The sequence below is a fragment of the Streptomyces sp. NPDC054883 genome, assembly GCF_053610645.1.
Genome location: NZ_JBSGYT010000033.1, coordinates 1 through 56,130, shown reverse-complemented (window position 1 = coordinate 56,130; position 56,130 = coordinate 1). Strand labels below are relative to the sequence as shown.

The 56,130-nt window shown below is 72.2% G+C and carries 51 protein-coding genes and 2 pseudogenes (1 of these 53 only partly in view); 19 read left to right on the top strand and 34 right to left on the bottom strand.

Annotation, left to right across the window (positions count from 1 at the left end):
- Positions 1-84 carry the 5' portion of a pyruvate, phosphate dikinase gene (gene ppdK / locus ACWGH1_RS23370; RefSeq protein WP_453354154.1) on the bottom strand. 2,625 nt of this gene lie to the left of the window's left edge, so only the first 84 of its 2,709 coding nucleotides appear in the window; the start codon lies at positions 82-84; its stop codon lies beyond the left edge, outside the window.
- A 376-nt stretch (positions 85-460) separates the two neighbouring features.
- Entirely contained in the window at positions 461-1,603 is a 1,143-nt protein-coding gene (dusB, locus tag ACWGH1_RS23365; protein ID WP_453354155.1) for a tRNA dihydrouridine synthase DusB, read from the bottom strand.
- A gap of 65 nt (positions 1,604-1,668) precedes the next feature.
- Here dusB and ACWGH1_RS23360 point away from each other — a divergent pair, with 65 nt between their 5' ends.
- Positions 1,669-3,093: an MFS transporter gene (locus ACWGH1_RS23360; protein ID WP_453354156.1), complete on the top strand. Its 1,425-nt coding sequence runs from the start codon at positions 1,669-1,671 to the stop codon at positions 3,091-3,093.
- A gap of 54 nt (positions 3,094-3,147) precedes the next feature.
- On the opposite strand, the gene ACWGH1_RS23355 is transcribed toward ACWGH1_RS23360, so the two are convergent.
- Positions 3,148-3,603, bottom strand: coding sequence for a MarR family winged helix-turn-helix transcriptional regulator (locus ACWGH1_RS23355; RefSeq protein ID WP_453354157.1), 456 nt, complete (start codon positions 3,601-3,603; stop codon positions 3,148-3,150).
- A 79-nt stretch (positions 3,604-3,682) separates the two neighbouring features.
- On the opposite strand from ACWGH1_RS23355, the gene ACWGH1_RS23350 reads away from it, so the two are divergent.
- The 4 genes from ACWGH1_RS23350 to ACWGH1_RS23335 all read left to right on the top strand — a co-directional run bounded on the left by ACWGH1_RS23350 (position 3,683) and on the right by ACWGH1_RS23335 (position 6,628).
- On the top strand, positions 3,683-4,039 hold the full coding sequence (locus tag ACWGH1_RS23350) for a DoxX family protein (protein ID WP_453354158.1): 357 nt from the start codon (positions 3,683-3,685) through the stop codon (positions 4,037-4,039).
- 55 nt (positions 4,040-4,094) lie between these two features.
- On the top strand, positions 4,095-5,165 hold the full coding sequence (locus ACWGH1_RS23345; protein ID WP_453354159.1) for an aldo/keto reductase: 1,071 nt from the start codon (positions 4,095-4,097) through the stop codon (positions 5,163-5,165).
- A gap of 21 nt (positions 5,166-5,186) precedes the next feature.
- Positions 5,187-5,780, top strand: coding sequence for a TetR family transcriptional regulator (locus tag ACWGH1_RS23340; protein ID WP_453354160.1), 594 nt, complete (start codon positions 5,187-5,189; stop codon positions 5,778-5,780).
- 134 nt (positions 5,781-5,914) lie between these two features.
- Complete coding sequence (locus ACWGH1_RS23335; protein WP_453354161.1) at positions 5,915-6,628, top strand: VC0807 family protein; 714 nt, start codon at positions 5,915-5,917, stop codon at positions 6,626-6,628.
- A gap of 68 nt (positions 6,629-6,696) precedes the next feature.
- On the opposite strand, the gene ACWGH1_RS23330 is transcribed toward ACWGH1_RS23335, so the two are convergent.
- Positions 6,697-8,079 (bottom strand): glycine--tRNA ligase, encoded by a 1,383-nt coding sequence (locus tag ACWGH1_RS23330; protein ID WP_453357712.1) that lies wholly within the window; start codon positions 8,077-8,079, stop codon positions 6,697-6,699.
- Between the two features lie 154 nt (positions 8,080-8,233).
- Between ACWGH1_RS23330 and ACWGH1_RS23325 the strand changes: the two genes are divergently transcribed.
- The 4 genes from ACWGH1_RS23325 to ACWGH1_RS23310 are packed head-to-tail and all read left to right on the top strand — an operon-like array spanning position 8,234 to position 11,368.
- Complete coding sequence (locus ACWGH1_RS23325; protein ID WP_453353156.1) at positions 8,234-9,199, top strand: metal ABC transporter substrate-binding protein; 966 nt, start codon at positions 8,234-8,236, stop codon at positions 9,197-9,199.
- A 32-nt stretch (positions 9,200-9,231) separates the two neighbouring features.
- A complete protein-coding gene (locus tag ACWGH1_RS23320; protein WP_453353145.1) occupies positions 9,232-10,026 on the top strand; it encodes a metal ABC transporter ATP-binding protein in 795 nt (264 codons plus the stop codon).
- Complete coding sequence (locus ACWGH1_RS23315; protein WP_453353146.1) at positions 10,026-10,892, top strand: metal ABC transporter permease; 867 nt, start codon at positions 10,026-10,028, stop codon at positions 10,890-10,892. Before ACWGH1_RS23320 ends, ACWGH1_RS23315 begins: the two co-directional genes overlap by 1 nt.
- Positions 10,893-10,912: 20 nt before the next feature.
- Entirely contained in the window at positions 10,913-11,368 is a 456-nt protein-coding gene (locus ACWGH1_RS23310; protein WP_453353147.1) for a Fur family transcriptional regulator, read from the top strand.
- A gap of 170 nt (positions 11,369-11,538) precedes the next feature.
- On the opposite strand, the gene ACWGH1_RS23305 is transcribed toward ACWGH1_RS23310, so the two are convergent.
- The 5 genes from ACWGH1_RS23305 to leuA all read right to left on the bottom strand — a co-directional run bounded on the left by ACWGH1_RS23305 (position 11,539) and on the right by leuA (position 18,082).
- A complete protein-coding gene (locus ACWGH1_RS23305; protein WP_453353148.1) occupies positions 11,539-12,363 on the bottom strand; it encodes an isoprenyl transferase in 825 nt (274 codons plus the stop codon).
- Between the two features lie 11 nt (positions 12,364-12,374).
- A complete protein-coding gene (gene recO, locus ACWGH1_RS23300) occupies positions 12,375-13,121 on the bottom strand; it encodes a DNA repair protein RecO (RefSeq protein WP_453353149.1) in 747 nt (248 codons plus the stop codon).
- Positions 13,122-13,238: 117 nt separating this feature from the next.
- The gene (locus tag ACWGH1_RS23295) at positions 13,239-14,891 is read right to left on the bottom strand and encodes a nucleobase:cation symporter-2 family protein (protein WP_453353150.1); all 1,653 of its coding nucleotides are present in this window, start codon (positions 14,889-14,891) and stop codon (positions 13,239-13,241) included.
- Positions 14,892-15,391: 500 nt separating this feature from the next.
- Positions 15,392-16,087 carry a TerB family tellurite resistance protein gene (locus ACWGH1_RS23290; RefSeq protein ID WP_453353151.1) on the bottom strand — a complete coding sequence of 232 codons (696 nt, stop codon included), beginning with the start codon at positions 16,085-16,087 and terminating at the stop codon, positions 15,392-15,394.
- A 231-nt stretch (positions 16,088-16,318) separates the two neighbouring features.
- Positions 16,319-18,082, bottom strand: coding sequence for a 2-isopropylmalate synthase (gene leuA / locus ACWGH1_RS23285; protein WP_453353152.1), 1,764 nt, complete (start codon positions 18,080-18,082; stop codon positions 16,319-16,321).
- A 376-nt stretch (positions 18,083-18,458) separates the two neighbouring features.
- On the opposite strand from leuA, the gene ACWGH1_RS23280 reads away from it, so the two are divergent.
- The 4 genes from ACWGH1_RS23280 (at position 18,459) to ACWGH1_RS23265 (ending at position 21,457) form a co-directional block, all read left to right on the top strand.
- Positions 18,459-19,523: a M4 family metallopeptidase gene (locus tag ACWGH1_RS23280; RefSeq protein ID WP_453353153.1), complete on the top strand. Its 1,065-nt coding sequence runs from the start codon at positions 18,459-18,461 to the stop codon at positions 19,521-19,523.
- Positions 19,524-19,533: 10 nt separating this feature from the next.
- Positions 19,534-19,803, top strand: coding sequence for a protealysin inhibitor emfourin (locus tag ACWGH1_RS23275; RefSeq protein ID WP_453353154.1), 270 nt, complete (start codon positions 19,534-19,536; stop codon positions 19,801-19,803).
- 56 nt (positions 19,804-19,859) lie between these two features.
- Positions 19,860-20,681 carry a GNAT family N-acetyltransferase gene (locus ACWGH1_RS23270; protein WP_453353155.1) on the top strand — a complete coding sequence of 274 codons (822 nt, stop codon included), beginning with the start codon at positions 19,860-19,862 and terminating at the stop codon, positions 20,679-20,681.
- 128 nt (positions 20,682-20,809) lie between these two features.
- Positions 20,810-21,457 (top strand): class I SAM-dependent methyltransferase, encoded by a 648-nt coding sequence (locus tag ACWGH1_RS23265; RefSeq protein WP_453408973.1) that lies wholly within the window; start codon positions 20,810-20,812, stop codon positions 21,455-21,457.
- Positions 21,458-21,530: 73 nt separating this feature from the next.
- Here the strand turns inward: ACWGH1_RS23265 and era are convergent, their stop codons facing one another.
- The 3 genes from era to ACWGH1_RS23250 form a co-directional block, all read right to left on the bottom strand.
- Positions 21,531-22,481, bottom strand: coding sequence for a GTPase Era (era, locus tag ACWGH1_RS23260; protein WP_453352413.1), 951 nt, complete (start codon positions 22,479-22,481; stop codon positions 21,531-21,533).
- Positions 22,482-22,992: 511 nt separating this feature from the next.
- Positions 22,993-23,229: a hypothetical protein gene (locus ACWGH1_RS23255; RefSeq protein ID WP_453352410.1), complete on the bottom strand. Its 237-nt coding sequence runs from the start codon at positions 23,227-23,229 to the stop codon at positions 22,993-22,995.
- On the bottom strand, positions 23,195-24,220 hold the full coding sequence (locus ACWGH1_RS23250; RefSeq protein ID WP_453352409.1) for a GlxA family transcriptional regulator: 1,026 nt from the start codon (positions 24,218-24,220) through the stop codon (positions 23,195-23,197). The genes ACWGH1_RS23255 and ACWGH1_RS23250 overlap by 35 nt, the downstream gene beginning before the upstream one ends.
- Positions 24,221-24,291: 71 nt before the next feature.
- Here ACWGH1_RS23250 and ACWGH1_RS23245 point away from each other — a divergent pair, with 71 nt between their 5' ends.
- Positions 24,292-25,602: an MFS transporter gene (locus ACWGH1_RS23245; protein WP_453352408.1), complete on the top strand. Its 1,311-nt coding sequence runs from the start codon at positions 24,292-24,294 to the stop codon at positions 25,600-25,602.
- A pseudogene (locus tag ACWGH1_RS23240) lies at positions 25,599-26,174 on the top strand (class I SAM-dependent methyltransferase). The gene ACWGH1_RS23245 and the pseudogene ACWGH1_RS23240 overlap by 4 nt, the downstream one beginning before the upstream one ends.
- Before the next feature lie 5 nt (positions 26,175-26,179).
- Here ACWGH1_RS23240 and ACWGH1_RS23235 read toward each other — a convergent pair.
- From ACWGH1_RS23235 to hrcA, 12 genes are all read right to left on the bottom strand, one after another.
- The gene (locus ACWGH1_RS23235) at positions 26,180-26,533 is read right to left on the bottom strand and encodes a cytidine deaminase (protein WP_453352407.1); all 354 of its coding nucleotides are present in this window, start codon (positions 26,531-26,533) and stop codon (positions 26,180-26,182) included.
- Between the two features lie 69 nt (positions 26,534-26,602).
- A complete protein-coding gene (locus ACWGH1_RS23230; RefSeq protein ID WP_453352406.1) occupies positions 26,603-26,956 on the bottom strand; it encodes an MmcQ/YjbR family DNA-binding protein in 354 nt (117 codons plus the stop codon).
- The gene (locus ACWGH1_RS23225; protein ID WP_453352405.1) at positions 26,953-28,263 is read right to left on the bottom strand and encodes a hemolysin family protein; all 1,311 of its coding nucleotides are present in this window, start codon (positions 28,261-28,263) and stop codon (positions 26,953-26,955) included. The genes ACWGH1_RS23230 and ACWGH1_RS23225 overlap by 4 nt, the downstream gene beginning before the upstream one ends.
- Positions 28,260-28,757 (bottom strand): rRNA maturation RNase YbeY, encoded by a 498-nt coding sequence (ybeY, locus tag ACWGH1_RS23220; RefSeq protein WP_136215662.1) that lies wholly within the window; start codon positions 28,755-28,757, stop codon positions 28,260-28,262. Before ybeY ends, ACWGH1_RS23225 begins: the two co-directional genes overlap by 4 nt.
- A 13-nt stretch (positions 28,758-28,770) precedes the next feature.
- Positions 28,771-29,829 (bottom strand): PhoH family protein, encoded by a 1,059-nt coding sequence (locus ACWGH1_RS23215; RefSeq protein WP_453352404.1) that lies wholly within the window; start codon positions 29,827-29,829, stop codon positions 28,771-28,773.
- A 155-nt stretch (positions 29,830-29,984) separates the two neighbouring features.
- The gene (locus ACWGH1_RS23210) at positions 29,985-31,082 is read right to left on the bottom strand and encodes a carbohydrate kinase family protein (RefSeq protein ID WP_453352403.1); all 1,098 of its coding nucleotides are present in this window, start codon (positions 31,080-31,082) and stop codon (positions 29,985-29,987) included.
- Positions 31,083-31,232: 150 nt separating this feature from the next.
- Positions 31,233-32,138, bottom strand: coding sequence for a ribonuclease Z (locus tag ACWGH1_RS23205; RefSeq protein ID WP_453352402.1), 906 nt, complete (start codon positions 32,136-32,138; stop codon positions 31,233-31,235).
- 3 nt (positions 32,139-32,141) lie between these two features.
- A complete protein-coding gene (locus tag ACWGH1_RS23200) occupies positions 32,142-32,501 on the bottom strand; it encodes a histidine triad nucleotide-binding protein (protein WP_453352401.1) in 360 nt (119 codons plus the stop codon).
- A gap of 98 nt (positions 32,502-32,599) precedes the next feature.
- Complete coding sequence (locus ACWGH1_RS23195) at positions 32,600-33,343, bottom strand: 16S rRNA (uracil(1498)-N(3))-methyltransferase (protein ID WP_453352400.1); 744 nt, start codon at positions 33,341-33,343, stop codon at positions 32,600-32,602.
- Positions 33,340-34,431, bottom strand: coding sequence for a nitronate monooxygenase (locus ACWGH1_RS23190; RefSeq protein ID WP_453352399.1), 1,092 nt, complete (start codon positions 34,429-34,431; stop codon positions 33,340-33,342). The genes ACWGH1_RS23195 and ACWGH1_RS23190 overlap by 4 nt, the downstream gene beginning before the upstream one ends.
- A 178-nt stretch (positions 34,432-34,609) precedes the next feature.
- Positions 34,610-35,749: a molecular chaperone DnaJ gene (gene dnaJ / locus ACWGH1_RS23185; RefSeq protein ID WP_361310852.1), complete on the bottom strand. Its 1,140-nt coding sequence runs from the start codon at positions 35,747-35,749 to the stop codon at positions 34,610-34,612.
- Complete coding sequence (gene hrcA / locus ACWGH1_RS23180) at positions 35,750-36,766, bottom strand: heat-inducible transcriptional repressor HrcA (protein ID WP_136215669.1); 1,017 nt, start codon at positions 36,764-36,766, stop codon at positions 35,750-35,752.
- 165 nt (positions 36,767-36,931) lie between these two features.
- On the opposite strand from hrcA, the gene ACWGH1_RS23175 reads away from it, so the two are divergent.
- Both ACWGH1_RS23175 and ACWGH1_RS23170 read left to right on the top strand, forming a co-directional pair.
- The gene (locus tag ACWGH1_RS23175) at positions 36,932-37,657 is read left to right on the top strand and encodes an MBL fold metallo-hydrolase (RefSeq protein ID WP_453352398.1); all 726 of its coding nucleotides are present in this window, start codon (positions 36,932-36,934) and stop codon (positions 37,655-37,657) included.
- A 28-nt stretch (positions 37,658-37,685) separates the two neighbouring features.
- Positions 37,686-38,489, top strand: coding sequence for a DUF3097 domain-containing protein (locus ACWGH1_RS23170; protein ID WP_453352397.1), 804 nt, complete (start codon positions 37,686-37,688; stop codon positions 38,487-38,489).
- Between the two features lie 186 nt (positions 38,490-38,675).
- Here ACWGH1_RS23170 and hemW read toward each other — a convergent pair whose 3' ends face one another.
- The 3 genes from hemW to lepA all read right to left on the bottom strand — a co-directional run bounded on the left by hemW (position 38,676) and on the right by lepA (position 43,932).
- Positions 38,676-39,908, bottom strand: coding sequence for a radical SAM family heme chaperone HemW (gene hemW, locus ACWGH1_RS23165; protein ID WP_453356897.1), 1,233 nt, complete (start codon positions 39,906-39,908; stop codon positions 38,676-38,678).
- A gap of 32 nt (positions 39,909-39,940) precedes the next feature.
- A complete protein-coding gene (locus ACWGH1_RS23160) occupies positions 39,941-41,827 on the bottom strand; it encodes an AMP-dependent synthetase/ligase (RefSeq protein WP_453356898.1) in 1,887 nt (628 codons plus the stop codon).
- A 239-nt stretch (positions 41,828-42,066) separates the two neighbouring features.
- On the bottom strand, positions 42,067-43,932 hold the full coding sequence (gene lepA, locus ACWGH1_RS23155) for a translation elongation factor 4 (RefSeq protein ID WP_453357169.1): 1,866 nt from the start codon (positions 43,930-43,932) through the stop codon (positions 42,067-42,069).
- Between the two features lie 207 nt (positions 43,933-44,139).
- Between lepA and rpsT the strand changes: the two genes are divergently transcribed.
- Positions 44,140-44,406: a 30S ribosomal protein S20 gene (gene rpsT, locus ACWGH1_RS23150; protein WP_030159297.1), complete on the top strand. Its 267-nt coding sequence runs from the start codon at positions 44,140-44,142 to the stop codon at positions 44,404-44,406.
- An 852-nt stretch (positions 44,407-45,258) separates the two neighbouring features.
- On the opposite strand, the gene holA is transcribed toward rpsT, so the two are convergent.
- Positions 45,259-46,251 carry a DNA polymerase III subunit delta gene (gene holA, locus ACWGH1_RS23145; protein WP_453356177.1) on the bottom strand — a complete coding sequence of 331 codons (993 nt, stop codon included), beginning with the start codon at positions 46,249-46,251 and terminating at the stop codon, positions 45,259-45,261.
- A gap of 79 nt (positions 46,252-46,330) precedes the next feature.
- Between holA and ACWGH1_RS23140 the strand changes: the two genes are divergently transcribed.
- Complete coding sequence (locus ACWGH1_RS23140; RefSeq protein WP_453356176.1) at positions 46,331-46,573, top strand: hypothetical protein; 243 nt, start codon at positions 46,331-46,333, stop codon at positions 46,571-46,573.
- 17 nt (positions 46,574-46,590) lie between these two features.
- Here ACWGH1_RS23140 and ACWGH1_RS23135 read toward each other — a convergent pair whose 3' ends face one another.
- The 6 genes and pseudogenes from ACWGH1_RS23135 to leuS all read right to left on the bottom strand — a co-directional run bounded on the left by ACWGH1_RS23135 (position 46,591) and on the right by leuS (position 55,820).
- Entirely contained in the window at positions 46,591-47,472 is an 882-nt protein-coding gene (locus ACWGH1_RS23135; RefSeq protein WP_453356175.1) for a YceI family protein, read from the bottom strand.
- A 136-nt stretch (positions 47,473-47,608) separates the two neighbouring features.
- Positions 47,609-49,981 (bottom strand): annotated as a pseudogene (locus tag ACWGH1_RS23130) (ComEC/Rec2 family competence protein); the annotation flags it as partial.
- Complete coding sequence (locus ACWGH1_RS23125) at positions 49,978-50,889, bottom strand: helix-hairpin-helix domain-containing protein (RefSeq protein WP_453357241.1); 912 nt, start codon at positions 50,887-50,889, stop codon at positions 49,978-49,980. The pseudogene ACWGH1_RS23130 and the gene ACWGH1_RS23125, both read right to left, overlap by 4 nt.
- A gap of 239 nt (positions 50,890-51,128) precedes the next feature.
- Entirely contained in the window at positions 51,129-51,974 is an 846-nt protein-coding gene (locus ACWGH1_RS23120; RefSeq protein WP_453357242.1) for a DegV family protein, read from the bottom strand.
- A 129-nt stretch (positions 51,975-52,103) separates the two neighbouring features.
- Positions 52,104-52,817: a hypothetical protein gene (locus tag ACWGH1_RS23115; protein ID WP_453408972.1), complete on the bottom strand. Its 714-nt coding sequence runs from the start codon at positions 52,815-52,817 to the stop codon at positions 52,104-52,106.
- A 132-nt stretch (positions 52,818-52,949) separates the two neighbouring features.
- A complete protein-coding gene (leuS, locus tag ACWGH1_RS23110; protein ID WP_453356610.1) occupies positions 52,950-55,820 on the bottom strand; it encodes a leucine--tRNA ligase in 2,871 nt (956 codons plus the stop codon).
- Between the last annotated feature and the right edge of the window lie 310 nt (positions 55,821-56,130).

Below are 56,130 nucleotides of genomic sequence, written 5' to 3'. Positions count from 1 at the left end.
TCCCTTGCCGCCGAGAAGGTCCTTGAGGTCGCGGTTTCCCTCGGTGAAGTCGTAGACGAACTTCTGATCTTTGTTTTCCGACACGGGTCTCGACTCCTCGAGGACTCGGGTGGCTGCCCTGACGGCCAGGAACATACCCAGATCGAAGGCGTCTGGGTATGTCCACTTGGGCGTCATACGGCTGTAACCACCCGTGTGCCAGCCAATCGAAAGTAACCGGTAAGTAATGCCGCGGGGCGAACAGCGTTCACATCCCGAAGGGTGAGGGGGCGCCTGAGGCCTACTACCGCTCGGATGAGCGATCATCGATACATTTGCGTTCAAGTACTGAACACACAAAGAGTGGCACCCAGTGCCACCCTTTGGAAGTCTTACCCGGGGCTTAACTGCTCATCTGAGCGAAACCTCTCCCATGCGTGGCGTATATCACGCTACACCGAGGGCGATTTGTCGGCCTCCGTCAGCCCCCGGAGGTGTCCAGCTCGGCGTCTTCGGTCACGCCGGCGCAGTCGTACGGATCCTTCAACCAGCCCTCGGGCAGGACAACCCGGTTGTTTCCGGACGTCCGGCCGCGCGGACCGTCGGCGCTCTCGGGCCAGGGCTGGTCCAGATCAAGCTCGCTCAGATGAGCGTCCAGTTCGGCGAGGGAAGAGGTCACCGCCAGCTTCTGGCGCATCTCGGATCCCACCGCGAAGCCCTTGAGGTACCAGGCCACGTGCTTACGGAAGTCGATCACCCCGCGCGCCTCGTCGCCGATCCACTCCCCCAGCAGCTGGGCGTGCCGGTGCATGGTGGCCGCGACCTCGCGCAGCGTGGGCTTGTGGAAGTCCTGGGGGCGCCCCTCGAAGGCGGCGACCAGGTCGTTGAACAGCCACGGCCGCCCCAGACAGCCGCGCCCCACGACCACTCCGTCGCAGCCGGTCTCGCGGACCATGCGCAGCGCGTCCTCGGCGCACCAGATGTCGCCGTTGCCGAGCACCGGGATCTCCGGCACGTGCTCCTTGAGGCGGGCGATGGCCTCCCAGTCGGCGGTGCCGCCGTAGTGCTGGGCGGTGGTGCGCCCGTGCAGGGCGATGGCGGTGACGCCCTCCTCGACCGCGATCCGGCCGGCGTCGAGGTAGGTGAGGTGCTCGTCGTTGATTCCCTTGCGCATCTTCATCGTGACGGGCAGATCACCGGCGCCGGCCACGGCCTCGCGCAGGATCGCGCGCAGCAGGTTCCGTTTGTAGGGGAGGGCCGAGCCGCCGCCCTTGCGGGTGACCTTGGGGACCGGGCAGCCGAAGTTGAGGTCGATGTGGTCGGCGCGGTCCTCTTCGACGATCATGCGGACCGCCTTGCCGACCGTCGCGGGGTCGACTCCGTACAGCTGGATCGAGCGGGGCTTCTCGGTCTCGTCGAAGTGGATCAGCTGCATGGTCTTCTCGTTGCGCTCGACCAGTGCGCGCGTCGTGATCATCTCGCTGACGAACAGCCCCTTGCCGCCGCTGAACTCGCGGCACAGGGTGCGGAACGGGGCGTTGGTGATGCCGGCCATGGGTGCGAGCACCACCGGGGGCTGCACGGTGTGCGGGCCGATCGCGAGGGGCGGGGGGAGCGTGGTCATAGCCCCCATTGTCGCCCAGCCGGGCAGTGGACCGCATTTCATTAGTTAGGCGTACTATCGGAGTCATGCGCACCCTGAGCCCCGGGCGACGCAGACTCGTGCTGGCCATCTGCTGCATGAGCCTGCTGATCGTCAGCCTGGACACCACCGTCCTGAACGTCGCCCTCCCCTCCATGCGCGAGGAGTTCAACGCCTCGGTGGCGGGGATGCAGTGGACGATCGACGCGTACACGCTGGTCCTGGCGTCGCTGCTGATGCTGGCGGGGTCCACGGGCGACCGGATCGGGCGCCGGAAGGTGTTCGGCACCGGTCTGATCGTCTTCACGGCGGGCTCGGTGCTGTGTTCGCTGGCGCCGAGCCTGGAGTGGCTGATCGCGTTCCGGATGGTCCAGGCCGTTGGTGGCTCGATGCTCAACCCGGTGGCCATGTCGATCATCACCAACACGTTCACGGACCCCAAGGAGCGCGCCCGGGCCATCGGCGTCTGGGGCGGGGTCGTCGGCATCTCCATGGCCGCCGGACCGCTGATCGGCGGCCTGCTGGTGGACTCGGTCGGCTGGCGGTCCATCTTCTGGGTCAACGTGCCCGTGGGACTGGCGGCCCTCGTCCTGACCCTGCGCTACATCCCCGAGTCGCGGGCCGGGCACCCGCGCCGCCCGGACCCGGTCGGGCAGGTGCTGATCGTGGCGCTGCTGGGGTCGGTGACGTACGGGATCATCGAGGCCCCGGCGGCCGGCTGGAGTTCGCCGACGGTCATCGGGTGCGCCGCGCTCGCGGTGGCGGCCCTGGTGGGGCTGCTGGTGTACGAGCCGCGGCGGGCGGAGCCGCTGATCGACCCGCGGTTCTTCCGCAGCGCCCCGTTCAGCGGGGCGACGGTGATCGCGGTGAGCGCGTTCGCCGCCCTGTCGGGGTTCCTCTTCCTGAACACCCTCTACCTACAGGAGGTACGGGGGCTGGACGCGCTGCACGCCGGCCTGTACATGCTGCCGATGGCGGCGCCCGCCTTCCTGTGCGCGCCGCTGTCCGGGCGGCTGGTCGGCGCGGTGGGGCCGCGGGTGCCGCTGGTGATCGCGGGGGTAGCGATGGGGGCGAGCGGGCTGCTGTTCGCGGCGTTCTCGGCGGAGGGGTCGGACCCGCTGATGTTCGCCGGGTACGTGCTGTTCGGCCTCGGCTTCGGCATGGTCAACGCGCCGATCACCAACACGGCGGTGTCCGGGATGCCGCGCGCCCAGGCGGGGGTGGCGGCGGCGGTGGCGTCGACCAGCCGGCAGACCGGAGGGACGCTGGGCGTGGCCGTGATCGGCGCCGTACTGGCGGCCGGACTGGCCGGCGGGGACGGCTTCGTCGCGGCGGCGCTGCCGGCCTGGTGGATCATCACGCTGTGCGGAGTACTGGTGCTGGCCATGGGCGTCGCGACGACCGGCCGCTGGGCCCTGCGCACGGCGACCCGAACGGCCCGCGCCCTGGGCGAGGGCGTGTCCGCGACGTAGCACCGGCGCCTTGGAGCGCGCGGCCCGCGGCTCCCCCGCCCGGGCCGCCGCGCGCTATTCGGTGCAGTCGAAGTCGTCGGCGTGTGAGTCGATGCGGGCGAGGAGGCCGCGCAGGGCGTCCTGCTCGTGCCGCGAGAGCCCGGAGAACAGCACGAGCTCGACCTGGTCCAGTGCGGCGTTCGCCTTGCCCAGGGCGGCCGCCCCCGCGTCGGTGAGGGCCACGTTGTGGCGTCGGCGGTCGGCCGGGTCCCTGCGGCGCTCGGCCAGCCCGTCGCCCTCCAGGTCGTTGAGGATGCCGACCAGCACGCTCGGGTCCATCTCCAGCCGCTCGGCGAGCGCCCGTTGGCCGATCGGGCCCTCCTCCAGTTCCATCAGCGTCATCGCGTGCCGGGGCGTGAGCCCGGCCGCGCTGAACGCCGCCTTCATCCGGTTCTGGGTGATCGAGCCGTGCCAGGCCAGCAGCAGCCCCAGTCGCTGCGGGGCGTGCGGGCGTTCCTGAGCTGCCGTCATGTACCACATCGTAACAATTACCGGATGATTGCGATCAGTCAATCATTGATGCTATTCAATGATCTAACATCCTCGATCGTTGGAGTTCGTCATGTTCCTCGCGTACGCCGTCGTCGCCGCCCTGCTCGCCCTCGCCCTGACCGCGTCCGCCACCCTCACGCTCCGGCGCAACGAGGCGATCGTGGCCAACATGCGCAAGGTCGAGGTCCCGGCGTCCTGGCTGCCGCGGCTGGCCGCCCTGAAGGCGGCCGGGGCGGTCGGGCTGGTGGCAGGCCTGTGGATGGCGCCGCTGGGGGTCGCCGCCGCCGCGGGCGTGACGCTCTACTTCATCGGTGCGGTCGTCAGCCACGTCCGCGTCAAGGACCACGCCTTCGCCCCGGCGGCCGTGCTCACCCTGGTGGCGGTGGCCGCGCTCGTACTGCGCGCGCTGGCCTGATCCCGGACGGGTGACAGATATTGAAATCTGTCACCCGTCATGCCAAGGTTGTTGCATGACGACGAACGAGAACCCCCGCGAGGCATCCACGACGGCATCCGCGACGACGCCCCTCGGCGCCACCGGCCCCGCCGTCTTCCCGCTCGGGCTCGGCTGCATGGGCATGTCCGCGCTGTACGGGGAGACCGACCGGGCCGAGTCGATCGCCACCATCCACGCCTACCTGGACGCCGCCCCCGAGGGCACGGACACGCTGCTCGACACCGGCGACTTCTACGGCATGGGCCACAACGAGCTGCTGATCGGCGAAGCCCTGCGCAGCGCACCCGCGGCGCTCCGCGAGCGGGCGCTGACCAGCGTGAAGTTCGGCGCCCTGCGGACGGTCGAGGGCGGCTTCACCGGCATCGACGGGCGGCCCGAGGCCGTGAAGAACTTCCTCGCCTACTCGCTCCAGCGGCTGGGCCGGGACCACATCGACATCTACCGCATCGCCCGCCTCGACCCGGCCGTGCCGATCGAGGAGACGGTCGGCGCGATCGCCGAAGCGGTCGAGGCCGGGCACGTGCGGCACATCGGGCTCTCGGAGGTCGGCGCGGACACCCTGCGCCGGGCCGCCGCGGTGGCTCCGATCGCGGACCTCCAGATCGAATACTCGCTGTTGTCGCGCGGGATCGAGGCAGAGATCCTGCCGGCCGCGCGCGAGCTCGGCATAGGCATCACCGCGTACGGGGTGCTGTCCCGGGGGCTGATCAGCGGCCACTTCAGCCGTGACCGGCAGCTGGCCCCCGGCGACTTCCGCGGCATGAGCCCCCGCTTCCAGGGAGAGAACCTCGACCGGAACCTCGATCTGGTGGAGGCGCTGCGCAAGGTGGCGCAGGAGAAGGGAGTGAGCGTCGCCCAGACCGCCATCGCCTGGGTCCTCGCGCAGGGTCCGAGGCACCGGGTCGACATCGTTCCGCTGGTGGGCGCCCGGCGCCGGGACCGGCTGGAGGAGGCCCTGGGCGCCCTGGAGGTGGAGCTGAGCCCCGCCGATCTGGCAGCCATCGAGGCGGCGATACCCGCAGGGGCCGCGGCCGGCGAGCGTTACCCCGCGGAGCAGATGGCCCACCTCGACAGCGAACACTGACCTGGCGGTACGGTCGTACCCATGCCGTCCCCTGCTGCCGAGCCCCTGACCCCCGAGCGCATCCTCGAAACCACCGAGGAGGTGCTGCGCCGCTTCGGCCCGACCAAGGCGACCGTGGTGGACGTGGCGCGCGCGCTGGGCGTCAGCCACGGCAGCGTGTACCGGCACTTCCCGTCGAAGGCGGCGCTGCGCGAAGCCGTCACCGACCGCTGGCTCGCCAAGAGCGTCGTACAACTGGAGGAGATCGCCTCGGCGCCCGCCGAGCCGGCCCCCTCCAAGCTGGAGGCCTGGCTGGAGGCGCTCTTCGAAGCCAAGCGGCACAAGGCGGGCGACGACCCGGAGCTGTTCGCGACGTACACGGTGCTGCTGGCCGAGAACAGCGGGGTGGTGGACCACCACCTGAACGCGCTGATCGGGCAGTTGACCCGGATCATCGCCGAGGGAGTCGCCGACGGGACGCTGGCCGCGCAGGACGTGCCGGCCGCCGCCCGCGCGGTGTTCGACGCCACCGGGCGCTTCCATGATCCGCAGTACGCGGCCGACTGGCTCTCCCCCTCGATCATCGCGGAGTTCGAGGCGGTCACTTCGCTGATCATCCGGGGCCTGCGGGCCTGAACCGGCCCCCTGCGCCGGAGTGTGCGATTCCGGTCAACTTGGTGATCATTTGGGGCGGGGGGTCCTGTCGCGGGCCGCACACCTGCCCTACGTTCCCCCCGATCGCACTCACCAGGTACCACTCAGGGGGAAAGATGTCCGTTGCCCAAGAGCTCCCGGACGACCAGCCGGCGCCACCGGCACGCTCGGGGGGCGCTGCGGCGCTCGGCTGGATCCTGACCATCGGTCTCAACGTGGTCGCACCGATCATCACGTACAACCAGCTTCACGACCACGGCTGGAGCGAGTTCGGTGCGCTGCTGGCCAGCAGCGCCTGGCCGGTGCTCGACAGCGTGATCAGCTTGGCGTGGCGCCGCAAGCTCGACGAGTTCGCCGTCGTCACCCTGGTGTTCCTCGTGATCACCGCCGTCGTCTCGCTCGCCGGCGCGCACTCCGCCCGGGCGCTGCTGATCAAGGACTCCGGCGTGACGGGGCTGTTCGGCCTGCTGTGCCTCGCCACCCTGCTCGCGCCGCGGCCGCTGATGTTCTACTTCGGCCGCAAGTTCGCCACCGACGGCACGCCGGAGAGCACCGCTTGGTGGAACGGCCTGTGGCAGTTCGAGGGGTTCCGCCGCACGATGACCGTGATGACCACGGTATGGGGAGTGGCCTACCTGGCGGAGGCGTCAGTACGGGTCGCCCTGGCGTACACGCTGCCCACCGACACCATGGTGGTCATCAGCCCGATCATGATCTACGGGGTGCTCGGCGCGCTGGCCGTGTGGACGACGTTGTACGGCAAGCGCTCGAAGGCCGAAGGCGAGCGGCGTGCCGCCGAAACCGCGGCGGCCCAGACCGCGGCGGTCTGACCGGCACGGACGACGGTGGCCCGGTACGCGCAGGACGCGTACCGGGCCACCGGCCGTGTCGGCGGGACCTAGCAGCCGAGCAGACGGCTGCCGAGGTAGCTCTGGATCTGGTCCAGGGAGACGCGCTCCTGCTTCATGGTGTCGCGCTCGCGCACGGTCACCGCATTGTCGTCCAGGGTGTCGAAGTCGACGGTCACGCAGAACGGCGTGCCGATCTCGTCCTGGCGGCGGTAGCGGCGGCCGATCGCGCCCGCGTCGTCGAACTCGATGTTCCAGTTCTTGCGCAGGTCGGCGGCGAGACCCTTGGCCTTCGGCGACAGCTGCGGGTTGCGGGACAGCGGCAGGACGGCGACCTTGATGGGCGCCAGGCGCGGGTCGAGGCGCATGACCGTGCGCTTCTCCATGACGCCCTTGGCGTTGGGGGCCTCGTCCTCGTTGTACGCGTCGAGCATGAAGGCGAGCATGGCGCGGTTGACACCGGCCGCCGGCTCGATGACGTACGGGGTGTAGCGCTCGCCGGCCTCCTGGTCGAAGTACGACAGGTCCTGGCCGGAAGCGGCGGAGTGGGCCTTCAGGTCGTAGTCGGTGCGGTTGGCCACGCCCTCCAGCTCGGAGAACTCATTGCCACCGAAGTTGAAGCGGTACTCGATGTCGGCGGTGCGCTTCGAGTAGTGGGACAGCTTCTCCTTCGGGTGCTCGTACCAGCGGATGTTCTCCTCGCGGATGCCGAGGTCGCGGTACCAGTTCCACCGCTCGGCCATCCAGTACTCCTGCCACTGCTCGTCCTCGCCCGGCTTGACGAAGAACTCCATCTCCATCTGCTCGAACTCGCGGGTGCGGAAGATGAAGTTGCCGGGGGTGATCTCGTTGCGGAAGGACTTGCCCATCTGCGCGATGCCGAAGGGCGGCTTCTTGCGCGAGGTGGTCTGCACCTGGGCGAAGTTGGTGAAGATGCCCTGGGCGGTCTCGGGGCGCAGGTACGCCTTGGAGCCGGTGTCCTGGGTCGGACCGAGGTGGGTCTCCAGCATGCCGGAGAACTGCTTCGGCTCGGTGAACTGGCCCTTGACACCACAGTTGGGGCAGTTGATGTCGGCGAGACCGTTGGCGGGAAGGCGGCCGTGCTTGGCCTCGTACGCCTCTTCCAGGTGGTCCGCGCGGTGCCGCTTGTGGCAGGAGGTGCACTCGGTCAGCGGGTCGGAGAAGGTCGCGACGTGGCCGGAGGCCTGCCAGACCTCGGGGGCCAGGATGACGGAGGAGTCGAGGCCGACGATGTCCTCACGCCCGGTGACCATGGCCTTCCACCACTGACGCTTGATGTTCTCCTTGAGCTCGACGCCGAGCGGGCCGTAGTCCCAGGCAGCCCTGGAACCGCCGTAGATCTCACTGCACGGGAAAACGAAGCCACGGCGCTTGCTCAGGCTGACGATGGTTTCGATCTTGTCGGCGGCCACGGTGCTCTCTTCATTACGAGGACGAACGGCGAAGCCTTTAGGTTACCGGCGCCCGCACCCCCGCTTTCAAATCGGACCCCCTGCAACGGCCTCCCGCAGCCCGCCCCACCAGGGTTTTTGACAATCGTTTCCATCTTTGATGAAAATGGATGTCATGAACGTACGACGCCTCATACCGAACGCCGCCCTCGCCGGAGCCGTGGCCCTCGCCGCTACGGCGCTCACCGCCTGCTCCGGCGCCGGCGCCGCGGGTGGTGACAAGGACGGCAAACTCGGTGTGATGGCCTCGTTCTACCCGCTCCAGTACCTCGCCGAACAGATCGGCAAGGACCACGTGAAGGTCGACACCCTGACCAAGCCGGGCGTCGAACCGCACGACCTGGAGATCACCCCGAAGCAGACCGCCCAGCTCGGCGAATCCGACGTGGTGCTCTACCTCAAGTCCCTCCAGCCCGCCGTCGACAAGGCCGTGGCCCAGGCCGGCGTGAAGAACACCGTCGACGCCGCCGCCCTCACCAAGCTGGAGCAGCACACCGCCTCCGGCCACGACGACCACCCGGCCGAGGGCGAGGACGCCGGCCACGGGCACGGCGAGGCCGGCGCGGACCCGCACGTCTGGCTCGACCCGAACAAGTACGCCGAGATCGCCAAGGGCGTCGGCGCCGCGCTGCGGAAGGCCGACCCCGCCCACGCGGCCGACTACGGGAAGAACACCGACGAGCTGCTCGCCAAGCTGGCCGCACTGGACACCGAGTACAAGAACGCCCTGGGCAACACGGCCTCCAAGACCTTCATCACCACCCACGCCGCCTTCGGCTACCTCGCCGAGCGCTACGGCCTCGACCAAGAGGGCATCTCCGGCGTCGACCCCGAGTCCGAGCCGAGCCCGGCCCGGATGAGGGACCTCCAGGCCATCGCCAAGAAGGACAACGTGTCCACCGTCTTCTTCGAGACCCTGGCCAGCGACAAGACGGCCAGGACGCTCGCCACCGACACCGGTCTCAAGACCGATGTCCTCGATCCCCTCGAGGGAATCACCGACAAGTCGCAGGGCGCTGACTACTTCGAGGTCATGCGGTCCAACCTCAAGAACCTGCAGAAGGCGCTGGGCGCCAAGTAATGACAGCAGTAGCAGCAACGGAGGCGCGAGCCATGGAGTCCCGGACAACCGCATCGGCGACCGAGCAGCCCGTCATATCCCTGCGCGGGGCCACGGCCTCGCTCGGCTCGCGCCCCGTGCTGCGCGGGGTCGACCTCACCGTCCGCCCGGGCGAGGTCGTCGCCCTCCTCGGCGCCAACGGCTCGGGCAAGTCCACGGCCGTCCGCGCCGTCGTCGGCCAGGTCCCGCTCACCGACGGCGGGCTCTCGCTCTTCGGCACGGACTTCAAGCGGTTCCGGCAGTGGTCGCGGATCGGCTACGTCCCCCAGCGCACCACGGCCGCCAGCGGCGTCCCCGCCACGGTCCGGGAGGTCGTCTCCGCCGGCCGGCTGGCCCGCTCCCGCTTCGGCGTCCTGCGCAAGGCCGACCGGCTCGCCGTGGAGCGCGCGCTGGACCTCGTCGACATGGGTACGTACGCCGATGCCTCCGTCAACGCCCTGTCCGGCGGGCAGCACCAGCGCGTGCTCATCGCCCGGGCGCTCGCCGTCGAACCCGAACTGCTGATCATGGACGAGCCCATGGCCGGCGTCGACCTGGCCAACCAGGAGGTCCTCGCCAAGGCCGTGCGCGGACAGGTGGCCGCCGGCACGACCGTGCTCCTCGTCCTGCACGAGCTGGGCGCCCTGGAGCCGCTGATCGACCGGGCGGTCGTCCTGCGCGACGGCTGCGTCGTGCACGACGGGCCGCCCCCGCAGGCCGTCGGCCAGCACGCGCTGCCCGGCCACGACCACGTACACCCCCACGCGGCGCACGACGCCGAGCCCCTGCGGACGGGACTGCTGAGCTGATGGACCTCCTCCACTACCCCTTCATGGTGCGGGCCCTCGTCGCCGCCGCGCTGGTCGGCATCACCGCTCCCGCGATCGGCACGTACCTCGTCCAGCGCCGCCAGGCCGTGATGGGCGACGGCCTCGGCCACGTCGCCATGACCGGCGTCGCCCTCGGCTTCCTGCTCAACACCAGCCCGGTGTGGATGGCGACGCTGGTCGCCGTGCTCGGCGCCGTCGCCATGGAGATGATCCGCTCGCGCGGCAGGACCAGCGGCGACGTCGCCCTCGCGATGCTCTTCTACGGCGGCCTCGCGGGCGGTGTCCTGATCATCAACATGGCTCCCGGCGGGTCCACGACCAACCTGGTCAGCGCCATGTTCGGCTCGATCACCACGGTCTCGACCCAGGACGTGACCGCCGTCGTGATCCTGGCGGCGTTCGTGATCGCAGTGACCATCGGCCTGCGCAGGCAGCTCTTCGCCGTCTGCCAGGACGAGGAGTTCGCCCGCGTCACCGGCCTGCCGGTGCGCGCGCTGAACCTGCTGATCGCGGTCACCGCCGCGATCACCGTGACCGTCGCGATGCGCATCGTCGGCCTGCTGCTGGTCAGCGCCATGATGGTGATCCCGGTCGCCGCCGCGCAGCGCCTGACGCGCGGTTTCGCCGCCACGCTGGGCCTGGCCATCGCGATCAGCCTGGCCGTGTCCCTGACCGGCACGGCGGCGACGTACTACATCGACGTACCGTCGGGCGCCACGATCGTGCTGCTCGCCATCGGCGTCTTCATGGTCATGACGGCCCTGTCCACCCCCGTGGCCCGGCGCCGCGCGCGTGCGGCCCGGCTGGCCGAAGAGGTCTGCACACGCGACGACGTGAAGGTCTAGCCGTTCGGCAGCCTGGCACAATGGGGCGAGGCCGACACGAGGAGGAACCGGTGGCGACTGCGCCTGGCGAGACCGCGCCAGTACGAGGACGATCCACCCGGCAGCGTGCCGCCGTGGCCGCGGCACTGGACGAGGTGGACGAGTTCCGCAGCGCCCAGGAGCTGCACGACATGCTCAAGCACCGCGGCGACTCCGTGGGCCTGACCACCGTCTACCGCACCCTCCAGTCCCTCGCCGACGCCGGCGAGGTGGACGTGCTGCGCACCAGTGACGGCGAATCCGTCTACCGGCGCTGCTCCACGGGCGACCACCACCATCACCTGGTGTGCCGCAAGTGCGGCAAGGCGGTCGAGGTCGAGGGCCCGGCCGTGGAGAAGTGGGCGGAGGCCATCGCCGCCGAACACGGCTACGTGAACGTCGCCCACACCGTGGAGATCTTCGGCACCTGCGCGGACTGCGCGGCCGCGGCGGCCTAGACCCACCCGGTCCCGGGCGCCCCGCCGTGAGCCGGGGCCCGGGGGCCGGACGGCGTGACTACCCGCCGCACCGCCGCGCCCGCGAGGGAGCGCGCGACGCCCGGGTGCTGCCCGCCCTGCTTGACCGGCACGCCGGCGGACAGCACCAGGCCCCCTGAGCCGCGGGTGGGTCAGCGCGGGGTGTTCGGGGCCGGCTGGTTGGGGACCGCGCCGCCGAAGCGGCGGTCGCGCTGGGCGTACTCCAGGCAGGCCCGCCACAGGTCACGGCGGTCGAAGTCGGGCCACAGCACGTCCTGGAACACCATCTCGGCATACGCGCTCTGCCAGATCAGGTAGTTGGAGGTGCGCTGCTCACCGCTCGGCCGCAGGAACAGGTCGACGTCCGGCATGTCCGGGTAGTAGATGTACTTCGCGAAGGTCTTCTCGTTGACCTTCGAGGGGTCCAGCTTGCCCGCCGCCACGTCCCGGGCGATCGCCTGCGCCGCGTCCGCGATCTCGGCGCGCCCGCCGTAGTTGACGCAGAAGTACAGGGTCATCGCATCGTTGTCGACGGTCTGCTCCTGCGCGATCTGGAGCTCCTGGACCACCGACTTCCACATCTTCGGCATCCGGCCGACCCAGCGGATGCGGATGCCCAGCTCGTTCATCTCGTCCCGGCGGCGCCGGATGACGTCCCGGTTGAAGTTCATCAGGAAGCGGACCTCGTCGGGCGAGCGCTTCCAGTTCTCCGTCGAGAAGGCGTACAGGGACAGGTTCTTGACGCCCATCTCCAGGCAGCCCTTGAGCACGTCGAGCACGACGCCCTCGCCCACCTTGTGGCCCTCGGTGCGCGGCAGCCCGCGCTCCTTGGCCCAGCGGCCGTTGCCGTCCATGACGACGGCGACGTGGTTCGGGACCAGCTCGCCGGGGATCTTCGGCGGGCGCTCACCGGAGGGGTGCGGCTCGGGAACCTTGTACTCGCGGCGAGAGCGCCCCAGAATCCCGCGTCGTGCCATGTGCCCAGCTCCTATTTCTCGACGTATCGCAGGGAGCGTAGCCCGCGCTCCAGATGCCAGTGCAAATAGGCCGAGACCAGCCCGCTGCCCTCCCGCACGTGACGCGCCTCGCAGGCGTCCGCGTGGCTCCAGTCGCCCGTCAGCAGCGCGCTGAGCAGGGCGATGGCCTCCGACGAGGGTACGACGCTGCCGGGCACCCGGCAGTCCCCGCATATGACCCCGCCCGCGGCGACGGAGAAGTGCCGGTTGGGACCGTGGATGCCGCACTTCGCGCAGTCCTCGAAGCTCGGCGCGTAGCCGTTGACGGCCAGCGAGCGCAGCAGGAAGGCGTCCAGGATGAGGTGCGGCTCGTGCTCGCCGCGCGAGAGCGTGCGCAGGGCTCCGACGAGCAGCAGGTACTGCTGGACGGCCGGCTCGCCCTCGTTCTCGGTGAAGCGCTCGGCGGTCTCCAGCATCGCGGTGCCGGCGGTGTAGCGGGGGTAGTCGGTGACGATGCCGTTGCCGTACGGGGCGATGATCTCGGTCTGGGTGCACAGCGGCAGGCTGCGGCCGACCAGCTCGCTGCCGCGCGCGAAGAACTGCACGTCGGCGTGGGAGAAAGGTTCCAGCCGGGCGCCGAACTTGGATTTCGTACGCCGCACTCCGCGCGCGACGGCCCGGACCCGGCCGTGGCCCCGGGTGAGGAGGGTGATGATGCGGTCCGCCTCACCCAGCTTCTGGGTGCGCAGCACGATGCCGTCGTCGCGGAACAGACTCATGGACCCATTGTCCCCTGTGCGGGAACCCGGTTGTGCGGGAACCCGGTCGGGGCCGCGGGGAAGGACGGCGAGGGCCTCCTCCGGGGGGGAAGAGGAGGCCCTCGGTCTTCGGAGCGGTCAGGAGGCGGGGGCGGCCGCCTCGTCCGCCGGGTCCGGGGCGGCGGCGGCTCGTACCGGCTTCCTCTCCTCCGCCACCCCGGGTTCGGCGGCGGGGCGGGACTCGGGCTCCGCGTCCGCTTCCGCGCCGGGCGCGTCCCCGGCTTTGCCCTCGGCCTCGGCATCGGCACCCGCATCGGCCTGCGGGACGGTGTCCGCGTCGGCCCCCGGCTCGGTTTCCGCGTCGACCGCAGTGTCCGCTCCGTCTGGTGCGGCCTGGGCCGGCAGGGCCAGGCGGGGGACGTTGTGCGCGTCGCCCTTGGCCAGGCCGTTGAAGAGGAGGTTCAGGACGATCGCCGCCGTGGCACCGAGCGTGACGCCGCTGTTGAGCAGCGACGACAGGTCCGCGCTCAGGTGCTTGTCGAAGTAGGCCGGGACGGTGGCCGGGAAGAGCGCGAAGGCCAGGGAGACGCCGACGATGAGCGCGTTCTTCTCCTCCCGCAGCTCCACCTTGCCCAGCGTCTGGATGCCGGCCAGCGCGACCATGCCGAACATGACGGTGGCGGCGCCGCCCAGTACCCCGGGCGGGATCGCGGCGACCACGGCGGCCGCCTTCGGCAGCAGACCCAGGACGATCATGATGACGCCGGCCGCGACCACCACGAACCGGCTCTTGACCTTGGTGACCCGGACCAGGCCGACGTTCTCCGCGAAGGCCACGTACGGGAAGGAGTTGAGCAGACCGCCGATGGCCGTGGCGGCTCCGTCGGCGCGCAGGGCACGGGCCACGGTCTCGCTGTCGATGTCCTTGCCGACGATCTCGCCGATGGCGTAGGTGTCACCGGTGGTCTCCACCATGGTGATCAGCATGACGATCAGCATCAGGAAGATCGGGAACCACTCGAACTTGGGGGCGCCGAAGTGGAAGGGGGTGGTCACCCCCACCCAGTCGGAGTTCTTGACCGCGTCGAGCTTCGCATCGCCCAGGACGAAGGCGAGCAGGGTGCCGGCCACCAGGCCCAGCAGGACCGCGATGCTGGAGAGGAAGGGCCGGCGCAGCCGCATGACCACCAGGACGAAGAGCATGGTGCCGACCGCGTAGGCCAGTTGCCGCGGGTCGCCGCCGTCGCCGACGAGCGGGGCGCCGCCGACGGCGTCCTTGAGGGCGACCGGGAGCAGTACGACGCCCAGGATGGTGATGACCGTACCGGTGACGACGGGCGGGAACAGCGACATCACGACGCGGAAGACCCGGGCGGGCATCCAGGCGAAGGCGAACGTGGCGAGGCCTGCCGTGATGACGGCGCCGTAGATGACCAGCAGGGCGGCCGTCCCGCCACCCGCCCCGAGGCCTATCGCGATCATCGGGGAGACGGCGGTGAAGGTGACGCCCTGGATGATCGGCAGCCGGGCGCCGACCCGGCCGATGCCCCACGCCTGGATGATCGAGGCGATTCCGCAGGTGAAGAGGTCCGCGTTGATCAGGTAGATCAGGTCTTGCGGGCTCAGCTTGAGCGCACTGCCGACGAGGATCGGGACGATCACCGCGCCGGCGTAGAAGGCGAGTACGTGCTGGAAGCCGTACAGCGCGAGCTTGGGGAGGGGGAGCACCTCGTCGACCGGGTGCGGGCTCTGCTCTCCGACGGCGGAAAGCCGGGCGGCGACACGTGGCATCTCTGCCTTGCCCTTCAGGGTAGGTAAGTAAGAGGAGATCTGGTTGTCCCCGGCCGAAGTGGTCTCCCCCAGCGCGTGCTGGGCTCCGTTGGTCCGGCGGGGTTTCAGTGGAGTTCACGTGAATCGAAGCCCCGCTGTGTTACCGGCGGCGTCTCGTCGTGTGACCGGAATTGAACGCCTGTGGGCGCGCTCACAGATATCGTCGACTTCGACAAAGTGTTGACGTTCTGGGGCGCCAGATTGAGAGGTTCCTCCACTGGCGCACGGGCGGCCCGCAGGCGTAAGGGCGACAGTCCGCACAACCTGCCCGGTGCCGCGTCGCCCTGCTCGACGCACCCCCTCCGACCTGCGGCGCAACGCTGCACAGGCAGGACCGCGGCCGCCATCGGGCGCGCGTTCGAGGCCGTCCGAGGGGTGGACGCACCGCCTCGGACGGTAAGGCGCCTCCGTCAGTGACACAGATGACGGAGGGGCCGGTTCGGCCTCGCGTGGCCGGATCGTTACGGGGCGCGGACCGCCGAGAGCAGCCGGGTGACCTCATCGGCGCCCATCCGCAGCGCCGCGCCCACGGTGGCCAGCACCTCGCGCTCGGCCGGGATGTACGGTCCGTCGGCGAGGGCGATCCGGGCGCCCTGCAGCAGGAGCGACGCCCGTCCCGGTCCGGCCAGGTGCGGCGCGAGCGGTTCCAGCGCCTCGTGGAGCTCTATCGACAGCGCGGCCCCGCGGCACTCCGGGCCGTCGTACAGGCCCAGCCGGCCCTCCTCGGCGGCGAGGGCGTCCACCAGGGACTCCAGCTGCTCCTCCGTGCAGTCCCGGAACCCGGCGGCCCGTACGGCGCAGGCGGCCGCCTCCAGGGCGCTGCGCGAGGCGGTCCCGCCGGCGGCGAGGACGGCCAGCGAGACGGTGTGCACGGCGTCGCGGAGCATCGCCGAGAAGCGGGTGGTGGTTAGGTGGTCCAGCACATCGGTGTCGAAGCGCGCCTTGCAGGCCTGGCACTCGACCACCGGCCCGGCGGACCCGCGGGGCAGCAGCGGCACGCCGAGGACCGCGAAGCGGCGCCGGCCGGTGCGCCGGCGGTAGTTGCGGTCACCGCCGCAGCCGGGGCAGAAGAACTCCCCGTCGGCCACGGTGCTCCAGGTGGTACGGATGCCCCATACGGTCAGCTTCCGGCCGTCCCCACCCCGAACTGGCAGCACGTCGCACCTCCGTATACGGACCCCATGGCACCATCGCCGGGTTGGCGTGATGTTAGCCACATCCGTGAGTGTGTGTCAGTCGTGTGACAAGACAACCTGGCCCCGGAACCGGAGTTGGCCGATCTGCGCCCCCGCCGTGACGCGCGCCAGGGGCGCGGCCGCGCCCGGGAAAAGCGGAACCCCGCGCCCTCCCGGGGAAGGTGCGGGGTTCGGCGCGGACGGCCGGTGGGATCAGCGGCCCGCGCGGTTGACGGCGGAGATGACGGCCTTCAGCGAGGCGCGGGTGGTGTTGGCGTCGATGCCGATGCCCCACAGGACGCGGCCGTCGATCGCGCACTCGATGTACGAGGCGGCGACGGCGGAGGCGCCCTCGCTCATCGTGTGCTCGGTGTAGTCCAGCAGGCGGGCGTCGACGCCGATGCCGGCCAGCGCGTCGAAGAAGGCCGAGATCGGACCGTTGCCGGTGCCGGTCAGGACGGTCTCGCCGCCGTCGACCACCGCCTCGACGGTCAGCGTGTCGGTGCCGTCCTTGTCGGTGGCGGTCGAGCCGGAGCGCAGCTGGATGCGGCCCCACGGGTTCTCCGGGTTGGGCAGGTACTCGTCCTGGAAGACGTTCCAGATCGCCTTCGGCGTGACCTCGCCGCCCTCGGCGTCGGTCTTGGCCTGGATGATCCGGGAGAACTCGATCTGCATGCGGCGCGGCAGGTCCAGCTTGTGGTCGTTCTTCAGGACGTACGCGATGCCGCCCTTGCCGGACTGCGAGTTGACCCGGATGACCGCCTCGTAGGAGCGGCCGACGTCCTTCGGGTCGATCGGCAGGTACGGCACGGCCCACTCGATGTCGTCCACGGTCTTGCCCTGGGCGGCCGCGTCGGCCTCCATGGCGTCGAAGCCCTTCTTGATGGCGTCCTGGTGGGAGCCGGAGAAGGCGGTGTAGACCAGGTCGCCCGCGTAGGGGTGGCGCGGGTGGACCTCCATCTGGTTGCAGTACTCGCTGGTGCGGCGGATCTCGTCGATCTGCGAGAAGTCGATCTGCGGATCGATGCCCTGCGAGAACAGGTTCATGCCCAGCGTGATCAGGTCGACGTTGCCGGTGCGCTCGCCCTGCCCGAACAGGCAGCCCTCGATCCGGTCGGCGCCGGCCATCAGGGCCAGTTCGGCGGCGGCGACGGCGGTGCCGCGGTCGTTGTGGGGGTGGACGGAGATGCAGATGTGCTCGCGGCGGGTCAGGTTGCGGGCCATCCACTCGAAGCGGTCCGCGTGGGTGGACGGCGTGGAGCGCTCCACCGTGGCGGGCAGGTTCAGGATGATCTCGCGGCCCTCACCGGGCTGCCACACGTCACAGACGGCCTCGCAGACCTCCAGGGCGAAGTCCAGCTCGGTGTCGGTGAAGATCTCGGGGCTGTACTGGTAGCCGAAGACGGTCTCGGGGCCCAGCAGCTTGTCGGCGTACTCCATGACCAGGCGGGTGCCGTCGACGGCGATCTGCTTGATCTGCTCCTTGGAGCCGCGGAAGACGACCCGGCGGAAGGTCGGGGCGGTCGCGTTGTACAGGTGCACGGTGGCGCGCTTGGCGCCGACCAGCGACTCCACGGTCCGCTCGATCAGGTCCTCGCGGGCCTGCGTCAGTACGGAGATGGTGACGTCGTCGGGGATCGCGCCCTCTTCGATGATGGAGCGGACGAAGGCGAAGTCCGTCTCACCGGAGGAGGGGAAGCCGACCTCGATCTCCTTGTAGCCCATGCGCACCAGCAGGTCGAACATCTCGCGCTTGCGGGCGGGGGTCATCGGGTCGATCAGCGACTGGTTGCCGTCGCGCAGGTCGGTGGACAGCCAGCGGGGGGCCTTGGTGACGCGGGCGTCCGGCCAGGTGCGGTCCGGGATCTCCACCTGCTCGTAGAAGCCGTACTTGTGGATGGGCATCCCGGACGGCTGCTGCGTATGGGTCGCGTTCGTGATGGGCGTGGGGCGACCTGCGAAAGTGTGCTGGCTCATGGCGTGGGGCTCCTCGCGTGTCCGCGTGTAGTTCGCTGGGACGGCCGACGGCGGTCGTAAATCCGCAACACCAGACTCCGCGGGGAGGGGGCCGGCCTACGACTACAGACCCTCGCCGCGGCAGCTAAGGAGAAGCAGCCCGAAACGCATGATGGGCCGAGCCTAGCGGAGCCGCGCCGTAGCGCGAGGACCTGTTTCAGTATGCAAGACCCTGTGGTCCGTTTTGTACCCTTTTGTGAGTTAAGACTCCTTATGGAACCTTGCGCACAGGGAATGTCCGGCCGATCCGTCAACGCGGCGTGACGGCTTTCAGACAACCGAATGAATCATGGTCGCGATTAGTGACAGGACCGTCACGCACTGCCACATTGCGCACATGGATGCCACTCTTCGCCCCGGCCACCCCGTCTTCTGCACGGTCGTGCCGCCCCACCTCCTGGACCGGATCGCCCGCTCCGAGGACACCCGCCGCGCCGACACCGCCCAGCGGACCCTCGAACACGACGCCGCCCTGCGCACCCGCCGCCGGGTCACCACTGTCCGGGGCATCGCCCCGGCGCTCGGAACGCCCGTCTCCGACCAGCCGCAACGGACGGTCTACGACGCCTCGCACCGCACCCGGCTGCCGGGCACGAAGGTGCGCGCCGAGGGCGACGAGCCGACCGGCGACGCGAGCGTCAACCGCGCCTACGCCGGGCTGGGAGCCACGTACGAATTGTTCCTCAAGGGGTTCGGGCGCCACTCGATCGACGACGCGGGCCTGCCGCTGGACGCGAGCGTCCACTACGGGCAGGACTACGACAACGCCTTCTGGGACGGCCGCCAGATGGTCTTCGGCGACGGTGACGGCGACCTGTTCCTCGACTTCACGGTGTCCGTGGACGTGATCGGGCACGAGCTGACCCACGGCGTCACCCAGTACACGGCCAACCTGGAGTACCGCGGCCAGTCGGGCGCGCTGAACGAGTCGATGTCGGACGTGTTCGGTTCGCTGATCAAGCAGTACTCGCTGGGGCAGACGGCCGACCAGGCGGACTGGCTGATCGGCGCCGGCCTGCTCGGGCCCAACGTCACCGGGGTCGCCCTGCGCTCGATGAAGGCGCCGGGAACCGCGTACGACGACGACGAACTCGGCAAGGACCCGCAGCCCGCGACGATGGACGGCTACGTCAGCACGCACGGCGACAACGGCGGCGTGCACATCAACTCCGGGATCCCCAACCACGCGTTCTACATCGTGGCGAGCGAACTGGGCGGCAAGGCCTGGGAGCGCGCCGGGCGGATCTGGTACGACACGCTGACCGGCGGCGAACTCGCCTCCGACGCCGACTTCGCGGACTTCGCCCGGCTCTCGGTGGCCGCGGCCGTCGCCCGGTACGGGGAGGGCGGCGCGGAGCACCAGGCCATGCAGAAGGCGTGGTCGGCGGTCGGGCTGGGGTAGAAGCCCGGACATGCGGATTCTGGTGGTACGGACGGGCGGCTTCGCGGGCATCGAGCGCCGGGCCGAGGTGGACACCTCGGGCCGGCCGGACGAGAACGAGTGGCGGGCGCTGGCACTGCTGGCGCTGCGGCCCGGCCCGCCGGGGCACGGACCGGACCGGGTGCGGGACGGGTTCTCGTACCGGATCACGGTGGACGGGCGCACCGTGTCCTGCGCGGAGCCGTACCTGTCGGAGGCCCAGCGGAGCCTGATCACCCGGGTGCTCAAGGAGGGTGCGTAACGGCGCCGGGCAGAAAGTCGGATGACCGGCATCCGGGGCTTTGCTTGGATGACCGGATGACCACGCAAACGATCTTGACTTCGCTGGAGCAGTACTACGACGCGGCGCCGCGCGCGGGCGGCGCCCGGGCGGAGGATTTCGGTCCGCTGACCCTGTTCGTCCAGGAGGGCGCGGGCTGGCAGTACTACGCGCGGCCCACGCTCGGCGGCGCGGCAGCCTCCGTGGCCGACGTCGAACGGGTCCTGGCCCGCCAGCGGGAGCTGGGAGTGCCCGAGTCCTTCGAATGGGTGGCCGAAAACAGCCCCTCTCTCCGCGCCTCGGTGGAGGCTTCCGGGCTCCACGTGCACGCCCACCCGCTCATGGTCCTGGACACCTCCGAGCCGCTCCCGCCACAGCCGGGGGCGGCTCGGGTGCTCCGCGCCGACGACCCCCTGCTGGCCACCGCCGTGACGGTGCCGATGCTGGCCTTCGCGGCCCCGGGGACGGCCCTGGGCGAGGCCGGCCCGGCGGAGCTCGCCGCGGCTGCCGCGGATCCGGCGGTGGAGGTGACCCGTGCCTCGATCGCGGAGAAGATCGCGTCGGGCCGTACCGTGCTGGCCGCGGCGGTCCGGGACGGAGTGGTGCTGTGCTCGGGCCAGTACAACCCGGTCGGCGAGGTGGCCGAGATCGTCGGGGTGGGCACACTGCCGGCGGCCCGCCGCCAGGGGCTGGCCCTCGCGGTGACGGCGGCCCTGGTCGCGGACGCGCTCGCGCGGGGCGTGCGCACGGTGTTCCTCTCGGCCGGCGACGAGGACGTGGCCCGGATCTACGGGCGGGCCGGCTTCCGCCGGGTCGGGACGGCCCTGATCGCGGAACCCCGGGCGGCGGACGGCGCCTGACGGCCGGCCCGGCCCGGGGACCGCAGCTCGGGGCCGGCTCTTTGCCGGAACGGCAAGGTTGTTTGCCCTCCCGCGGCGGCCGGGCCGACCATCGGCGTACCGGTCACCGCACAGGAAGAGAGACCCCGATGCCCGAAGAAGCCGCGCACACCGTCCCCGAGGGCGGCGAGGAGTACTGGGACTCCCGCTACCGCGAGAGCGACCGCGTGTGGAGCGGCAGCGCCAACGCCGTCCTGGTCCGGGAGGCCGAGCGGCTCGCCCCGGGCCGCGCGCTGGACCTCGGCTGCGGCGAGGGCGCCGACGCCGTGTGGCTGGCCCGGCAGGGCTGGCGGGTCACCGCGACCGACATCTCCGGCGTGGCACTGGAACGCGCGGCGGCGCACGCGAAGGAGGCGGGGGTCGGCGACCGGGTCGACTGGCAGCGCCACGACCTCGCCCTGTCCTTCCCCGAGGGGGAGTTCGACCTCGTCTCCGCCTGCTTCCTGCACACGTACGGGGACTTCCCGCGCGAGCGGGTCCTGCGCAGGGCCGCCGCCGCCGTGGCCCCGGGCGGCATCCTGCTGGTCGTCGGCCACGCGGGCTGGCCGTCCTGGCACGACCACCCCGACCACTCGGTGCACTTCCCGAGCCCGGACGAGGTCGTGGCGCAGCTGGAGCTGCCGGAGGGCCGGTGGGAGGTGCTGCTCGCGGAGGAACACGAGCGGATCCAGACCCGCCCCGACGGCCGGCCGGGCCCCCGCACGGACAACGCGGTCAAGGTCCGGCGGGTGTCCTAGGGGGTGTCCGACCCTGATCCGTCGGACACCCCGTAGCCCCGCCGGGGCGGCGGAGGGCCGGCCCCGGAAGACATCAGAAGCCGAGCTTGCGCAGCTGCTTCGGGTCGCGCTGCCAGTCCTTGGCCACCTTGACGTGCAGGTCGAGGAAGACGGGAGTGCCGAGGAGCGCCTCGATGTGCTTGCGCGACTTCATCCCGACCTCCTTGAGGCGGGAGCCCTTCGGGCCGATGATGATGCCCTTCTGGCTCGGCCGCTCGATGTAGACGTTCGCGTGGATGTCGAGCAGCGGGCGGTCCGCCGGACGGTTCTCCCGGGGGATCATCTCCTCCACGACCACCGCGATCGAGTGCGGGAGCTCGTCGCGCACGCCCTCCAGCGCGGCCTCGCGGATGAGTTCCGCGACCATCACCATCTCGGGTTCGTCGGTGAGGTCGCCTTCGGGGTACAGCGGCGGGCTCTCCGGCAGCAACGGCGCGATCAGGTCCGCCAGCAGCTGGACCTGGGTGTCGCCGACCGCCGAGACGGGGACGATCTCGGCCCACTCGAAGCCGAGCTCCTCGGCGAGCCGGTGCACGGCGATGAGCTGCTCGCCCACCACCTTCGACTCGACCAGGTCGGTCTTGGTGATGATGGCGATCTTGGGGGTCTTCTTGATCCCCGCGAGTTCCTTCGCGATGAACTTGTCGCCGGGGCCGAGCTTCTGGTCGGCCGGCAGGCAGAAGCCGATGACGTCGACCTCGGCCCAGGTGGTCCGTACGACGTCGTTCAGGCGCTCGCCGAGCAGGGTGCGGGGCTTGTGCAGGCCGGGGGTGTCGACCAGCACCAGCTGGGCGTCGGGGCGGTGCACGATGCCGCGAACGGTGTGGCGGGTGGTCTGCGGCCGGTTCGAGGTGATCGCGACCTTGGTGCCCACGAGCGCGTTGGTCAGGGTCGACTTGCCCGCGTTGGGACGGCCGACGAAACAGGCGAAGCCCGCGCGGTGCGGGGCGGTGGGCTCGGGGGAACGATCGCTCATACGGGCCATTCTCCCCGATGCCGCTCCCAGCGCCGACCAGGCCACGGCCACGAGGGCCGGAGCGGCGCCGAGCCGGGGCCGCCGGGCGTGATCGGCGGCGCCCTCCGCGCCCGCTCCGGCGCCCTCGGCCCGCACGGTCAGCCGGGCCCGTTCCAGGGCGGGCGGACCGGCCCACGCGCTGCTCGGGCGCACCTCCTGGCCGGGCGGCAGCTCCGCGGGAAGACCGGCGAGCGGGCGGGCCACCGGGGTGCGGCCGGCCGCACCGGTCGCGGTGGGGGTGCGCGGGGGCGGAGCATGACGTTGCCGGGGTTCAGGCCGGTGTACGTGATCTGCGCACCGTTGCCGTCGGCGCGGACCCGGACGTCCCGGACGGCGAGCGCGGGGGCGGTGCCCGACGGCGTTTTGCGGCGGGCAGTACGGACCACCCCGTGGCCGGCGCCCCGCGCCGTCCCGGCGGCGCCCGCCGGCAGCGCCGCGAGCGGGACCGCCACGCCGAGGACCCACCGCCCGGGCGCCGTGTTCACGCCAGCGTCAGCACCGCCGTGTACGCCCCGGCCGGGGTCGCGGCCGACCGGTAGGTCACGGTGCCGGTGTCACCGCTTCGGCGCCGCGTCGTCCGCGGTGGTCCGGGCCGCCCGGACTCGTACGGCGGCAGGCAGTGCGTGGGGAACTCCTCCCGCCCCGGGACCGTTCCCTCTTCGGCGGCGGCCGCCAGGACGGCATCAATGCGCGGATCCCGCGTCGACTGGTGGTCCATCAGGAGACGGCCGGGAGTTCCCGACCGCCCGGAACGTCCTGCGGTACGCCGTCGGGCTCACCCCCAGCGCGGCCTGTACGTGCTTGCGCAGGGACTGCGCCGTCCCGAACCCGGTCTCCCGCGCGACCTGTTCCATCGGAAGCTCCGTCAGCTCCAGCAGTCGCCGGGCCCGTTCCACGCGCTGCGCGACGATCCACTCCCCCGGGCTCACCCCGGCCTCCTCGCGGAACCGGCGGGTGAACGTCCGTACCGACATGGCCTCCTGCCGGGCCAGATCGCTCAGCCGGATCGGCTCGTGCAGCCGGTCCAGCACCCAGGCCCGCGCGGCGGTGGTGCTGGCCAGCTGCGGCTCGGGCACCGGCCGCTCGATGAACTGCGCCTGGCCCCCGTCCCGGTGCGGCGGCACCACCGTCCGCCGGGCGACCTCGTTGGCGACGGCGGCGCCGTGGTCGCGGCGCACGATGTGCAGGCACAGGTCGATGCCGGCGGCGACCCCGGCGGAGGTCAGCACCTCCCCGTCGTCGGTGTAGAGCACGTCGGGGTCGACGAGCACCCGCGGGAACAGCCGCTGGAAGTGCTCGGCGGAGGCCCAGTGGGTCGTGGCGCGGCGGCCGTCCAGGTACCCCGCGGCGGCCAGCACGTAACCACCCGTACAGATGGAGACGAGCCGGGTGCCGGGCCGGACGTGGTGCAGGGCGGCGCCGAGATCCTCAGTCAGCCTGCCGTGCTCGTACACCGGCCCGAGTTCGTAGGAGGCCGGCACCACGACGGTGTCGGCCGTGCCGAGCAGCTCGGGGCCGTGTTCGACGTGGATCGCGAAATCGGCGTCCGTGGGCACCCGCCCCGGGGACAGGGCGCAGGTGAGGATCTCGTACAGCGGCCGCCCGGCCGGATCCTTGGCCCGGCCGAAGATGCGGTGCGGGATGCCGAGCTCGAAGGGCAGCAGTCCGCCGAGGGCGAGGACCACGACCCGGTGCGTGCGGGGCTTCATGGCCCGATCGTAGCGAAGCATGACACTCAGGCCACTGTCGGGGCCTGCCCGGCGACCGGAAAGCTGTTCCCGTGACTCAGACAGCGCCCACGCCCGCCTCCGCCGCCGACCCCGGTTCCCCCCCTCCTCCGCGCACGCCCGGAGGCGTCCACCGCGCCTGGTTCGTCGCGGCCGTCGCGTTCGTGACGATCGTCGGCGCCGCCGCCTTCGCCTCCCTGCCCGGGCTGCTCATCGAGCCGCTGCACGAGGAGTTCCACTGGTCGCGCGGCACCATCGGCTTCGCCGTCTCCGTCAACCTCGCCCTGTACGGGCTCACCGCACCCTTCGCGGCCGCGCTGATGGACCGTTTCGGCATCCGCCGGGTCGTGGCGCTGGCCCTGCTCGTCATATCCGGCGGGGCGGTCGCCACGGTGTGGATGACCGCGGCCTGGCAGCTGGTGCTGCTGTGGGGGGTGCTGGTCGGTCTGGGCAGCGGCTCGATGGCCATGGCGTTCGCCGCGACCGTGACCAACCGCTGGTTCACCGCCCGCCGGGGGCTGGTCACCGGGATCCTGACCGCGGCCGGCGCGTCCGGGCAGCTGATCTTCCTGCCGTTGCTGTCCTGGCTGGTGGAGCACCACGGCTGGCGCCCCGGCGCGGTGACCGTCTCGCTGGCCGCGCTGGTCGTGGTCCCGTTCGTGTGGCTGCTGCTGCGCGATCACCCCGCGGACGTGGGGCTCGCGCCGTACGGAGGCACGTACGCGGCCAAGCCCGCACCGGTCCGGGGCGCGGCGGGGCGAGCGGTGTCGGTGCTGTTCGAAGCGGCCCGGACCGGCCCCTTCTGGCTGCTGGCCGGCACCTTCGCGATCTGCGGCGCCTCGACCAACGGGCTGGTGCGGACCCACTTCGTGCCCGCGGCCCACGACCACGGCATGCCGGTGACGGCGGCGGCGGGGCTGCTGGCGGTGGTCGGCGTGTTCGACGTGGTCGGCACCATCGCCTCCGGCTGGTTCACCGACCGGTTCGAGGCGCGCCGGCTGCTGGCGGTGTACTACGCCCTGCGCGGCGTCTCGCTGCTGTTCCTGCCGATGCTGATGGCGCCGTCCGTGCACCCGCCGATGGTGTTCTTCATCGTCTTCTACGGCCTGGACTGGGTCGCGACCGTCCCGCCCACCATCGCGCTGTGCCGGGAGCGGTACGGGGAGGACAGCGCCATCGTCTTCGGCTGGGTCCTGGCCTCGCACCAGGTGGGCGCGGCGCTGGTGGCCTTCCTGGGCGGCCTGGCGCGGGACGCCTTCGGCTCGTACGACCTGGTCTGGTACGCGGCGGGCGCGCTGTGCGCGACGGCCGCCCTGATGGCCATGGTCATCCGCCGCCGGGCCGGTGATCATTTGACGGTATGACCCTGCCTCGCCGCGCCCTTGCCGCCCTCGACCGGTGCAACGCCGCCCACCCGTGGGACCACAACGCCCACTACCACCGCTGGATCCTGCGGCAGCTGCCGAAGCGGTGCGCGAGGGCACTGGACGTCGTTCCGGGAGCGGCGACCTGGCCCGGCTCCTGGCCGCCCGGGCCGCCGCGGTGCCCGGGATCGACGCGGACCCGGCGATCGCCGCCCGGGCCCGCGCGCTGACCGCGGACGACCGGGTGGCCTTCGCCGTCGGCGACGCGCTGACGGCGGTACCGCGTGGCCCGTACGACGTCATCACCTGCGTCGCCGCCGTCCACCACATGCCCCTCGGCGAGGCGCTGGCCGTCTTCCGCCACCACCTCGCCCCGGGCGGGACACTGGTGATCGTCGGAGTCACGCGGGCCGGAAGCGTCGGCGCCCCGGCCGGACGCGATGACGGCCCCGGCCCGCCCGCCCGTGATGACGTTCACCGAGGTCCGCGACCGGGCCCGCGCCGCACTGCCGGGCGCCCCCCTGCGCCGGCGCCTGTTCTGGCGGTACACGCTCGTACGGCGCGCACCGTAGGGACTTCAGCCCGCGGCGGTCGTGGACTTGAGGGTGCCGTCCGGGGCCGCCAGCAGGACCGGGGTGTCCGGACCGCCGAGGTCGCGGACGGCCGCGCGGTCGGCGTCGGCCGGGGCCTCGGCCGCGCTCACGACGGCGGCGGCCTCCAGGGACCGGGCCCCGCTCGCCACCGCCATCGCCACGGCCGTCTGGAGCGCGCTGAGCTTGAGGGAGTCCAGCTCCACCGTCCCGGCCACGTACGTGCGGCCCGTCTCGTCGCGCACCGCCGCGCCCTCCGGCACCCCGTTACGGGCCCGGGCGCTGCGCGCCAGTGTGATGATCTTGCTGTCCTCGGGGTCGATCCCGCTGTTGTCACTCATGGGCGAAAGCATAGGGAGCGCCCCGGCGACGTCTCGGGACGACCCCGCCGAGCCGCTACGGCCCGCCGTTCAGGGCCGGTCCAGCCGCAGCCGCTCGGCCTTCGGCAGTCCGGCGACGACCAGGTCGTACGAGTCCTCCACCAGCTCCCGGACCAGCCGGTCCGGCAGCCCGCCGACCGTCACCGTGTTCCAGTGCCGCTTGTTCATGTGCCAGCCCGGCGCGATCGCCTCGTGCTCGGCCCGCAGCCGGACCGCCGCCTCCGGCTCGCACTTGAGGTTGACCTTCAACGGTTCCGCGTCCAGCGCCGTCAGCGCGAACACCTTCCCGAGCACCTTGAACACCGAGGTCTCCGGCGTGAAGGGGAACTCCTCCACCGCCGCGTTGAAGCCGAGGCAGAACGCGCGCAGCTCCGCTGGGGTCATTCCGGCACCCCCGCGCCCTCGTCCGGCTCCGTGACCACCGGCTCCACCAGTACCGTCACGATCTTGTTCCGGCGCCCGGCCGGGGATTCCGCCGTCAGCCGCAGCGGTCGCCCGTCGGGCAGTTCCACCACCGCCGACGCGCCCGCGATCGGCACCCGGCCCAGCGCCTTGGCGAGCAGTCCGCCGACCGTCTCCACGTCCTCGTCGTCGAACGCCTCGACCTTGAACAGCTCCCCGAGGTCGGTGATGTCGAGCCGGGCCGTGACCCGGTAGCGGTCGTCGCCCAGCTCCTCGACCGGCGGGAGTTCGCGGTCGTACTCGTCGGTGATCTCGCCGACGATCTCCTCCAGGATGTCCTCGATGGTCACGATGCCCGCCGTGCCGCCGTACTCGTCGATGACGACGGCCACGTGGTTGCGTACGGACTGCATCTCGCGGAGCAGGTCACCGGCGTTCTTGGTGTCGGGTACGAAGACGGCCGGCCGTATCGCGGTCGACACGAGGTCGGACTCCGCCTCCCGGCTGATGTGCGTCTTGCGGACGAGGTCCTTCAAGTACACGATGCCGACGATGTCGTCCTCGTTCTCCCCGGTCACCGGGATGCGCGAGAAGCCGGAGCGCAGCGCGAGCGTCGTCGCCTGGCGGACCGTCTTGTACCGCTCGATGCACACGAGGTCGGTGCGCGGCACCATCACCTCGCGCACGAGGGTGTCGCCGAGTTCGAAGACCTGGTGCACCATCCGGCGCTCGTCGTCCTCGATCAGCGATTCCCGCTCCGCCAGGTCGACCATCGCCCGCAGCTCGGCCTCGGAGGCGAACGGTCCCTTGCGGAAGCCCTTGCCCGGGGTCAGCGCGTTGCCGAGGAGGATCAGCAGCTGCGGGATCGGCCCCATGATCCGCGCGAGCGGCACGAGTACGTACGCGGCCGCGGTCGCCGTGTTCAGCGGGTGCTGGCGGCCGATGGTGCGCGGGGACACCCCCACCGCCACGTACGACACCAGCACCATCACGCCGATGGCCACGAGCAGCGCGGTCCAGTTCTCGCCGAACTCGTCGAGGCAGACGTACGTGACGAGCACGCCCGCCGCCATCTCGCAGGTGACCCGGACGAGCAGCGCCACGTTGACGTAGCGGGTCGGGTCCCCGGCGACCTGCGCCAGCTTGGCGCTGCCGCGCCGGCCCTCCCGTACGGCCTGCTCCGCGCGGAAGCTGGAGACGCGGGCGATCCCGGACTCCGCGCAGGCCGCGAACCAGGCCACGACGACCAGCAGCACCGCGCCGCTGATCAGCTGCGGTGCGCCGGTCACGAGACGGTGGGGGCGGGGGACGGGCCGGTCAGGCCGCGCTCACCGCGCCAGCCGTCGACGATGGCCGCCTGGAGGCCGAACATCTCGGCCTTCTCGTCCGGCTCCTCGTGGTCGTACCCGAGCAGGTGCAGCACCCCGTGGACGGTCAGGAGCTGGAGCTCCTCGTCCATGGAGTGCCGCGTCGGCGCTTCCTCGCCCTGCCGCTTCGCCACCTCCGGGCACAGCACGATGTCGCCGAGCAGCCCCTGCGGGGGCTCCTCGTCGTCCTTCGCCGGGGGACGCAGTTCGTCCATCGGGAAGGACATGACGTCGGTGGGACCGGGCAGGTCCATCCACTGGATGTGCAGCTGCTCCATCGCCTCCTCGTCGACGACGATGACGGACAGCTCGGACAGCGGGTGGATCCGCATCCTGGTGAGCGCGTAGCGGGCGATGTCGAGGACCGCCTGCTCGTCGACCTCGATCCCGGACTCGTTGTTGACGTCGATCGACATGGTGCGCTGAGTTCTACTTCCGCTGGTAGCCGTGCCGGGACTGCGGGGAGTCCTGGCTGTCGTCGTACTTCTCGTACGCGTCGACGATACGGCCGACCAGCTTGTGCCGGACGACATCCTCGGAGGTGAGCCGCGAGAAGTGGATGTCCGGCACCCCGTCGAGGATCTCCTGCACCTGGCGCAGGCCGCTCTTGGCCCCGCCCGGCAGGTCGATCTGCGTGATGTCACCGGTGACGACGATCTTCGAATCGAAGCCAAGCCGGGTCAGGAACATCTTCATCTGCTCGGCGGTCGTGTTCTGCGCCTCGTCCAGTACGACGAAAGCGTCATTGAGCGTACGACCGCGCATGTAGGCAAGCGGGGCCACCTCAATGGTTCCGGCAGCCATCAGGCGGGGGATCGAGTCCGGGTCGAGCATGTCGTGCAGGGCGTCGTAGAGCGGACGCAGGTAAGGGTCGATCTTGTCGAACAGGGTGCCCGGCAGGAAGCCGAGCCGCTCGCCGGCCTCGACCGCGGGACGGGTCAGGATGATCCGGCTGACCTGCTTGGACTGCAGGGCCTGGACCGCCTTGGCCATGGCGAGGTAGGTCTTTCCGGTACCGGCTGGGCCGATGCCGAAGACGATGGTGTTCTTGTCGATCGCGTCCACGTAGCGCTTCTGGTTGAGCGTCTTGGGACGGATGGTCCGGCCGCGGCTGGAGAGGATGTTCTGGGTGAGCACTTCGGCCGGGGTCTCTTCGTGGCCGCCGTCGCCGCCGTTGCCCCTGCCGTTCGCCTTGAGCATGGCGATCGAGCGTTCCACTGCGTCCTCCGTCATCGACTGCCCGGTGCGGAGCACCAGCATCATCTCGTCGAACAGGCGCTGGATCAGGGCGACTTCCACCGCGTCGCCGATCGCGCTGACCTGATTGCCCCGAACATGGATGTCGGCCTTCGGGAAGGCATTCTCGATGACGCGCAGCAGAGCGTCACCAGAGCCCAGCACGGTCACCATGGGGTGCGTGGCCGGAACGGTGAAGTGGGCTCGCGCCTGCCCCGGCGCTGGGGTACGGGCTGTCGGTGTCTGAGTCATGGGCCGGCACTGTGGCCTGCGCATACCTCCCACTGAGGGGTCGCGCCGATCGTCGACCTCCGGACTACCAAGGGTACGACTCCCCGGCGCCATCCCCGAGGGCTTTTACGGGGCGCGGTTCCCGGGCCCCTCCGCCCCCCGGCCCGCGGCGCCCGCTACACGGAGGGCCGGAAGCCGATCGTCGGGACGGCCCGGCGGCGGGGGCCCGGCGGCGCGCCCGGGGGGACCAGGGCGTCCAGGAAGGCGTACCGGTCCCGCAGGGCCGCCGGGGCGGCGCGCCACCAGTGGGACACCTCCGGCCAGCCCGGGGCCGACAGGGAGCCGCCGAACTCCTGCACCGACAGGGCCGCCGTGAGCCCGGCGAAGGCCAGCCGGTCCGCCAGCGGCCATCCCGCCAGGGTGCCCGTGACGAAACCCGCCACGAACACGTCGCCGGCTCCGGTCGGGTCGAGGGCGTCCACCATGATCCCCGGGACCTCCGCCGTCTCCCCGGTGCGCCCGTCCACCGCGCAGGAGCCGTCCGCACCCATGGTCACCACCGCCACCGGCACCTTCTCCGCCAGCGCCCGGGCCGCCGCACGGGGGCACTCGGTCCGGGTGTACCGCATGGCCTCGCCCGCGTTCGGCAGGAAGGCCTCGCAGTGCTCCAGGTCCGCCAGCGCCCCGAGGTCCCAGCGGCCGCTCTCGTCCCACCCCACGTCGGCGAAGACCCGGGACCCCTGCCGGGCGGCCTGCGCGATCCACTCCTCGCCGGCGCCCGGGCCCAGCGAGGCCACGGCCGCCCTGGCCCGCGGCGGGCACTGCGGGAAACGGCCGGGACCCGCCGGGAGGGGCGGCTCGTGCCCGTGGGAGACCATCGTGCGCTCGCCCTCGTACGCCATGGAGACGGTGACGGGGCTGTGCCAGCCGGGGATCTTGCGGGACATCGACAGGTCGATGCCCTCGCCCTGTTCCAGCGCGTCCCAGCAGTACTCGCCGTAGTGGTCGTCGCCGAAGGCCGCGGCCAGCGAGGTGCGCAGGCCGAGCCGGGCCAGCGCGGCGGCCATGTTGGCGACTCCGCCCGGGCTGGAGCCCATGCCGCGGGCCCAGGACTCCGTGCCGCGGACGGGGGCCGAGTCGAGGCCCGTGAGGATGATGTCGAGGAAGACGGTGCCGGTCAGGAAGACGTCGCAGCCCGGCTCGTGGGGATCGCGCACCGGACCGAGCGGGTCCAGTCTCGATTCCGGGCTGGTGCGGCTTTCCCGACTGGTCACGGTGTGCTCTCCGTTTCGTGCGTGTGCGGCCGGTGTGCGCGAGGTCCGTTCCCGGCGGCGGCGATCACCGGTGTCCGAGCGCGGACGAACCGGAACCCAGTGTGACGCACATCACCATACGAGCGCTCGGATCCGGCCGGATCCGGGACCTCAGGCCCGCTTCGGCAGCGGAACCCGGACGAGGTCCGCGGCGATCGTCAGTTCGCCCTCGAAGCCCGCACCCCGCGCCTGCCGTTCGAACTCCCCGGGGTCGGAGTAGCGCTGCGAGAAGTGCGTCAGCACCAGGTGCCGGACGCCCGCGTCCCGGGCCACCCGGGCCGCCTGTCCGGCGGTGAGGTGGCCGTGGTCGGCGGCCAGCGCCACGTCCTCGTCCAGGAACGTCGACTCGATCACCAGCATGTCGCAGCCCTCGGCGAGCGCGTCCACGCCCGCGCACAGCCGGGTGTCCATCACGAAGGCGAACCGCTGCCCGCGCCGGTGCTCGCTGACCTCGTCCAGGCTGACCCCGCCGAGGCTCCCCTCGCGCTGGAGCCGGCCCACGTCCGGCCCCTCGATCCCGTGCCGCGCCAGCAGCTCCGGCACCATCCGGCGCCCGTCGGGCTCGGTGATGCGGTAGCCGAAGGACTCCACCGGGTGCGAGAGCCGCCGGGCCTCCAGGGTGTACGAGGCCCCGCTCGCCAGCGTCCCGTCGGCGGCCACCGGCTCCTCGCCCAGCCGTACCGTCTCCCGGTAGGCGGTGGCGTAGCGGAGCCGGTCGAAGAACTTCTGCCCCGAGGCCGGGTAGTGCGCGGTGACGGGGTGCGGGACCTGGTCGAGGTTGATCCGCTGGATCACCCCGGCCAGGCCGAGGCTGTGGTCACCGTGGAAGTGGGTGACGCAGATCCGGTTGATGTCGTGCGCGGCGACCCCGGCGCGCAGCATCTGGCGCTGGGTGCCCTCGCCCGGGTCGAAGAGGATGCCCTCGCCGTCCCAGCGCAGCAGGTAACCGTTGTGGTTACGGGCCCGGGTCGGGACCTGGCTGGCGGTCCCCAGGACCACGAACTCGCGTACGGACACGGCTTATCCGGGGGGCCACTGGAGGCCGCGGCCGCCGAGGACGTGCGCGTGGGCGTGCCAGACGGTCTGCCCGGCGCCGGCGCCGGTGTTGAACACGATCCGGTAGCCGTGGCCGGCGACCTCCTCGTCGGCGGCGATCTGCCCGGCCTCGCGGAGCACGTCGGCGGCGATCGCCGGCTCGGCGGCGGCGAGCGACGCGGCGTCGGGGTAGTGCACCTTCGGGATGACGAGCACGTGCGTGGGCGCCTGCGGGTTGATGTCCCGGAAGGCCACGGTCGTCTCGGACTCGCGGACGACCGTCGCCGGGATCTTCCCCTCCACGATCTTGCAGAACAGGCAGTCCGCCTGCGGTTCCCCGGCCATTGCTGCGCCTCTCGTGACGTTGATCGGTCGGGGCATCGTAACCGGCGCGGTGATCCCCCGGCTCGTGACCGGCTCGATCCCGCGCCCCCGCTCCGGCGTCAGCCCCAGCGGCCCGTACGGGCCAGCAGGACCGCCGTCGCGGCCGTACCGGCGGTCGAGGTCCGCAGGACCGAGGGGCCCAGGCGGTACGGGTGGGCCCCGGCCGCCGCGAAGGCGGCGAGTTCCTCCGGCGAGACCCCGCCCTCCGGGCCGACCACCAGGACGATGGAGCCCGTGGCGGGCAGCTCGGCGGTGGCCAGGGCGCCCGAGGGGGTGTCGCGGTCCTCGTGCAGGACCACGGCCAGGTCGGCTCCGGCGAGCAGCGCCGCCACCTGCTTCGTGGACAGGGCTTCGGCCACCTCCGGGAAGCGCACCCGCCGGGACTGCTTGCCCGCCTCCCGGGCGGTGGCCCGCCACTTGGCCAGGGACTTGGCGCCCCGCTCGCCGCGCCACTGGGTGATGCACCGGGACGCCTGCCAGGGCACGATCGCGTCGACGCCGGTCTCGGTCATCGTCTCGACGGCGAGCTCGCCGCGGTCGCCCTTGGGCAGGGCCTGCACGACGGTGATCCGCACGGCGGGCTCCGGCTCCTCGAAGACCCCGGACACGGCGACGACCAGCCGGTCCTTGCCCTCCGCCGCCTTCACGACGCCCTCGGCCCAGCGCCCCCGGCCGTCGGCGAGGACCACCGCCTCGCCCGGGGTGAGCCGCTTGACGGACACCGCGTGCCGCCCCTCGGGACCGTCCAGCACGAACTCCGGCCCCGCGGGGACCTCCTCGACCACGAACACCGGGGCCGTCATGACGCTCTCCTCATCTGCATGCCCTGCAACGCACTCTGCGCCTCGACGAGTTCCGCCGCCAGCACCTCCACCAGTTCCCCGGCCGGCAGCGCCCGCGCCAGCCGGTGCCCCTGCCCCGCCCACAGCGCCATGCCCTGCGGATCCCCGGCGGCGGCGGCCGCCTTGCGCAGTCCCGCCGTCAGGTGGTGGACCTGCGGATAGGCGGCCGGGGCGTACGGGCCGTGCTCGCGCATGAAGCGGTTGACCAGCCCCCGGGCGGGCCTGCCGGAGAAGGCCCGGGTGAGTTCGGTGTGCGGGAACAGCGGGTTCGTCAGCGCCCTCTTGTGCAGGGGGTCGGCGCCCGACTCGGGGCAGGCCAGGAAGGCCGTGCCGAGCTGCGCGGCCGCGGCGCCCGCCGCGAGCAGCGCCGCGATCTGCGCCCCGCGCATCACGCCGCCCGCCGCGATGATCGGCAGGGCCACCGCCTCCCGTACCGCCGTGACCAGTACGAGCAGGCCGACGCCCGCCGTGCCGTCGGTCTCCGGGTCGTCACGGTGGGTGCCCTGGTGGCCGCCCGCCTCGACGCCCTGGACGCAGACCGCGTCGGCGCCCGCGGCCTGGGCGGTACGGGCCTCCTCGACGGCGGTCACGGTGACGACGGTGTACGTGCCGGCCTCGCGCAGCCGGGTCAGGACGGCGGCCGGGGGGCAGCCGAAGGTGAAGGACACCACCGGGACGGGGTCCTCCAGGAGGATGGCGAGCTTGGCGTCGTAGCCGTCGTCGTGGCTGCCGACGATGTCGTCCGCCGCCAGTGACACCTCGTACCAGCTCGCTTCCCCGGCCAGCTGGCCCCGGTACGTCTCGACGGCCGCGGGGTCGACGTAGCCGGTCTGCGGCATGAACAGGTTGACGCCGAAGGGCCGCCGGGTGAGCGCGCGCAGCTGCTTGACCTCCTGGTACATCCCGTCGGCGGTCTTGTAGCCGCCGGCCAGGAAGCCCAGCCCGCCCGCCTCGCACACGGCGGCGGCGAGCGGCGGACAGGAGGCGCCGCCCGCCATGGGGGCCTGCACGATCGGGTACGGGGAGAGACCGTTCGGCGCGGTGGACATGCCCTGCATCGTGCCATGTCCCGCGCACCGGGCCGAATCACCGCATTCGCCTGGCATAGTCCGCTTCCCGGCGCCGGCCGGCCGGGCCGCGCACCCCGTCCCGGCCCTGGTCCGGGGACGCCGCGAGCCCGGACCGGGGCGTTCCCGGGCCGGGCTCGTACGCGGTGCGGCGGGCCGGTCAGCGGCCGTTGAACGCGTCCTTGAGACGGCTGAACAGACCCTGCTGGCCCGGCGCGAACTGGCCCGTCGGCCGCTCCTCGCCGCGCAGCTTGGCCAGCTGGCGGAGCAGGTCCTCCTGCTGGGCGTCCAGCTTGCCGGGGGTGGTGACCTCGACGTGGACGATCAGGTCGCCCCGGCCGCCGCCGCGCAGGTGGGTGACGCCGCGGCCGTGCAGCGGGATCGCCTGGCCGGATCCGGTGCCGGGCCGGATGTCGATCTCCTCCAGCCCGTCCAGCGTCTCCAGCGGACACTTGGTGCCCAGGGCCGCCGCCGTCATGGGGATGGTGACCGTGCAGTGCAGGTCGTCCCCGCGCCGCTGGAAGGTCGGGTGCGCCAGTTCGTGGATCTCCACGTACAGGTCGCCGGCGGGGCCGCCGCCGGGGCCGACCTCGCCCTCGCCCGCCAGCTGGATCCGGGTGCCGTTCTCGACACCGGCCGGGATCTTGACGGTGAGGCTGCGGCGGGAGCGCACCCGGCCGTCGCCCGCGCACTCGGGGCACGGGGTCGGGACGACGGTGCCGAAGCCCTGGCACTGCGGGCAGGGCCGCGAGGTCATGACCTGGCCCAGGAAGGACCGGGTGACCTGCGACACCTCACCGCGGCCGCGGCACATGTCGCACGTCTGCGCGGAGGTGCCGGGGGCGGCGCCCTCACCCGAGCAGGTGGTGCAGACGACGGCCGTGTCGACCTGGATGTCCTTGGTCGTCCCGAAGGCCGCCTCGTCCAGCTCCAGGTCCAGGCGGATCATGGCGTCCTGGCCGCGGCGCGTGCGCGAGCGCGGTCCGCGCTGCGAGGCCTGGCCGAAGAACGCGTCCATGATGTCGGAGAAGTTGCCGAAGCCGCCCGCCCCGAATCCGCCCGCGCCGCCGCCACCGCCCGAGGAGGACAGCGGGTCGCCGCCGAGGTCGTAGACCTGCTTCTTCTGCGGGTCCGAGAGGACCTCGTAGGCCGCGTTGATCTCCTTGAAGCGCTCCTGCGTCTTCGGATCCGGATTCACGTCCGGGTGGAGTTCGCGCGCGAGGCGGCGGAAGGCCTTCTTGATCTCGTCCTGCGATGCGTCGCGGCGCACGCCGAGAACGGCGTAGTAGTCCGTGGCCACTTACGACTCCGCCAGGATCTGTCCGACGTAACGTGCCACTGCGCGTACCGCTCCCATCGTTCCGGGGTAGTCCATGCGGGTCGGTCCGACCACGCCGAGTTTGGCGACTGCTTCGCCGCCCGAACCGTAACCGACCGAGACGACGGACGTGGAGTTCAGTCCCTCGTAGGCGTTCTCATGCCCGATCTTCACGGCCATTCCCGACTCACTGGCCTCGCCGAGCAGCTTGAGGAGCACGACCTGCTCCTCCAGCGCCTCCAGCACCGGCCTGATCGTCAGGGGAAAATCATGTCCGAACCGCGTGAGGTTGGCGGTACCGCCGATCATCAGCCGTTCCTCCGCCTCCTCCACCAGCGTCTCACGCAGGGTCGCGAGGACGGCCTTGACCGTCGCCCGGTCCTCGGCCTCGAAGGACTCCGGAAGGTCCTGTACGAGCGGCGGCACGTCGGTGAAGCGACGGCCGACGACCCGGCTGTTGAGGCGCGCCCGCAGGTCGGCGAGCGAGGTCTCGGCGAAGGGGGTCTGGCAGTCGACGAGCCGCTGCTCGACCCGCCCGGTGTCCGTGATCAGTACGAGCATCAGCCGCGCGGGCGCCAGGGACAGCAGCTCCACGTGCCGGACGGTGGAACGGGTCAGGCTCGGGTACTGGACGACGGCGACCTGCCGGGTGAGCTGCGCGAGCAGCCGCACCGTGCGCCCCACGACGTCGTCGAGGTCGACGGCGCCGTCGAGGAAGTTCTGGATGGCCCGGCGCTCGGGCGTCGACAGCGGCTTGACCCCCGCCAGCTTGTCGACGAAGAGCCGGTAGCCCTTGTCGGTGGGGATGCGCCCGGCGCTGGTGTGGGGCTGGGCGATGTAGCCCTCCTCTTCCAGCAGCGCCATGTCGTTGCGGACCGTCGCCGGGGAGACGCCGAGCCGGTGGCGCTCGGTGAGCGCCTTCGATCCGACCGGCTCCTCCGTCCCCACGTAGTCCTGGACGATGGCGCGCAATACCTCGAGCCTGCGTTCGCTGAGCACTCGTGCACACCTCCAGTGCGGTGGGTCGTCGCTGCGGTCGTTTCCGGTCGGTCCGGGCGGACCCTGCTGGCACTCTGCGCATCCGAGTGCCAGAGATCCCCCGGTCAGTGTACGGCCGGGTAGTGGGCTGCGGGCAAGGGCGGCCCGCCAGGGTAGCGTCCCCGCATGGACGTGCGTTGGGAAGAGGCGGGCTGGGAACGGCTGACCGGACGGGCCGGGAGGCGTCGGCTCCCGGTTTGGGACTGCACGGTGGGGCTGGTGGCGGGGGACGAGTCGGTCCTTCTGATCGACCCCGGCTCCAGCGTCCGCGAAGGCGCCGGGATCCGGGCGGAGGCGGAGCGGCTGACCGGCCGCCACGTGACCCATATCGCATTCACACACGGACATTTCGACCACGTACTGGGCGGCGCCGCCTTCTCGGGGGCCGAGTTCTACGGTGCGGTGGGACTGGACACCCACCTCGCGCTGGACCGGAACGCGCTGCGGGAGGACGCGGTCCGGCAGGGACTGGCGGCGGAGGAGGCCGCCGAGGCGGCGGACCTGATGCCGCTGCCGCGGCACCTGGTGTCCGGCGAGTGGACGTTGGAGCTGGGCGGCGTGCAGGTGCTGCTGGCCAACGTCGGGCCGGGGCACACGCGGCACGATCTGGCGGTCTTCGTGCCGGGTGAGCGGGAGACCGTCTTCTGCGGGGACCTCGTGGAGGAGTCGGGCGAACCCCAGGCGGGCCCGGACGCGGTCCCGGCACAGTGGCCGGCCGCGCTGGACCGGCTGCTCGCGCTGGGCGGGGACGACGCGCTGTACGTGCCGGGTCACGGAGCGGTGGTCGACGCGGCCTTCGTACGTGCGCAACGCGCCACACTGGCGGGGCGGTTCGGCGTGTCGGACGCGTGAGCGCGGGCCGTCTCGTACCGTCGGCCGGATGCGTGAGTACTCCCCCGATCTGACCCCGCAGTGGAAGCGCGCCAAGGCCGTGCCGGAGGTGCCCGCGGACCCCGGCCTGGTGGTGGAGGTGGCGGCCACCGGCTTCTGCGGCGCGGTGGTGGCCTGCGAGGCGGGCACGGTGACCCTGGAGGACCGCTTCGGCAAGCGCCGCGCGTTCCCGCTGGAGCCCCGCGGGTTCCTGCTGGAGGGCGCGGTGGTCACCCTGACCCGCCCGGCCCGTACGGCGTCGGCGCCCGCCCGTACCGCGTCGGGCTCGGTGGCCGTCCCCGGGGCGCGGGCGCGGGTGGCGCGGGCGGGGCGGATCTACGTCGAGGGCCGCCACGACGCGGAGCTGGTGGAGCGGGTCTGGGGCGACGACCTGCGGATCGAGGGCGTGGTCGTGGAGTACCTGGAGGGCATCGACGACCTCCCCGCCATCGCGGCGGACTTCGCGCCCGCACCGGACGCCCGGCTCGGCGTGCTGGTCGACCACCTGGTGCCGGGCTCGAAGGAGTCCCGCATCGCGGCCTCGGTGACCTCCCCGCACGTCCTGGTGGTGGGCCACCCGTACGTGGACGTCTGGCAGGCGGTGAAACCGTCGGCACTGGGCATCCCGGCCTGGCCGGTGGTCCCCCCGGGCCAGGACTGGAAGACGGGCATCTGCCGCGCCCTGGGCTGGCCGCCGAACACGGGAGCGGCCTGGCAGCACATCCTGTCCCGCGTGACGTCCTACAAGGACCTCGACCCCACCCTCCTGGGCGCGGTGGAACACCTCATCGACCACGTCACGGCCCCGGCCTAGCCCGGCCGGATCCAGCCCCGCCGGCGTTTGAGGCGCGGGGCCCGGGACCAAATCCAGCCCCGCCGGAGCTTGCCTTTCCAGCCCCGCCGGCGTTTGAGGCGCGGGGCCCGGGGCGGAGCCCCGAAAGCCCGGCGCAGCCGGGGCCGCGCAGCGGGGCGGCGCCGCAGACGTACGCCCCGACCGGCCTCAGTCCACCAGGTCCCGGACCACGGCGTCGGCCAGCAACCGCCCCCGCAGCGTCAGCACGGCCCGCCCCGCCTCGTACGGCTCAGGCGCCAGCAGCCCGTCCGCCAGCGCCCGCCGGGAGGCCGCGAGACCGGCCCCGGCCAGCAGCGCCAACGGCACGCCGTCCACCAGCCTCAGCTCCAGCAGGATCCGCTCCACCCGCCGGTCCTCCTCCGACAGGAGCTCCCGCCCGGCCCCCGGAGAACGGCCCGAAGCCAGCGCGGCGGCGTACGCCCCCGGGTGCTTCACGTTCCACCACCGCACCCCGCCCACGTGCGAGTGCGCCCCCGGCCCAGCGCCCCACCAGTCGGCGCCGCGCCAGTACAGCTCGTTGTGCAGGCACCGGCCGGCCTGGGAAGTCGCCCAGTTCGACACCTCGTACCAGTGGTACCCGGCCTCGGCCATCACCGCGTCCGCGATCAGGTAGCGGTCGGCGTGCACGTCGTCGTCCGTCATCGGGACCTCGCCGCGCCGGATCCGCCGCGCCAGCTGGGTGCCCTCCTCCACGATCAGCGCGTACGCGCTGATGTGGTCCGGGCCGGCCCCCAGCGCGGCCGCCAGCGACGCCCGCCAGTCCTCGTCGGACTCCCCTGGCGTGCCGTAGATCAGGTCCAGGTTGACGTGCTCGAAGCCCGCCGCCCGGGCTTCCGCGACGCACGCCTCGGGCCGCCCGGGGGTGTGCGTACGGTCCAGCACCTTGAGGACGTGCTGCTTCGCGCTCTGCATGCCGAAGGAGATCCGGTTGAACCCGCCCGCGCGCAGCTCGGCGAGGTACTCCGGGTTCACCGACTCCGGATTGGCCTCCGTCGTGACCTCCGCGTCCGGTGCCAGGCCGAACTCGTCCCGGATCGCCGCGAGCATCCGTACGAGGTCGGCGGCCGGCAGCAGCGTCGGCGTACCGCCGCCCACGAATACCGTGCGCACGGCCCTGGGGTCGTCCCCGAGCACCTTGCGGGCGAGGCGGACCTCGTCGATCAGGGTGTCGGCGTAGTTCTCCCGGGAGGCGAGCACGCCTCCGGTGCCCCGCAGCTCGGTGGCCGTGTAGGTGTTGAAGTCGCAGTAGCCGCAGCGCGTGGCGCAGTACGGGACGTGCAGGTAGAACCCGAGCGGCCGGTCCCCGGCACCCGCCAGGGCGTGCGACGGCAGCGAGCCGTCTTCGGGCATGGGTTCACCGTCGGGCAGTGCGGAAGGCATGCGCCCATTGTCCCGCACTGCCCCAAGGTCGTTTACGCCTCGTTGGCCCCGGCGTACATCTCGTCGATGAGGTGCTTGAACTCGCGCTCGACGACCGGCCGCTTCAGTTTCAGGCTGGGGGTGAGGTCGCCGTGCTCGACGTCCAGGTCGCGCGGCAGCAGCCGGAACTGCTTGATCGTCTGCCAGCGCTGGAGGCCCTCGTTGAGGGTCTGTACGTACGTCTCGATCAGCCGGTTGGTCTCGGGCGCGGCCGCGACCTCGGCGTACGTCTTGCCCTCCAGGCCGTGCTCGGCCGCCCAGAGCAGGATCGCCGGGCCGTCGAGCGCGATGAGCGCCGAGCAGAAGTTACGGTCCGCGCCGTGCACGACGATGCTGGAGACGTACGGGCAGATCGCCTTGAACTGGCCCTCGACCTCCGCCGGGGCCACGTACTTGCCGCCCGAGGTCTTGATCAGGTCCTTCTTGCGGTCGGTGATGCGCAGGTAGCCGTCGGGCGAGAGCTCGCCGATGTCGCCCGTGTGCAGCCAGCCGTCCGCCTCCAGCACCTCGGCGGTCTTGTCGGGCAGCCGGTGGTAGCCCTCCATGATGCCGGGGCTGCGCAGCAGGATCTCGCCGTCGTCGGCGATGCGGACCTCGGTGCCGGGGAGCGGCTTGCCGACGGTGCCGGTGCGGTAGGCCTCGCCCGGGTTGACGAAGGAGGCGGCGCTGGACTCGGTGAGTCCGTAGCCCTCCAGGATGTGGATGCCGGCGCCCGCGAAGAAGTAGCCGATCTCGGGCGAGAGTGCGGCGGAGCCGGACACGGCGGCGCGCAGCTTGCCGCCGAAGGCCTCGCGGAGCTTGGAGTAGACGAGCGCGTCGGCGACCTTGTGCTTGGCGGCGAGGCCGAGGGGGACCTTCGTACTGCCGGTGCGCCGGTGGTTGTCCTGCCGGGTCCTGGCGTACTCGCGGGCGACTTCGGCGGCCCACTTGAAGATCTTGTACTTGGCCCCGCCCGCGGCCCGGGCCTTGCCGGCGGCCCCGTTGTAGACCTTCTCGAAGATGCGCGGGACGGCCGCCATGTAGGTCGGCTGCACCACCGGCAGGTTCTCGATGATCTTGTCGATGCGGCCGTCGACCGCGGTGACGTGCCCGACCTCGATCTGGCCGGAGGTGAGGACCTTGCCGAATACGTGGGCCAGCGGCAGCCACAGGTACTGGACGTCCTCCGCGGTGATCATGCCGGTGGCCACGGTCGCCTTGGCCATGTACGACCAGTTGTCGTGGGGCAGGCGCACGCCCTTGGGGCGGCCGGTGGTGCCGGAGGTGTAGATCAGCGTGGCGAGCTGGTCCGCGGTGATGGAGGCGATCCGCTCCTTGACCGCCTCGGGGTGCTTGGCGAGGTACTCCTTGCCGCGCGCCTCCAGGGCTTCCAGGGAGAGCACCCAGCCCTCGGGGTCGCCGGCCGCCGCCAGCGCGTCCTCGGCGTCGAGGACGACGACGTGGGCGAGGCGGGGCAGGTCGGCGCGGTGCGCGCGGGCCTTCGCCAGCTGCTTGCCGTCCTCGGCGATCAGCACCCGGCTCTCGGAGTCGGCCAGGATGAAGGCCGACTCCTCCGCGTTGGTGCTGGGGTAGATGGTGGTGGTCGCGGCGCCGGCGCACATCACGCCGAGGTCGGCCAGGATCCACTCGACCCGGGTGCTGGAGGCGAGCGCGACCCGGTCCTCCGCGCCGAGGCCGAGGTCGGCCAGGCCGGCGGCGATGGCGAACACCCGGTCGGCGGCCTGGCCCCAGCTGAGCGACTTCCACGCGTCGGGGCCGCCGTCGGCGGAGGGGACGGGGTACCGGTAGGCCTCCCTGTCCGGCGTGGCGGCGACACGCTCAAGGAAGAGGGCCGCCACGGTGGGCGGGCGGTTCTCGATCAAGGTCTGTGTGTCGCTCACGACATCCTCCGGACCGGTCCACGCGGCAGCGTGGGCGTGGGGCGCTTGGGGCTGGCGGGGTGGGGACCTGCGCACATGCTGTTGGCGAGTTTGTGACTGGCGAGTAACCATCGAGCAGTGATCAGACTAAAGGCCGTCCGGGCTGCGCGTAAGGGGCGGCGAGCGGCCGGTTCATAACGAAACGGGCCCACATGCGTCCGCATGTGGGCCCGTTTGTCACGACTGGGGTCGCCGGCGGGCTACTTCTTCTTGCCCGCGGACTCGTCGCTGGAGAGGACGGCGATGAAGGCCTCCTGGGGGACCTCTACGGAGCCGACCATCTTCATCCGCTTCTTGCCTTCCTTCTGCTTCTCCAGCAGCTTCCGCTTACGGGAGATGTCACCGCCGTAGCACTTCGCGAGGACGTCCTTGCGGATGGCGCGGATGGTCTCGCGGGCGATGACGCGCGAGCCGACGGCCGCCTGGATCGGGATCTCGAAGGCCTGCCGCGGGATGAGCTCGCGCAGCTTGGCCACGAGGCGCACACCGTAGGCGTAGGCGGCGTCCTTGTGCGTAACGGCGGAGAAGGCGTCGACCTTGTCGCCGTGCAGCAGGATGTCGACCTTGACCAGGCTGCCGGACTGCTCGCCGGTGGGCTCGTAGTCGAGGGAGGCGTAGCCGCGCGTCTTGGACTTCAGCTGGTCGAAGAAGTCGAAGACGATCTCCGCGAGCGGGAGCGTATAGCGGATCTCGACCCGGTCCTCGGAGAGGTAGTCCATCCCGAGGAGGGTGCCGCGGCGCTGCTGGCAGAGCTCCATGATCGCTCCGATGAACTCGGAAGGCGCGAGCAGGGTGGCCCGGACGACCGGCTCGAACACGTCCGAGATCTTGCCCTCGGGGAACTCGCTCGGATTGGTGACGCTGACTTCCTTGCCGTCCTCCATGACGACGCGGTAGACCACGTTCGGCGCGGTCGCGATCAGGTCGAGGCCGAACTCGCGCTCCAGGCGCTCGCGGACCACGTCCAGGTGCAGCAGGCCGAGGAAGCCGACGCGGAAGCCGAAGCCCAGCGCCGCCGAGGTCTCCGGCTCGTAGACGAGCGCGGCGTCGTTGAGCTGGAGCTTGTCCAGGGCCTCGCGCAGGTCCGGGTACTCCGAGCCGTCGAGCGGGTACAGGCCCGAGAAGACCATCGGCTTCGGGTCCTTGTAGCCGCCGAGGGCCTCGGTCGCGCCGTTGTGCAGGCTGGTGATGGTGTCACCGACCTTGGACTGACGGACGTCCTTCACGCCGGTGATGATGTAGCCGACCTCGCCGACGCCGATGCCGTCGGCCGGGGTCATCTCCGGGGAGGAGACACCGATCTCCAGCAGCTCGTGGGTGGCGCCGGTGGACATCATCCGGATGCGCTCGCGCTTGTTGAGCTGGCCGTCGACGACACGGACGTACGTCACGACGCCGCGGTACGAGTCGTACACCGAGTCGAAGATCATCGCGCGGGCCGGGGCGTCCTTGGGGCCGACCGGGGCCGGGACGGTGGCGACGATCTTGTCGAGCAGCGCGTCCACGCCGAGACCGGTCTTCGCGGAGACCCGCAGCACGTCCTCGGGCTGGCAGCCGACCAGGTTCGCGAGCTCCTCGGCGAACTTCTCCGGCTGGGCGGCCGGCAGGTCGATCTTGTTCAGGACCGGGACGATCGCGAGGTCCTTCTCCATCGCCAGGTACAGGTTGGCGAGGGTCTGCGCCTCGATGCCCTGGGCGGCGTCCACCAGGAGGACCGTGCCCTCGCACGCGGCGAGGGAGCGCGAGACCTCGTAGGTGAAGTCGACGTGCCCGGGGGTGTCGATCATGTTCAGGATGTGCGTGCTGCCCTGGCCCGGGCCCTCCGTGGGCGACCAGGGCAGGCGGACCGCCTGCGACTTGATGGTGATGCCGCGCTCACGCTCGATGTCCATGCGGTCGAGGTACTGGGCGCGCATCTGCCGCTGGTCGACGACGCCGGTGAGCTGGAGCATCCGGTCGGCGAGGGTCGACTTGCCGTGGTCGATGTGCGCGATGATGCAGAAATTGCGGATCAGCGCCGGGTCGGTACGGCTCGGCTCGGGCACGTGGCTGGGGATCGCGGGCACGCAGTGTCCTGATTCTCGGGTCGCAGTCGGAACGTTGTCTCGTATATCTCGTATATGCAGAGTCCCATGGTCCCATGGACGGCGCAGTGCGCTCGGTTTGGGCCGCCCGGAGCGTGCCTGGTAGCCTGGGCAGCTGTGTCTCGTATGGCCTCTCACCGTCCGGGACACAATCCGAAGATCAAACTCTGAACCTGAAAAGGCTCTTTCGTGGCGAACATCAAGTCCCAGATCAAGCGGAACAAGACGAACGAGAAGGCGCGCCTGCGCAACAAGGCCGTCAAGTCTTCGCTCAAGACCGCGATCCGCAAGGCCCGCGAGGCCGTGGCCGCCGGTGACGTCGAGAAGGCCACCGTGGCTTCCCGTGCCGCCGCGCGTGCGCTCGACAAGGCTGTCTCGAAGGGTGTCATCCACAAGAACGCCGCCGCCAACAAGAAGTCGGCGCTGGCCACCAAGGTTGCCACCCTCCAGGGCTGAGCTCCTGATGTGATCGCCGGGTAGGGATCCAGCGGGCCCTCTCTCCCGCTCCCGACCGGCAACCGCGCCGCACGCGAAGCGTTCGCCACGCGGGTGCGGCGCACCCAGAAGTAACCGAAGGCCCCGACCGCCACCCTTCCCCAGGACGCGGCCGGGGCCTTCGCCATGCCCGGGGCCCGCCACCGACCGCCCCGGCCCCATCCCCGGCCGGGCAGCCGAGCCGCCGGCCCGCGCCCCGGCTCGGCCTCACGGCTGCCCGGCAGCCGACCAGCGCGCACCTCCGGCCCGCCTTGGAGGCAGCGCCCGCACTCGCAGGCCGAGCCCTCTCGGTGAGCGACGCCGGCGGCGGCCCCGGCTCCGCCCATCCGCCCTTCGCGGGTACGCAGTACCCGCGCCCGCTGAAGGCTTCGCGGGCAAGCAGGGCCGGGCCGACGGGCAGGCCACCGCCGTCTTCCCTCAGGCCCACGGCCGGCCGGCCCCGGCGGCGGACGACGCGGCTGCCACCGGCGGGGACGAAGCCAGCGGGCTCATGTCGGCGAGCCCCAGCGGTCAGCCCCTGGGAGGGCGCACAGGGGGCCGGCGCCGCCCGGAGGCTCGCGGGGCAGCAGCCAGACCCGAACGGGCCGAGGCCGACACCGGTGCAGGCGCAGACCACGGCCCGGGCGGTCGGCGCGAACGGCCCCCGCCGGGAGGCCACGCTGTCGGGGTCCGGCTACACCGGGAGCCGCCCCGGCTCGTCGCCTGCGACGAAGACTCGGGGCCCCGCCCTTCCCTGGCGAGTCAGTCCACAATGCACCTGGGCCCGGCGGAACCGGGATCGGGTCCGGGCTCTGAGAACGACCCGCCGGGAGATTAGCGGCGTTGGGGGCGGGCCGCGCGGGCGACCGCCACGACCGCCTTCTCCAGGGCGTACTCCGGGTCGTCTCCGCCGCCCTTCACCCCCGCGTCGGCCAGCGCCACGGCACGCAACGCCTCCGAGACGCCGTCCGCCGACCAGCCGCGCATCTGCTGGCGGACCCGGTCGATCTTCCACGGCGGCATGCCCAGGTCCCGCGCGAGGTCGCCCGGACGGGCCCCGCGCGGAGCGGAGGCCAGTTTCCCGATGGCCCGGACCGCCTGGGCCAAGGCGCTGGTGATCAGGACCGGCGCCACACCGGTGGACAGGGACCAGCGCAGGGCCTCCAACGCCTCCGCCGCCCGCCCTTCGACCGCCCGGTCGGCGACGGTGAAGCTGGAGGCTTCCGCCCGGCCGGTGTAGTAGCGCCCGACCACCGCCTCGTCGATGGTTCCCTCGACGTCCGCGCACAGCTGTGCCGCCGCGCTCGCCAGCTCCCGCAGGTCGCTGCCGATCGCGTCGACCAGGCTCTGGCAGGCCTCGGGGGTGGCCGAACGCCCCAGCGTCCGGAACTCCCCCCGCACGAACGACAGCCGGTCCGCCGCCTTGGTCATCTTCGGGCAGGCGACCTCCCGGGCGCCGGCCTTGCGGGCCGCGTCCAGCAGGCCCTTGCCCTTGACCCCGCCGGCGTGCAGGAGGACGAGGACGATCTCCTCGTACGGCGCCGCGAGGTACGCCTTGACCTCCTTCACCGAATCGGCGGCAAGGTCCTGCGCGTTGCGCACGATCAGGACCTTGCGCTCGGAGAAGAGCGAAGGGCTCGTCAGCTCCGCCAGCGTGCCGGGCTGGAGCTGCTCGGAGACGAGGTCCCGCACGTCCGTGTCGGCATCGGCGGCACGCGCCGCCGTCACCACTTCCCGTACGGCGCGGTCGAGCAGCAGATCCTCCTGCCCCACCGCGAGGGTGAGCGGGGCGAGCGGATCGTCGGTGGGGTTCTTCCTGGTGGCCATCGCCTCCAGCATCCCACGCCCCACCGACAGTCCCCCTCCCCCGATCCGCGGCAACGGCGGCGTCCCGGAGAATGGTCGGGTGAACCCGCGACATGTACTGGTCCTGCCCGACCGCGACGCCGCCGAGGAGGTGGCGACCGAACTCGTCGACCGCTTCGGCCTGCCCGAGGAGCCCCAACTGGTCCGCGACGCCCTCGCCGGTGAGGACGACGCGGAGGACGCCCAGTGGCTGGTCGTCGTCGAGGACCCGCAGGCAAAGCTCGACTCCGCTTCGCTGGACGACCTCGCCGCCGCCTACGAGGGGTGGCTGGAGGCTCCCTGAGCCCCGCCCGGGCCCCCTCAGGCCTTGTGCACGATCTGGATGTCCAGCTCGACCTCGACGCTCGCACCGATCGCCGCGACCCCCTGGGCCAGTACCGACTGCCAGTTCAGCGCGAAGTCCTCGCGGTTCAGCTCGGCCGTGGCCCGGCAAGCGGCCCGGGGCTCGCCCTGCAGGCCCGTGCCGTTGCCCAGGTACTGGGTGTCCAGGGTCACGGAACGGCTGACGCCGTGCAGGGTCAGGGCGCCCGCGACGGCCCACCGGCTGCCACTGCGGTGGATGAAGCGCTCGCTGTAGAACTCCACCGTGGGATGGCGCGCGGCGTCCAGGAAGTCGGCGGAGCGCAGGTGGTCGTCCCGCATCCGCAGCCCGGTGTCGATGCTGCCCGCGTCGATGATTACCCGCATGGAGGAGTCCTCCATGCGTTCGGCTATCCGCACCGCGCCGGCGAAGGTGGTGAACCGGCCGTGGATCCGGGCGAAGCCGATGTGCCGTGCGGTGAAGCCGATCGAGGAGTGCGTCGGGTCGAGTTCCCAGTGTCCGGGCGCGGGCAGCCGCGGCGGCTCCACCGCGTCGAGGACGATCTCCGCCGTGCCGGGTTGCGCCGGGTCCCCCACCAGCGTCGCGCCGTGGAAGGGGGCGTAGCCCTCGGCCGTGACGGAGAGCCGGTACTCCCCCTCCGGCACGGCGGCGGTGAACCCGCCGTACGGGTCGGTCTCCCCGCTGACGACCCGGCGGCCTATCGGGTCGGTCACCTCGAACTTCGCCTGGCGCACCGGCTGGTGGACCGTGTCGAGCACCCGGCAGCTGAGCAGCCGGGCCGTTGGTGGCAGCGTGAGCGTCGCGGCCGTATGAGAGGCGGCGCTGCCGCCCGGCTCCATCCCCCGTCGGCGTCCGAACATGGTTGGTGCACCCCCGTGCAGTGTGGACTTGGACCGTTCTGGCGAAGACGCATTCGATCATGCTGCCGGGTTGTGGGCAAACAGCACGGCCGCGCCCGGCGGGCGCGCGCCGTTCGCGTCGCCGGCCGGCCGGGAACGCCCGTAGCCCGGGGCCGCTCCCCGCGACGGCCACACTGCCGTCCGTGTCCGTGCGCAGGACGACCGTACCCATCGCCCGTAGTTTGGTGAGGGTAGCGGACGCGGGATGGCCGTACCGGTTTCCGGCGCCGACCGGTACGAGCGCGATCCGCGGCCTGATCCGCGCCTGGAGGTCCGGGTCCTGGTGTGCGGAGCCGTGGTGGGCGACTTTCAGCACGTCCACCGGCCCGAGTTCCGGATGATCGCGCCACAGGGCCTGCTGGGCGTCCGGTTCGAGGTCACCGAGGAGGAGCAGGGTCAGGCCGGAGGTTCGCACCAGCAGGGTGACGCTCGCGTCGTTCGGTCCCTGCGTCGGCGGTCCGGCGGGCGGCGGCCACAGCACCCGCCACTCCAGCGGCCCGGTCCGGCGCCGCTCACCCGCCACCGCGGCCACCACGGGCACCCCGGCTCCGGCGGCCGTGCGCCGCACGAACTCGGCCTGGCCCGCCGGTTCCGCCAGTGTCGTCGTCTGGACCGCACCCACGGCCCGGCCCCGCAGCACTCCCGCGAGCCCGCCCACGTGATCGGCGTGAAAGTGCGTCAGTACGAGCAGCGGGATCCTGCGCACGCCGAGGCTCCGCAGACACGCGTCCACCGGCCCGGCCTCCGGACCCGCGTCCACGACCACCGCCGTGCCCGGTCCCACGGCGAGCACGGCCGCGTCCCCCTGCCCCACCGCGCACTGGACGTAACTCCAGTCGGGCGGCGGCCATCCCTTGAACGTACGAACGAGCGCCGGCGGCCTGAGTACGGCGGCGAGCAGCGCCACGGCCAGGGCGGAGCAGAACCACCACCTGCGGCCCCAGCGGACGCACAGGCCGAGCACGCCGACCGTGGCCGCGGCCAGCAACGCACCGCCCACGAACCCGCCGGGCCACGCCAGCTCCGCCCCGGGCAGCCCCGCCCCGGCGCGGGCCACCCCCGCGATCCACCCGGCCGGCACCCCCGCGCACCGCGCCAGGAGTTCCGCCGCCGGCAGGTACAGCGGAGCCACCGCGAGCGTCGCGAAGCCCAGCACCGTGGCCGGACCCGCCGCGAGTTCGGCCAGCAGGTTGCACGGCACCGCCACCAGGCTCACCCGGGCCGAGAGCACCGCGACGACCGGGGCGCACACCGCCTGGGCGGCCGCGGCGGCCCCCAGCGCCCCGGCGAGCCCCGGCCGCACGCCGCGCCGGCGCAGCGCCTCGCCCCACCGCGGCGCCAGCGTCAGCAGCGCCCCGGTGGCCAGCACGGACAGCAGGAACCCGGTGCTGCGGGCCAGCCACGGGTCGTAGAGCACCAGCAGCAGAACGGCCGCGGCCAGCGCGGGCACCAGCGACCTGCGCCGACCGGTGGCCAGCGCCAGCAGGGTGACCGCCCCGCAGGCGGCGGCCCGCAGCACGCTCGGTTCGGGCCGGCACACCACCACGAAGGCGAGCGTCAGCGCCGCCCCGCACAGGGCCGTCACCCGCAGCGAGAGCCCGAGGCGAGGGGCCAGCCCGCGCCGCTCGGCGTGCTGCGCGGCGGCCGGAGGCCCGATGAGCAGGAACAGCACCACGGTGAGGTTGGAGCCGGACACCGCCAGCAGATGCAGCAGATCGGTGGCGCGGAACGCCTCGTGCAGGTCGGGCGGAACCCGGGACACATCGCCGACGACCAGGCCCGGCAGCAGCGCCCGGGCGTCGGGCGGCAGCCCACGGGTCGCCTCCCGCAGCCCGGCCCGCAGGGTTCCGGCGAAGCGCTGCGCCGCGTCGGGGCCACGGGTCACCCTCGGCGGCGCGTCCCCGGCCGGCCGGAGCAGGGCCACGGCCCGCTCCCCGCCCCGGCCCGGGGACAGCCGCCCCACCACCTCGACCCGCGTCGAGGGCTGCAGCCCCGCCCACGCCGGGTGCCCGGCCAGTACCCGCACCGGGGTCTCGGCCCTGCTCCGTGCGCCGTCGGGGCCGGTCACCCGGGTCAGCACCGCGTCCAGCGTCACCACCGGCGGCCCGCTCCCGGCCCCGGCGCTGCGGGGATCGGAGCCGACGATGAGCTCCGCCACGACCCGGGCGTGCTCCCCGGCCAGCCCGACGACGGGACCGGCCCGCGCCTCGGCCCGCTGGAGCCCGGCCACCCCGGCACCGGCGCCCGCGCAGAGCAACCCGGCGGCAGCGGCCGTACCCACCCTCCACAACGCATCCGGCCTGCGGCAGCCGGCCCACAGCAACAGCCCCGCCGCAACCACCGCCAGGCCCACCCCGGCGGCGGTCCACCCGGCCGGCGCGTCGAGGGCGAGGGCGGCGGCCGCCCACGCGGCCAGGGCCGGCCCGGCGAGCCGCAGGTCCACCGGCCCGGGCCCCTCGGGCGGGTTCACGGCCGCACCAGCTTGCGCAGGTCGGAGAACCGGCGTTCGCCGATGCCGTTGACCTGCCGGAGTTCCTCCACGGAGCGGAAACCGCCCCGCGCTGTCCGGAAGTCGACGATGTGCTGCGCGAGCACCGGGCCGACGCCGGGCAGCCCGTCGAGCTGGGCGACGGTGGCGGTGCCGAGGCTCAGCGGGCCACCACCCGGCCCGGGACCCGCGCCGCCGCCCCCCGCCGGGAGCTGCACGGGCGCGCCCACCACCACCTGTTCGCCGTCCACCAGCACCCGGGCCCGGTTCAGCCCGGTGGTGTCGGTGCCCGGCCGCACTCCCCCGGCGGCGGCCAGGGCGTCCTCCACCCGCGCCCCGGCGGGCAGTGTCCGCACCCCCGGCTCCCGGACCTTGCCGCTGACGTCCACCACGACCCGGGTACCCGCGGTGGGGGCCGGGGCCGTCGGCGCCGGGGCGGGGCCGGGTACCGAGGCGGGCGCGACCACGGCCGGCGCGGTCACCGGCCCCGGCCGCGCCGACCAGTACTGCTGGGCCGCGAAGCCCACCGCCGCGACCAGCACCACCGTGAGCGCCGCCACCGTCCGCGGCTCCACCCCGCACCGGGCCTGCACCCACCCGGGCAGCCGCTCGCGTACCGCGAGCCGCCAAGTACCCCGGCCGCCCGGCGGGGCCGTCTCCTGGGCGGCCACCGGCTCGGGCCCGCCGACGGCCTCGGGTTCCCGGGCCTGTGGCACGGGGTCGGGCGGCGGCGCCGTCAGGATGGCCTCGGCCCGGCGCCGCACCGTCACCGGATCGGGGTACGGCCGCCGCTGGCGGTCGCGGAACCGGCCGTCGGACCGGCGGGGACGGCCGGGGCCGCTGGTGGCGCCGGCTCGGGAAGGGGACGCGGTACGCGTTCGCAGAGTCATGCCACGACGGTAGGGGCCTGTTCCGATCCCCGTTCGGAGGCTTCAATTCCGGTGGACCACCGGCCCGTTGTGGATAACCCGCTCACCCGTTCCGGTGACCCGCCCGGCCGCTCGGAGGGCCCCCGCCGCTCAGAGGCTCCCCGGCCGCGCCCATGTCCCGCCCGGCGCCCGTCATGGTGACCCGCCCGGCCGCTCACAGGTTCTTCGGCCGGTCCGCGGTTCCCCAACCCCTCCGCCGTTCAGCGCGGCGAGACGACGGCCGCCAGCAGACCCGGCCCGGTGTGCGCGCCGATGACCGCGCCGACCTCGCTGACGTGCAGTTCGACCAGGCCGGGGACCCGCTCCCGGAGCCGGTGCGCAAGCTTTTCGGCCCGCTCCGGCGCGGCGAGGTGGTGCACCGCGATGTCGACACTGCCGGAGCCCGCACGTTCGACGGCCAGTTCTTCCAGGCGGGCGATGGCCCGGGACGCCGTACGCACCTTCTCCAGCATCTCGATCCGCCCGCCGTCGAGGGTGAGCAGCGGCTTGACGGCTAGCGCCGAGCCGAGGAGGGCCTGTGCGGCCCCGATCCGGCCGCCGCGGCGGAGGTAGTCCAGGGTGTCGACGTAGAAGTACGCCGACATGTCGGCGGCCCGCTTCTCCGCGGCGGCCACGGCCTCGTCGACCGAGCCGCCGGTCTCCACCACTTCGGCGGCGGCGAGCGCGCAGAAGCCGAGGGCCATGGCCACCATGCCGGTGTCGACCACCCGGACCGGGACGGGGGCGGTCTTGGCGGCGACGACGGCGGCGTCGCAGGTGCCGGAGAACTCGGCGGAGAGGTGCAGGCTGACGATGCCGCTCGCTCCCGCGTCGGCGGCCGCCTGGTAGGCCCGCGCGAAGTCCTCCGGGCTGGGGCGGGACGTGGTGACCGAGCGGCGCTTCTGCAGGGCCGCCGCGAGGCTGCGGGCCGAGATCTCGGTGCCTTCTTCGAGTGCCTCGTCGCCGAGCACCACGGTCAGCGGGACAGCGGTGATCCGATGCCGCGCCATCGCCGTTGGGGGCAGGTAGGCCGTGGAATCGGTGACGATCGCGACATGGCGGGACATGAGCCGGAGGTTACCGCCAGCGGCCCCCCTCCTGCAGCGCGGGCCCCTCTCCCGGGACCTCGGCGCGGGCGCCCTCAGCCGGCCCACCGCGTCGCCGGCGTCGTCCGTCAGCCGCGCCGTGCGCAGGCCTCAGGCCGTCGTCTCCGGCTTCGGCCGCTTCTCCCACGGGTGGCGCCGCGGCGGGGAGGACGGGTTCAGGGCCGCGGGGCGGGGTTGCGCCGGGGTGCCGGGCCGGCTCTGCGGCCTGCCCTCGTCCCAGGCGGCCGCGGCCGCCGCCAGGTCGTCCACGGACTGCCGCGACCAGTCGCGCAGCGCGCCCGACTCCACCTCGATCTGCGCCGAGAGCGCGGACAGGTCGTCTTCCGCGAAGCGCCGGGCGCGCTCCCGCGCCGCCCACCGCAGGGAGTCCGCCGACTCCGTGATCTTGCGGGTGCGTGCCCGCAGGTCGGGCAGGCTCTCCGCGATCCGCTTGCGGTCCGGCTCCTGCTCCAGCCGCTTGAGCTCGGCGTCCAGGTCGTGCCCGTGCTCGCTCAGCCGCTCGAACAGGCCGATCGACTCCCGCAGTGAGCCGTCCGTCTGCACGCCCTGGTACAGCGCCTGCTGCGTCGCCCGCATCGAGGTCCGCAGGTCGAGTCGCAGCTGCGCCAGCGCGCCGGTGACCCCCACCTGGCCGAGGCTCCGGGCCCTGAGGGTCGTGTCCTCCACCCTCCGCCGGGCTTGCGTGACCGACCTGTCGACGCCGCGCTTCGCCGCGCCCACGGCCTTCACCGCGGCCCATGCGCCCAGCCCCAGGAAGGCGAACAGCACCAACAGGGCAAAGATGACCAACGCGCCCGCCTCCATGAGGCTCCCTTCCCCTGCCTATTCCGTCCCCTCCACCGTAAACGCAACGGGCAGGCCGGGGGTTCCCTTCGAACCCCCAACCTGCCCGTACGGGAATACCCCTACGACCGGCCCGCCGACGCCGGCCGGCGCTCAGATGACGATGTTCACCAGCTTCGGCGCGCGCACGATCACCTTGCGGATCTCCGCCCCGCCCAGCGCCGCCACGACCGCCTCGTCCGCCAGCGCCAGCCGTTCCAGGTCCCCCTCGGAGACCATCGGCGGCACCTCCAGGCGGGCCTTGACCTTGCCCTTGACCTGGACGACGCACGTCACGCTCTCGTCCACCACGTACGCCGGGTCCGCGAGCGGGAAGTCCTGGTGGACCACCGAGTCACTGTGCCCCAGCCGGTGCCACAGCTCCTCCGCGATGTGCGGCGCCAGCGGGGCGACGAGCAGCACCAGCCGCTCGGCGACCGAGCGCTCCAGCGGCCGGCCGGCCTTCGTCAGGAAGTTGTTCAGCTCGGTGATCTTCGCGATGGCGGTGTTGAAGCGCAGCGCCGCCATGTCCGCGCCGGCCCCGTCGATGGCCTTGTGCAGCGCGCGCAGCGTGTCCTCGGCGGGCTCGGCGTCGACGACCGTCACCGCGCCCGTCTCCTCGTCCACGATGTTGCGCCACAGGCGCTGGAGCAGCCGGTACTGGCCCACCACGGCCCGCGTGTCCCAAGGACGCGACACGTCCAGCGGACCCATCGCCATCTCGTACAGGCGCAGCGTGTCGGCGCCGTACTCCTCGCAGATCTCGTCCGGCGTGACGGCGTTCTTCAGGGACTTGCCCATCTTGCCGTGCTCACGCTTGACCGGCTCGCCCTGGTGGAAGTAGCCGCCGTCGCGCTCCTCGACCTCGGCCGCCGGCACGTACACGCCGCGCGCGTCGGTGTACGCGTAGGCCTGGATCATGCCCTGGTTGAACAGCTTGTGGAACGGCTCGGCGGACGAGACGTGGCCCAGGTCGAACAGCACCTTGGACCAGAAGCGCGCGTACAGCAGGTGCAGCACCGCGTGCTCGGCGCCGCCCACGTACAGGTCGACGCCGCCGTGCGGGGCGCCCTCGCGCGGGCCCATCCAGTACCGCTCGATCGCCGGGTCCACCAGCGCCGAGTCGTTGTGCGGGTCCAGGTAGCGCAGCTCGTACCAGCAGGAGCCGGCCCAGTTCGGCATGGTGTTGGTCTCGCGGCGGTAGCGCTTGACGCCCTCGCCGCGGCCCAGGTCCAGCTCTACGTGAACCCAGTCCTCGTTGCGCGACAGAGGGGTCTCGGGCTTCGACGCCGCGTCGTCGGGCGCGAAGGTGCGCGGCGAGTAGTCCTCGACCTCCGGCAGCTCCAGCGGCAGCATCGACTCGGGCAGCGGGTGCGCGACGCCGTCCTCGTCGTAGACGATCGGGAAGGGCTCGCCCCAGTAGCGCTGGCGGCTGAACAGCCAGTCGCGCAGGCGGAAGTTGACGGTGCCTTCGCCGATGCCTCGGCCGGCCAGCCAGTCGGTGATCCGGGCCTTCGCCTCGACGACGCCCAGGCCGTCCAGCGAGATGCCCTCACCGGTCGAGTTGACGATCGTGCCGTCGTAGGAGGAGAACGCGTCGTCCCACTCCGCCGGGTCGGCGTCGCGGTCGTCGGAGGGCTCCACGACGCAGCGCATGGGCAGTTCGAAGGCGCGGGCGAAGGCGAAGTCGCGGCTGTCGTGCGCCGGGACCGCCATGATCGCGCCGGTGCCGTAGCCCATCAGGACGTAGTCGGCGATGAAGACGGGGACCCGGTCGCCGCTGACCGGGTTGGTGGCGTAGGCGCCGGTGAAGACACCGGTCTTGTCCTTGGCCTCGGCCTGCCGCTCGACGTCCGACTTGGCCGCGGCCTGCTTGCGGTACGCGTCCACCGCCTCGTGCGGGGTCGCGGCGCCGCCGGTCCACACCTGGTGGGTGCCCTCGGGCCAGGCGGCCGGGACGATCTTCTCGACCAGCTCGTGCTCGGGCGCCAGCACCATGTAGGTGGCGCCGAACAGGGTGTCGGGGCGGGTGGTGAAGACGGTGATGGCGTCGGCGCCCACGGCGAAGTCGACGCGCGCGCCCTCGCTGCGGCCGATCCAGTTGCGCTGCTGCAGCTTGATGGCGTCGGGCCAGTCCAGCGCGTCCAGGTCGTCCAGCAGGCGGTCGGCGTATGCCGTGATCCGCATGTTCCACTGGCTCAGCTTGGCCTTGAAGACGGGGAAGTTGCCGCGCTCGGACCGGCCGTCGGCGGTGACCTCCTCGTTGGCCAGTACGGTGCCCAGCCCCGGGCACCAGTTCACGGGCGCGTCCGAGGCGTAGGCCAGCCGGTACTCGTTCAGCACCCCGGCCCGCTCGCCGGCGCCCAGCTCCGCCCAGGCACGGCCGCCGGGGACCTCGCGGGAGCCGTCCTCGAAGGCGGCGACCAGCTCGGCGATCGGGCGGGCCTTCTTCGCGTCGGCGTCGTACCAGGAGTTGTAGATCTGCAGGAAGATCCACTGCGTCCACTTGTAGTAGTCCGGGTCGATCGTCGCGAACGAGCGGCGCTTGTCGTGGCCCAGGCCCAGTCGGCGCAGCTGGACCTTCATGTTCTCGATGTTGGCCTCGGTGGACACGCGCGGGTGCGTGCCGGTCTGCACGGCGTACTGCTCGGCCGGCAGGCCGAAGGCGTCGAAGCCCAGGGTGTGCAGGACGTTGTGGCCGCTCATCCGCTGGTGGCGGGCGAAGACGTCCGTGGCGATGTAGCCGAGCGGGTGGCCGACGTGCAGTCCCGCACCGGAGGGGTACGGGAACATGTCCATGATGAACTTGCTGGGGCGCGCGACGACGGCCGGGTCCCCGGCCAGGTCACCGGTCGGGTTCGGAGCCTCGTAGGTGCCCTCCGCGTCCCATACGTCCTGCCAGCGTGCCTCGATGTCGGCGGCCATGGCAGCCGTGTAGCGGTGCGCCTCGGCCGCCTCGGGGGCCGGGGTGTTCGTCTCGCTCATGATTTCTGAAGCTCCATCGATCGTCTCTGCCGTCTCTGCCTGCCCAAACGAAAAAACCCCTCGCACAGGAGGGGACGCCGCGCCGATGCCGACCGTCTCGAAGGTCGGTGCTGATCAGCGCGGCTCGGTAAGCAGAAGGCGTACGGCACGCATGGCGTCAGGGTACCGCAGCGGCCCCGACGCCCGCTCGGGCGTTCCGCACAACGAGAAGCGGGGCCCCCCATCCGGGGGGGCCCCGTGTCTTCACGGTGGTGGGTAGGGGTATTTTAAAACCTGACGGCAGCATGGCCAGCAGGGGCGCAACCAACAA

Coding starts and splice junctions, on each gene's coding strand:
- dusB (WP_453354155.1), bottom strand. CDS start 1,603: ATGACCACGCTCCCCCCGCCCCTCGCGATCGGCCCGCACACCGTGCAG.
- ACWGH1_RS23360 (WP_453354156.1), top strand. CDS start 1,669: ATGCGCACCCTGAGCCCCGGGCGACGCAGACTCGTGCTGGCCATCTGC.
- ACWGH1_RS23355 (WP_453354157.1), bottom strand. CDS start 3,603: ATGACGGCAGCTCAGGAACGCCCGCACGCCCCGCAGCGACTGGGGCTG.
- ACWGH1_RS23345 (WP_453354159.1), top strand. CDS start 4,095: ATGACGACGAACGAGAACCCCCGCGAGGCATCCACGACGGCATCCGCG.
- ACWGH1_RS23340 (WP_453354160.1), top strand. CDS start 5,187: ATGCCGTCCCCTGCTGCCGAGCCCCTGACCCCCGAGCGCATCCTCGAA.
- ACWGH1_RS23335 (WP_453354161.1), top strand. CDS start 5,915: ATGTCCGTTGCCCAAGAGCTCCCGGACGACCAGCCGGCGCCACCGGCA.
- ACWGH1_RS23325 (WP_453353156.1), top strand. CDS start 8,234: ATGAACGTACGACGCCTCATACCGAACGCCGCCCTCGCCGGAGCCGTG.
- ACWGH1_RS23320 (WP_453353145.1), top strand. CDS start 9,232: ATGGAGTCCCGGACAACCGCATCGGCGACCGAGCAGCCCGTCATATCC.
- ACWGH1_RS23315 (WP_453353146.1), top strand. CDS start 10,026: ATGGACCTCCTCCACTACCCCTTCATGGTGCGGGCCCTCGTCGCCGCC.
- ACWGH1_RS23310 (WP_453353147.1), top strand. CDS start 10,913: ATGGGGCGAGGCCGACACGAGGAGGAACCGGTGGCGACTGCGCCTGGC.
- ACWGH1_RS23305 (WP_453353148.1), bottom strand. CDS start 12,363: ATGGCACGACGCGGGATTCTGGGGCGCTCTCGCCGCGAGTACAAGGTT.
- recO (WP_453353149.1), bottom strand. CDS start 13,121: ATGAGTCTGTTCCGCGACGACGGCATCGTGCTGCGCACCCAGAAGCTG.
- ACWGH1_RS23295 (WP_453353150.1), bottom strand. CDS start 14,891: ATGCCACGTGTCGCCGCCCGGCTTTCCGCCGTCGGAGAGCAGAGCCCG.
- leuA (WP_453353152.1), bottom strand. CDS start 18,082: ATGAGCCAGCACACTTTCGCAGGTCGCCCCACGCCCATCACGAACGCG.
- ACWGH1_RS23280 (WP_453353153.1), top strand. CDS start 18,459: ATGGATGCCACTCTTCGCCCCGGCCACCCCGTCTTCTGCACGGTCGTG.
- ACWGH1_RS23275 (WP_453353154.1), top strand. CDS start 19,534: ATGCGGATTCTGGTGGTACGGACGGGCGGCTTCGCGGGCATCGAGCGC.
- ACWGH1_RS23270 (WP_453353155.1), top strand. CDS start 19,860: ATGACCACGCAAACGATCTTGACTTCGCTGGAGCAGTACTACGACGCG.
- ACWGH1_RS23265 (WP_453408973.1), top strand. CDS start 20,810: ATGCCCGAAGAAGCCGCGCACACCGTCCCCGAGGGCGGCGAGGAGTAC.
- era (WP_453352413.1), bottom strand. CDS start 22,481: ATGGCCCGTATGAGCGATCGTTCCCCCGAGCCCACCGCCCCGCACCGC.
- ACWGH1_RS23255 (WP_453352410.1), bottom strand. CDS start 23,229: ATGGACCACCAGTCGACGCGGGATCCGCGCATTGATGCCGTCCTGGCG.
- ACWGH1_RS23250 (WP_453352409.1), bottom strand. CDS start 24,220: ATGAAGCCCCGCACGCACCGGGTCGTGGTCCTCGCCCTCGGCGGACTG.
- ACWGH1_RS23235 (WP_453352407.1), bottom strand. CDS start 26,533: ATGAGTGACAACAGCGGGATCGACCCCGAGGACAGCAAGATCATCACA.
- ACWGH1_RS23230 (WP_453352406.1), bottom strand. CDS start 26,956: ATGACCCCAGCGGAGCTGCGCGCGTTCTGCCTCGGCTTCAACGCGGCG.
- ybeY (WP_136215662.1), bottom strand. CDS start 28,757: ATGTCGATCGACGTCAACAACGAGTCCGGGATCGAGGTCGACGAGCAG.
- ACWGH1_RS23215 (WP_453352404.1), bottom strand. CDS start 29,829: ATGACTCAGACACCGACAGCCCGTACCCCAGCGCCGGGGCAGGCGCGA.
- ACWGH1_RS23200 (WP_453352401.1), bottom strand. CDS start 32,501: ATGGCCGGGGAACCGCAGGCGGACTGCCTGTTCTGCAAGATCGTGGAG.
- ACWGH1_RS23195 (WP_453352400.1), bottom strand. CDS start 33,343: ATGACGGCCCCGGTGTTCGTGGTCGAGGAGGTCCCCGCGGGGCCGGAG.
- ACWGH1_RS23190 (WP_453352399.1), bottom strand. CDS start 34,431: ATGTCCACCGCGCCGAACGGTCTCTCCCCGTACCCGATCGTGCAGGCC.
- ACWGH1_RS23175 (WP_453352398.1), top strand. CDS start 36,932: ATGGACGTGCGTTGGGAAGAGGCGGGCTGGGAACGGCTGACCGGACGG.
- ACWGH1_RS23170 (WP_453352397.1), top strand. CDS start 37,686: ATGCGTGAGTACTCCCCCGATCTGACCCCGCAGTGGAAGCGCGCCAAG.
- hemW (WP_453356897.1), bottom strand. CDS start 39,908: ATGCCTTCCGCACTGCCCGACGGTGAACCCATGCCCGAAGACGGCTCG.
- holA (WP_453356177.1), bottom strand. CDS start 46,251: ATGGCCACCAGGAAGAACCCCACCGACGATCCGCTCGCCCCGCTCACC.
- ACWGH1_RS23135 (WP_453356175.1), bottom strand. CDS start 47,472: ATGTTCGGACGCCGACGGGGGATGGAGCCGGGCGGCAGCGCCGCCTCT.
- ACWGH1_RS23125 (WP_453357241.1), bottom strand. CDS start 50,889: ATGACTCTGCGAACGCGTACCGCGTCCCCTTCCCGAGCCGGCGCCACC.
- ACWGH1_RS23120 (WP_453357242.1), bottom strand. CDS start 51,974: ATGTCCCGCCATGTCGCGATCGTCACCGATTCCACGGCCTACCTGCCC.
- ACWGH1_RS23115 (WP_453408972.1), bottom strand. CDS start 52,817: ATGGAGGCGGGCGCGTTGGTCATCTTTGCCCTGTTGGTGCTGTTCGCC.
- leuS (WP_453356610.1), bottom strand. CDS start 55,820: ATGAGCGAGACGAACACCCCGGCCCCCGAGGCGGCCGAGGCGCACCGC.